This window comes from Edaphobacter lichenicola, from assembly GCF_014201315.1.
Classification (GTDB): domain Bacteria; phylum Acidobacteriota; class Terriglobia; order Terriglobales; family Acidobacteriaceae; genus Edaphobacter; species Edaphobacter lichenicola_B.
This window is the reverse complement of record NZ_JACHDY010000004.1, coordinates 343,055-400,725: the sequence shown is the minus strand read 5'-3', so window position 1 is coordinate 400,725 and position 57,671 is coordinate 343,055. Positions and strand designations below refer to the sequence as shown.

The window sequence follows — 57,671 nt, the reverse complement described above, 5'->3', positions numbered from 1 at the left end:
TAGAACGAACGGCGACATGGCTCGCTGAGTGTATTTCCCTGTTTTCGCCAACTGAAACTCTACTTCCGCATTGGCCTCGTTTGGGAGTGCAGCCGACTATTCATGCGGACGATATCAAATGATCAAACAGGGATTGAATCAGGCTGCGTGTGTTCTTCTGAGAGAGTTCTGTGCCGAGGATTCTCTGGGTGACTGCCAGACCATGAGCAAGATTGATGATGACCGTGATGAAATCCTCCGGCTTCAGGCTCGAAGTGACTTCCGGAGACCGCAGGAGATCCCTGATAAGCTCACTTCCGTCGCGAAGCTGCTGCCGATGCACTTCAACAAAGCTTTGCCGGATACGTTCGCTCCGAAGAGCTCCGGCCTCGAATTCAGCACGGAGCACAACCCAATCATGGTCCGTCATCAGGTCGGCGATGGCGTCCCGCATTTTTTTCAACCGCTTCTTGCCTGAAGGCTCGTCGTTGAGCAGAGAACGCAGGAAGTTCAGATGAAGCGCCTGCTCCTGTTGGATTACAGCGAGGAACAGCTCTTCCTTGCCATCGAAGTTGGAGTACAAAGCGCCCCGGGAATAACCGGCATCCTCGGCGATCTTCTCCGCCACCGCGCCGCCAAGCCCGTAACGCAGAAAGTGCTTGCGCCCTTCGGCGATCAACATGGCACGAGTCTGCGCTCTGCTCTGCTCGCGCGTAAGCCGTTTCCTGGGTTTTGTGTTGCCCACAGGCATCGGATCCCTACTCCTCTCGGGGCACATTGACGATTCATCGACTATTCCAAAGAGACGCATGCTACTACCGCGAACGTCTGAATCGAAGTTGCGCCACACGATCCTGAACGCAATGAACACTCTGCATCCAGATACCAAGATAGCTTATTTTTCTGGAGGTCTTCCCTGGACAGCCGATCCTGGAAGGATTCGCTTGAACCGCCTTACACTCCAAGGCCATTATGTAGGCTTTGGGCACCTAAACAATCGAACGACCAAAACCACAGCTGTGACCGCAATCGCCATGATTGCGAGAGCTGAGGTATGGCATATTGTCTGCGGCCTGCTGAAAACTGAAAAGCGGTCAGAGGTGCGCCCATCCCCGGCGTATGAGCGTTAAGCCGAATCCGACGCACGCCATTGCTGTTACACGCAACGTCGGCAGATATAGCGATCCCAGCCATGCCATGTAAGAAGAAAGCGCGGACTGTACCGCCTGTATACAAAGGCCCCAGATCCCGAAGGCCATGCAGAGGAAGCCCAAAACGAAGCAGATCCACTGCTCAACAACAATCCTGGCTGGTGGGACGCCTTGTCGTTCAGTCCCTTCCTTCTTCCACGTCCTCCGTCCGGCACTCGATGCGTGTCCGCGGTCGAGGTATCCAACATCTACGCGAAGACTGCCGGGGCCGCGATCGAAGATTTGAGGTGAATATCTGCCTTTGGGCGGCAATGTTCGGTCCGCGCCTGAATAAGCCATCGTGGCACCTCCTACGCAACAATTTCTGTTGAACATACAATATGCTTTCAAATACATATTGTATAATTAATCTTAGTAGCTTTGGAATACATCATGTATCCGTAGATCAGATATTTGCGACACAGAAAGGAACCGGATGGTGGCGAAGGTAAGCACCAGCGAGCAATGGAAGCCGAAGGTCAACCCGTGGCTGATCGCGGCGACGGTTGCCTTGGCTGCTTTCATGGAGGTTCTCGATACCTCCATTGCCAATGTCGCCCTTCCCCACATTGCCGGCGACCTCGGTGCCAGCACTGATCAAGGGACCTGGGTTCTCACCAGCTATCTGGTCTCCAACGCGATCATTCTGCCGGTTGGTGCCTGGGCGTCGAGCGTCATCGGCCGCAAGAACTTCTTTATGCTGTGCATCACCATCTTCACGGTCGCAAGCTTTCTTTGCGGTATCGCCCCGACGCTACCCATCTTGCTCCTTTCGCGTGTACTGCAGGGTGTCGGGGGTGGCGGTCTCCAGCCTATGGCGCAGGCCATCATGGCGGATTCCTTCGAAGAAAAGAAGCGTGGCCAGGCCTTCGCGCTCTACGGTCTTGTGGCAGTGCTTGCGCCATCGCTTGGGCCGACGATCGGAGGTTGGATCACCGACAACTACTCCTGGCGATGGATCTTCTATATCAATCTGCCAGTCGGCATCCTCGCGTTCTTTTTGGTCAGCCGCCTGGTCCAGGATCCGCCGTGGATCAAAGCCGATCGTGCCAATCTCAGGAAACTGGATTACATCGGCCTCGGATTGCTCACGATCGCCATGGGCGGGATGCAGATCATGCTGGATAAGGGCGAAGAGAACGACTGGTTTGCCTCCAACTTCATCCGCATCTTCTGCCTTCTATTCGTTGCAGGTATGACCGGCCTGATCTGGTGGCAGTGGCGGGCTAAGAATCCCATCATGAATTTGCGGCTATTCAAGTACAAGAATTTCGCTATCTGTTGTTTCCTCATGATTCTGGTCGGCGGCGTTCTGAATGCCGCAACCGTGCTTGAGCCCCAGTTCCTGCAGCAGCTTATGGGCTACACGGCAACCCGTGCCGGAGAGGCGCTCGCAGGCGGAGGAGCTGCCCTGCTCGTCGTTATGCCCCTGGCAGGAATAGCTACCGGCAAGTTTCCGGCGAGAAACATGGCTGCGTTCGGTTTCGTCTGCTTCGCCGGTGCGTTCTATTACACCTCCACGCATTTCACGCTCACTATGACCTTCGGCTTTGCCTCGTGGTTGCGAATTCTTCAGATGTTCGCGATTCCTTTTGCCTTCATCGCCATCACCACCGCGGCTTATGTCGGACTTCCAAAGGAGGCGAGCAATCAGGTCTCCGGAATTATCAATTTCGTTCGGAACGTTGGCGGCAGTATCTTCATTGCCATCACTGGAGCGATCGTCACCAACCGTTCTCTCTTCCACCAGGCGCGTCTGCAGGAGTCCATGCAGCCCGGCAATCCCGCCTTCGTCAACCAGGTCAACGCGCTTACCTCTTACTTTGGCGGTAGCGACAGAGGGCCCGGACCCGGCCACATGGCACAAGCTGCTATTTATCAGCAACTCAATCGGCAGGCTGCTGCGCAGGCTTATGAGGACATCTACCGTCTGCTCTGTTGGATGGCAATGGGCATGGTGGTGTGCGCCTTCATTCTGAGCAAGAACAGACCCGGACAGAGTGCGGCTCCGGGAGAAGCAATGCATTAGCAACCTCACCATCAGGCCAGTATCGCTGACCGAAATTGCACTTCTAAGGGCTGCGTATGGTGTGTGAGTCCATAAATCTGACGGACGTTATTTCAATCAGGAGATAGGGTTACATGTGCGATAAAAAAACCAGCTCGATTGGTCACGCTCAGCAGACGCCTGTCGAACGAGTTGCCGAGCTTATGACGACAGCGGAAACGGAATTAGCCGCCTTTTACGAGACAGTATTCAGACGATATGGCCTGAAGGAAGCGAAGAAGTCGGCGCAGGACTGGATCGAAGAATTGGAGACGATGGATTGGCCCGCTGACTGGGCCCTCCCGAACTGGCGTCATGTGACAATCGCCGCTGCCGATTGCCTTGCCCTCAGAATCCTCGACCATTCTCCGAGCCGGTGAGGGCCAACCGACCCCTATCTGCATTGGACCTGGATGATGGTCAATGCGGCCTCTTGCACCTATTTGCTTGGCTACGAGAACGATTCGGTGAGGGTGTTGGATGAACAGACAGGCACCCTGTCAAAGCTTCCCGCCGGAGCGACGCATCTGTGGGCAATCGCTCAAGTGGGGTCAGTCCTTTATGTCACGCATGTGCAGGACACATCCATGGAAGCTATTAATGTGGAGACGCACGCGACACAATCGATCGCAACTGGCGCGATGCCATGCGCGCTTGCAGGCGATGATCGTAATGAGCTGTTTGTCGCGAACTATGCGGGATCCTCGATATCCATCATCGACACTCGCGCCGGTACAACGGTCGCGACGCTGAACGTGGGCGGCCATCCACAAGCAATCGCAGTGGATACAGAGCAACGCCTGCTCTATGTTGCGGAGGCCCAGGAAAGCTCCGTGAGCATCATCGATATACAAGGCCGTCGTGTACTAGAGAAACTCAAGATGAATGGCCGGCCGTACGCTCTTTCAGTCGATAGCCGGACGCACCGGGTCATCGCCGCAACAGCGGGATCGATTCCGTACAAAGATCTGAAAGTTCAACGAGAAGCGAGTCCGAACCCACCTCGGTTGCGATCGCTTCGAGGTCGAGGTCGTTGCGACGCCTCGTCGAAACGTCTAGCTGAGACCATGTTCCACCATAATCACCAGCCGCTCGCCCAGCGCCAGCACCATTTCTTGTGGCATCTTATGCAGCGGTCCTTCGAGCGCCAGAAGTGCCAACCCGTGAACTGTCGACCACGCAAGATACTCCGCATCTTTGCGATCCTTCTTGCTGAGCAGGCCGCTCTCCTGCATTCGATCCAGAGCTAGCGAAAGCAGTTGAAACGGATTCAGCCCCATGGACCCCGTATTCGCTGGGTTAGGGGAATCAACCGCTGGTGGAACCGAGAAAGCCGTGCGAAACATGCCAGGCTCGCCGAGTGCAAATCCGAGATATCCCATGCCTATCGCGCGCAGGCTCTTTCGCGCAAAAGCCTGAGGATCACGTCCGGGGCGGGATTTTGCTAATTCTTCTTCAATTGCCGCAGCGAGCTGGGAAAGGCATGCCGACCGTACCGCATCCAGCAGCTCGGCCTGGCTAGCAAAGTGCCTGTATGCCGCATTTGGAGAAACACCCGCCTGTCGGGTCGCCTCTCGAAGAATGACTGCATTGGGCCCTCCAACACGTGCCATCTCAAGGCCGGACGCCATGAGTGCGTTGCGCAAATCGCCATGACGAAAGGTCTTGCGTTTCTCAATGGTGACGTTTTTTTTCATTGTCCATTCAAGAAGAGTGTACCGCGGAAAGGGATGCTTGTGGACAGCATCCACTTCTCAGTGATAGCGTATGTGAACAGTGTTTACTTCATAGGGAATACCGCTAAATGGAAGGTGCGAAATGGCAGACGGATTCATCTGGTACGAACTTGTCACCAATGACATGGATAAGACAGTCAACTTCTATAAGAAGGTAGTCGGGTGGGACGTCAGGGACGCCGGCATGCCTGGGTTCACCTACATGATCTTTGGCAAAGACGGCAAAGACGTCGGCGGCATGATGACCTGGGCTGGCGCCAGCGCACCGGAGCTAACTCCCGAGTGGTTGGGGCACATCCACACCGCAAAGCTCGATGAAGAGCTAAAGGCTGTAACAGTAGATGGCGGAACCATTGTGAAGCCCGCTCAGGACATCCCCGGCGTTGGCCGTTTCGCTGTGGTGCTCGATCCGCAAAAGGTGAAATACCTGCTCTTCGAACCCGGCAAGCAAGATGCTCGACCACGTCTGGATCAAATGGCAGTGGCCAATGTGGGCTGGCACGAACTGCTCACCGATGATCCAGCAAAAGCCTTCGATTATTACTCCCAGCATTACGGCTGGCAGAAAGACTACGCGCACGACATGGGAGCCATGGGCATCTACCAGACCTTCCGGACCGACAAGCCCCTCTACACCGGCGGAATGATGATTCGCAAAGGCCTCGGCATTCCCGAAGGTATCCCACCGCACTGGAAGTTTTACTTCACCGTCGATGATATTGAGGCCGCGCAGAAACGCGTGATCGACGCCGGCGGTAAAGTGCTTCTGCCTCCCATGGACGTACCTGGCGGCTCACGCATCCTGCAGGCCACAGACGACCAGAATGGCCACTTTGCTTTGATGCAGGGACCAAAATCGTAACAGCGATTTACTTACTTCATGCCTTCCCCGACAGCCACGTTGGCAAGGCCAGCCCATCGCCCACGGACACGCCATCCGGCCCGGAGGGCCAGGAACTGACCGTCGAGTTCACCGTCTGCGGTCGCGATTTCCTAGGCCTTAACGGCGGTCCGATGTTCATCCCCAACGCAGCACTATTCAATCTACCCAGTCGGAGCTTCGCTTCTCGCCGCATTCAAAGACGAGCCACTCACGGTAGCAGATTCGGTTTCGATTGCAGCAAGCGCTGAAGCTGTAGTTTGTTGAACAACCAAATCCTTGCCAGAGCCCATTCACGCTTCACTGATCGCGGAGCAATCTCCAGAACCGCAGCAATTTGCTCCACGGACAGGCCGCCGAAGTAACGTAGCTCACCACCCTTGCTTGTCGCGGATTCGCTTCCGTCAATCTGTTCAACGCCTCGTCGAGCGCTAGGATTTCCTCGGTGCGCTCCTCAGAGATTGCCAGCCCCTCTTCAAACTCGACACGCCTCAGCTCCCCTCCCCTCCTCCCTGCTTTATGCGCTCTTTCATGGTCGACTAACACCCGTCGCATCGTATTCGCGGCCACCCCGATGAAGTACTCTCGGTTTTGCCAATCTAAATGTCTTCTGGTCAAACGCAGGTAGCCGTGGCTCATGTGTCCAGGGAATGCCGTTTCCGCACCCAGTGCCCACACGAGGATGATTCCGCCACGGCGCCACTCGCCGAGTTTCTGACCGAAATGGTGGGTGATGTCCAGATGCGCGTTGGTTGGTGACCTTTTCGTAAAGAGTGGCGATCGCTTCCGGATCGGAAACGTCGCTTCGGAAGGTGCGAATTTTTGGAAAGGCCGCTTTCGCACGGTCCATCTTAGCTTGATCGCGGCCCGTGATAAGAATCGTGTTACCCAGTGCCGTGAGTTGTTTGGTGAGTTCGTACCCGATGCCGCTGGCACCGCCGGTGATCAAAATCGTATTGCTCCTGAGCTTCATAATTAAATACCCGGTAAGTTTTCTCATGGCATTGTTTTCCATGCCGTTCCTCGTCGTTCGTTATGCTCTGCCGAGGCCTCGGCGGTAAAATCCGATCCGCCCTTACATCGCGCGAATCCAGTCTTTGAGCCGCCCAGTCTCTAGCGCGACCAGAGCGGGCTCCTCGAAGCTGTTCGACAGCACAGCTATGCCTTGCAAGGCCGACAACAGATGAATCGCGAGACCCCGCACGTCGTCGTTACCGCCCATCGCGCGGAACTGTGCTTCGATCCACGCCAAGTGCTCCGTAAAGAGCACCGCGGCCAGCTTAGCCAGTGCTCCCCCCTCCTTGCGCAGTTCGGTACAGAGCGTTCCAACTGAACAACCACCTCGCGCGAGCGCCCGTGCGTTTTCAGCTGTCATCTGCACGCAAGCATATAGCCGTTCTTTGGGAGAGTCCATTTCCTCCCACGATTGTCGCGACGTTTCCAGTTGCTTCAGATGGTGCTCGACAATCGCTGCTGCGAGTTCGTCTTTCGTTTTGAAGTAGTAGTAAACGTTGCCCAGCGGCACTTGCGCTTCTTCGGCGATATCCGCAAGAGTGGTCTTCCGGAACCCCTGCCGGTAGGCAAGTTTGGCTGCGGTCTGAATCAGCCGCGATCGCTTGTCGGTCTTGTTCTTTTGCATAGAGGAATGTAAGTCAGCTAACTAACTATCAAATATAGCACGCTTGAGGAACCTTGTGAACTCCACGCCGATTTGCGGCACACCTGGGACAACCGCTTTACGCCCATCGAGGAGATGAGCGCCTCGGGCTCCGGCATGGAGGTTGCACCGGCGCAGACGATGGCTCACTTTCGCGGTTGGAATCCCCTGATTGCGCTACAGATTGAGTATTCGTTGACGCGATGGGGAGTTCTCGTCCGGGCTCTCCATCCCGCATTTCAGTACCGGAAACGCCGTAGTGGTCATCGTTCTCCAACATCGAGGTGTTCATTAGATTCCAGGAGACTGGCCGACTTATGGGTATCGTGATTATCAATCTTGTCACTTTGCTAGAAGGCCGTATGTAATGGGTGGTCTCCGCGGCGAATCCTCTCGATGTTGCCAGCTACAGCCTTCGCAATCATCTCGAACGAAGCTTCAGTGACGCCACCGACGTGTGGCATTGCGATGACGTTGGGTAGAGTCAGTATCGGATCATTCGTTGGCAGAGGTTCCTCCCAGAAGACATCAAGACCTGCGCCTGCGAGATGCCCGCAAGCAAGCTGTGAGTACAGCGCTTCAATCACACCCCCGCGTGCACATAGGACATGCTCGCTCGCGTTGCGGGCCGAACATCATGCTGTAGATAACGAGGGTGTCCTTGTCGCCGAAGAGCTGAGAGAGGCGGACCGCGCCGTCATGGCCTTCGAAGGTATAGTCTTCGGGGACGCCACCGCCCAGGGGAAGGGCGCGGCGGAGTGCGGCGACGCGCTCGATGTGGCGCCGGAGCTCGATTTCTTTGGCAAGGAGCACGTTGCGAGCCTGGCGGTATTCAGTGCTCTCGTTGGGGAAGCGCGCTTTGTTCTTTGCGGCGAGTTCTGCTGCGGGGATGAGGATGGTGTTGTCGGCCATTCGGTTCTCCTCCATGAGAAGTGCCATGCGCGCGATCATTCTAATGACGTAGGAACCTGGCCGTCACGGATCTCTGTGGCAAGATAGGTAGGCACCTAGGGATTTGGGACGGTAACCGCGCCTCGTTAGCTCTCGCAATGGGAGCGTATGGGTCGATCAAAAAGGTCCAAAAAAGGTCCAATAAGGGGCTTTTGCGTGTAGTCAGTGGCGTAGAGTGTGGTCTGTATCATCTGGTTTCAATGAGTTGCGGGACGTTGCCGAAATGGCATGGAAGAGGTCATCTCCAGTACCTGTTTGAAATTCAAAATGTTCAAAGCCTCGTTCTCTAACTGTTGCCGAATGGACGGTTATCGGCAAAAGGGGGCGAGTCGTTCCGGAGGACCACCGTACTGAGGTGCCTCTCATAATTATTGAGACCGACAACATTGGAGCTACGGAGATGCGGGTGCAGCAGGCCGGCGGCACAATCACTCTTGCCACTTTCGAATTTCCGGGCGGTCGGCGTTTGCACTTCATCAGGTCAAGAACATCAGTGCCGGAAAGTCGGCTTGTCGTCAACAATCCATCTTATTGAAAAGTCACTTGCCAAATCTTTCGGTATAGGAGTATTTTTCATTGGCGCAAGTTAATCTTCACTATTGAAAATTGAAAAGTGAGGACTGACACACGTAACTATTCGCAATGGGAGATCCGAATGCTGAGAAAACCGCTTTTCTGGATGCAAACTATCGTGAAATCTCGCCTCTTACTTGCCTCAGCGCTCATAGCCTGCGTAACCGGAACTCACGCGCAGGTGAATGGAGTGGGCCAACGACCGTATCTCGGTTGGAGCACCTATAGCCAACAGACAATCACTCCCACCCAGACCTTCCTCACCCAGGACAGCATCATCGCGCAGTCCGACGCTCTGCGGCAGTCCGGCCTGCAGCCGCACGGATACATCTATATCAACGTCGATGCCGGCTGGACCGGTACTTCAGACGCCTATGGCCGTACGCTGTTCGACACGACACGCTTCCCCGACGTCGTCGCGATGATCCAGCATATTCATGCCAACGGGCAGAAGTTCGGCATGTACCTGAACCCTGGCGTCGGCACCGATCAGGTAGCAGCCAATAAGCCAATCCTCGGTAGCCCTTACCACCTCCAGGACATCATCGTGAAGCCGGCGACCATCGCCAACGCCTTCGGCGGAGGCGACAAGATCGACTACGCCAAGCCCGGAGCGCAGGAGTACATCAACTCCATCGTCGACCTCTATGCCTCGTGGGGTGCGGACTTCATAAAACTCGACGCTGTTACGCCAGGCTCCTATAACGACAACACCAACATTGACAATCGCCCCGACGTGGCTGCATTTTCAAAGGCAATTGCGCAGAACAGACGGCCAATCTGGCTGACAATATCCTGGGCGCTCGATCAGGATTACATCGCAGACTGGCAGGCGACCAGTAACTCCAGGCGCATCGAAGGCGACGTGGAGTGCGAGGGAGATTGCCCCTTTCTGACAGAGTGGAATCGCATCCAAGTCCGCTTCCTCGACCTTCCCAGCTGGGAATCAGCCGCGGGACCTACCCTCGGATGGAACGACCTTGACTCCCTTGAGATCGGTAACGACGCGACCGATGGCATCACTCCCCAGGAGCAGCAGACGTCGATGAGCTTCTGGGCTATGGCCAACGCACCGCTCTACATCGGGGGCGACCTGACGAAGATGTCAGCGACAGGTAAGAAGATTCTGGGCAACGACGAGGTGATAGCTGTCGACCAGTCGGGCCATCCCGCGCAACAGATCCGCGCAGGCTTCACGCCAATCTGGGCTTCGAATCTGGGCAATGGCGAATATTACGTCGCTCTCTTCAACCTGAACGCCGCACCTACTCGCGTGACCCTGCCCTGGAGCAATCTTGGCTTCGCCGCCACGCTTACCACGCGAGACCTGTGGAGCCACACAGAGCTCGGACCCTCGCTGCTTGAATACTCGGCCATTCTCCCGGGCCATGGCGTTCGCCTGCTAAAGGTGCGTAGTGTCTTCAACGTCCCTCCATCTAAGTCAACCAGCTATGAGGCTTATCTGGCCACGCTCACCGGTTCGGCCCAGGTCGCCGATTGTCCCTTGTGCTCGGAGGGCAAGAAGGTTGGTTACATCGGTCTCGGCCCGAACAACAACGTTTTCTTCGACGACGTAAAGGTCGATCGCGACGGCGTCTACAACATGGAAGTCGATTCGGCTACGCTGGGCACCCGCTCTTACATCATCAACGTCAACGGAGACCCCGCAATCACGCTCAACTCCAGCGGTGGAAGCGGCAACATTCCTTCCAAGCTGACCATTCCCGTGAAGTTGAAAAAAGGCGACAACAGTATCGAGTTCGGAAACCCGATCAGTTATCCTCCCGATCTCGACCGTATCGTGATCAGTGGAAACGGAACCGCGCCGTATCCTGAGACGCAGACCTACGAAGCGGAACTGGCAACGCTCGGTGGCTCTGCAAGCGCAGGGTTCAACGGCAATGCCTCCGGGCTGGCCAAGGCCGGAAACATCGGCGGAGGGGTCGGAAACAGTGTGACCTTCTCTGATGTCGAGGTGCAATCCGCTGGCACCTACAATCTTGAAATCGACTATTTCACGCAAGGGCCACGATCGTTCTTCGTCACCATAAACGATCAGCCGGCCAAAGAGCTCGACCTCAATGGATACAGCTTTGGCACGCCGACGAGCACTGTTATCCAGGTACAGCTTACGGCTGGCAAGAATCAGATCGTGTTCGATAACCCGTCGAACTACGCACCCGATTTGGACTCAATCACCATTTCGCCGCTAACCTTCTAGTTGGTACTAAACGTTTCGGGCCTCTTCGTAAATAGAAGAGGCCTTTTTTTCGTTTAATGCTTCGTCGTTTTACGGAGTGGACGGCCTGTCGATTGACGAACGATAAGTTCAACAGGAATGTAGAGCTGTCTGCCGGAACCGCCTCGCCCGAGGCGCATCTCCTCTAAAGCTCCGTGACAGCTTTGGGCGATGAGCTTGCGAGAAACGCTCATTGTTGTCAGACTCGGCGATACCAGGTCATCCAGTTCGATGCCATCGAACCCGACTACGGAGACCTCACCTGGGACAGAGATGTTCAGTGTACGTGCTGCCCGAAGAGCTCCCAGCGCAGTCAAATCATTGACTCCAATGACTGCAGTTGGCCTTTCGGCCAGGAGCATAAGGTTGCGCAACTCACGATCTCCTCCGTCAGCACGATAGTTTCCATGGCGGACATACTCATGGCGGACTGTAATTCCGTGCATCTTTAGCGAGGCTTGAAAGGCATCCAATCTCAACTTCGAGATCATGAGCCCCGGCGAACCGCCGATGAAAGCGATCTTTTGGTGTCCAAGGTCCTTCAAATAGCCGACCGCTTGCCTCATTCCCTCCTCATGCATCAAACTCACGTCACTGAAGCTTGGGCCGGTTCGACGGCTATCAATGGCCACCGTAGGAACCTTGCGAAGCGTCAGCAATTGATAGGGCTCCAGTTCGTCGAGCGATGGTAGAACCACAACGCCGTCGACAAGTCTCATTAGTAATTGACGGACCGACGTAAGAGCCCCACCAACACTGGCCTCTGCGTTCGCCAGCAGAACAACCTGCCCGTTGGCTGAGGCTAGCGCCTCAAATTCCCGAAGAAATTCTGAAAAGAATGGGTTGGTCAGGTCCGGAACAATGACACCGATAGCATGACTCTGCCCATACTTTAATGTGCGCGCCGAAATGTTTGGGACAAAATTAAGTTTCGCTACGGCGCGTCGCACCACGAGCGCGGTCTCCTCTGTCACCAGCGAAGAGCCGTCCAAGGCGCGCGAGACCGTGGCTACTGAAACTCCTGCGTGGCTTGCCACATCACGCATTGTCGCAGGCTTTTTAGGACCTGATTTCTCGGCCTTCTGGCGCATGGATTCCGTCTCCGCGACTGCGAAATCTGTCCTGAAACTTCAAATTCGCCACGATCAATCTCCCGCTCAGTCTACGCGATTGTCGAGAGCACCCGACGGAAACATCTGTCGGGAACAGTTTGCGAGGTTGACACACTTCAAAGCGCCGCTATATTGTGAGTTTGCTTGTAACCGGATACATTTTAATTCTAAACAGTCGTCAAGGTGACTAACCCGATGCTTTGACTGCAATCCAGGCGGTCGCAGACCTTTTTTTGAGAGCCTTCATGATTCTGAAGCTGAATCGAACATCCGCGGCATCATTTGTCTTCTCTCTTGTTCTCGCGTTTGCGGTGACCAATTGCATTCGCGCGCAGAGTTCTAACGTGTCCTACGCGAAAACTGTCGTGGTGAACGTCGATTCTAAAACGGGCGAGATCACTCTGCGATGGAGGGATGGAAGCGAGTTAGATGGGCTCACGTCAAATGTAACTCTGACTGACGGACGTCTGCTTACCACTGACGCGTACACAAGGCACAAAGTCATTAACGGCACCCATGAGATCACGATCGAACATACTAAGCTCGGGCTGCCCACCCTGATTCAGCGTGTTTATATCTCAGCCGGAAGGCCGTGGGTAGAGATCCAAGCTGAACTCGATGCCTCGACCACCCCTGTTGCGACTAATCGCTTCGTCGCCGTGCGGGTACAGGGAGAAGGAGCATTTCAGATGGTGCACCAGGACGTACTGCGTGTACTCCACGTACCGTATGACAATGATATGTGGTTTCGCTTCAACGCTGCAGCTCTACAACAACCCGATCAAATTATCACAAGCAACGAGGTAACGACGATCTACGACAACGCAAGCCGTCGCGGCTTTGTTTTCGGATCGTTGACGCACGATGTCTGGAAGACCTCGTTGACTATGCACGCACAGAGCGGGTCGCTGAAAGACATCGAGGTCTTCGGCGGTTTGCAGGGGCAGCTCGGCGAACGGAGCGATACGCATGACTTTGTCGCTCATGGTGTCGTGAGCGGCAATAAGGTGCTGTCTCCCCGCGTGATGGTGGGAGAGTTCAGTGACTGGCGCAGTGGCATGGAAGCTTACGGCAAACGGAACGCCGAACTGCATCCACAGCTCGCCTGGGCCGGTCCGCGTCCATTGGGCTGGAATAGTTGGGCCGCATACGCCGACAAGATCAATCGCCAACGCTACATCGCTTCCGCACAGTTCGTACGCGACAAGCTAAGCCCTGAAGGATTTTCGCGGAAGGTGGTCTACATCAACTTCGATGCGTTTTGGTCTAGTCTCGACGGGGTTGCTCTCGAAGACGCGATGGCCACTGTGAAATCGATGAGATCGAACGACGGCACCGTCTTCGAACCCGGCATCTATTGGACTCCATTCGCTGCCTGGGGCGACGATCCCGACGCATTCGTAGAGGGCACGAATGGAAAGTACCGGTATCGCGACATTCTGCTTAAAGGGCCTGACGGCGCATTTTTGCCGACCGTTGACGGTGGCAAACCTATTGATCCGACCGCGCCGGGCACACGTCTGCGGACGCAATTCTATATCGACACGCTCGCGAAGATGGGCTTCAAGTATCTCAAGCTAGACTTTCTAAGCCACGGCGCACTGGAAGGCAAACACGCTGATCCCGCGATTCAGACCGGAACCGAGGCCTATAACCTGGGCATGCAGGACGTTTTGAAGGCGAACGCCGGGCGCATGTTCTTGAGCCTTTCCATCGCCCCGCTGTTCCCTTCCGGCTATGGCCACGCAAGGCGGCTCTCATGCGACACCAAAGGTCACATCAGCGGCAAAGATCAATCCACAGAATATATGTTGAATGCGTTGACATATGCCTGGTGGACGGACGAAAGTTTGTACATTATCGATCCCGACCACATCCCATTAGGGACCAAGGCCGATGAGGGCGCACGCAATCTCGTGGAAGCTCGAAGCCGCCTTCTATCGACGATCGTCAGCGGAGGCATGATTTTGGATAGCACGCGGCTGGCGGACGATCCTGAGGGGCAAGCAATGGCGTTGCAGGTATATAACAATCGCGCTCTCATGAAGGTAGGCGATGAAGGGAAGGTCTTTCGCCCCGTCGAAGGCGACACAGGGGATGCTGCCGCAAGAGTCTTCGCTCGATCATCCGCACACGGTTATTACATTGCCGTGTTCAATTACGACGACAAGGAGACGCACACCATCCAAGTGAATCTCAATCGCATCGATCCCGAATTCAAGGGCTCTGTTGCACGCGATGTCGCCTCCGGCGTCTCCGCTCCGGTGTCAGGAAGCGACATTCCAGTCGTTCTGACACCCTCCGAGTCGCGCCTGATTGAGGTATCCGGCCCGAGCGAGAGGATACGAGGTGAGAGCAGAGGCGCGAAGAACAAGGTGAGATGAGCATGGAACGCGAGTGGAGTAGAGAGATGTTCCGTATGTCGTGTGAGCGAGCGATCAGCCGTCGCGAGTTCTTGCGCTCAGCCGCGGGCACGGGCACTGCTGCAGCGATGTTCTTTGCATCGCCATTGCGAGCGGCAGCCCTTCCTCCTGCACCGAAGACAATCGTTGTGACCTTTGGTGGCGGAGCCCGAGATGAAGAGACGTTCGCTCTGAAGGTCAACGTTACATTCCCCGTTTGCTGGAAGAACGCTTTATGGCCGCGAGCTCGGCGCAACGGTTGTTCTGCCCAAGCAATTGCTCACCCTCGCCAACGACCACGCCGTCGCCGACTATGACCAGCTCCTTCGGGACAACTACGAGTCGCCTATCGCTTCACCTCTTACAGCCAAACGTCAGGATACGCTGCATGGTATGGCGGAGTTGATGAAGCTTTCGATGGATGATTTCCTGGCACATGCGCGCAAATCGCAAAGCCCGGATGAGTTGTCGCTGTATATCGCGCAGCACGTGATGCAAACGGTAGCGCCTAGCCTGCTTTGGATCACCCTGCATGACATAGACATTGCCCATTCCGGGGCCTTCTCGCTTTACACCGAAGCGATCACCCGCACCGATCGCATCTGCGCGGACCTGTGGAAGACTGTTCAGTGCAGCCCCGAGTACGCGCGCAAAACGAATCTGTTCATACTGCCGGACTTCGGTCGTGACTCGGACATGAGCCCCCGGCGGCAATGGGTTCCAGCACCACCGTACAGGCGACGCACTCTCTCGTACCACCTGGCTTATGGCAATGGGCCCGAACATTCGTCAGAACGTCACAGTCGACCGGCCCGTACAGTCCGTGGACCTGGTGCCTACGCTCGCACATCTGCTTGGCTGCAACGCGCGATTCAGCCGCGGGAACCTGCTGACAGAGGTTTTATTATCTCCTCGTCAGCTTCGCTCCAATCGTCCGACTTCGCGCAATACCCGCCGCAGGCGCGTGATCTTGCTCAACGATATCTGCCCACGTTGACTAGCTTGCCGGTTGCCTTCCTCGCCGTGTTCCTTCGAGAGCTGATGGGCTATGACTGGCAGTTCCCAGTCGAGCGCGCTGAGACAGAGGCGCAGCTGCATACGTTACGAAAGAGGAGCGAGCGTCCCGACCTTCAGCAGACTCTGGCTCGTTTCGAAGCTCTTCCGATCGCCCCATGTTTTCAACGCATTGGATGGGCCGCGCAGCCTTCGCGCGCGGTGGAAGAGATGACAGCATTTCTATGGAGCGCGGAGGCCATGGATGCCTTCATGTAGCCGCAGCAGCTTACGGCGATCAACTCGCGCAGATCCGTATGCAGCGGGAGAAGGTCCGGGATCGACTTTCTATCGTTATTGTCGGCCGGGATGCTCCCGTCGAACAAGATCTGTTTCGTCATCTGCGTCCGCATGGAACCTGCTTCGAAAATGTCCGTGCTACGGGCGGCCTGAAGGCAGTCATGTCGCTTCTGGAGAAGCGTGCACAGGCTGACCCTGTTCCTTATGCCCACTGGTACGTGGACGGTGGACAGACGGAAGATATGCGCGCTCTAACGGGTGTTATCTCCATCTCTTACGGAAGCCTCGCGCCAACGCGGCGCAACTTGCTTCAATATATGGTTACTGCACGCTCGTTAGGCTCGGTTGGTCCGGAAGAGCTGCGCAGCAGGATGATGCAGATGGTGCCGACACAACTCGGCAATTCGCAGGGCGGTTCAGACCAAGTCCTTCGTCACTTCGAACTAAGTATCTTGACGGAAGGGGCCGGCACACAGATCTTCAGCACGACGTTCGTCCAATGGACGGCCCGCGAGTTGCTGCGACGTGCACGTCCGGACACGCTGGTTCTGCGATATGCCCCGCGGCAGGCAGACCGGCCGATGAATGAGTTGATTTCGGTCGAAGATGGCGAACAGGAGCTGGACCCGCGCGGATCGCTGGTTGACGCTGAGATGGGCGCCTACTACACCTGGATCAACCTGAACCGGCTGCAGGGTGAGGAAAACTGCCGGTTCATTGCGTGGCACGAGTCAGGTACAACGGCAATCGTGGTATCTCCTACTCTTGCGAAAGGGACGGTTTCGACACAGTCCTGCGATGTCGAGCAACTTCTTCGTTGGTCGTTGGGGTAAACCACCGAACGATCTTTTCCGAAAGCCGCCTCACTTCCGCAGGGCCGCGCGAATCGTTTCGGCGGCCTGATCACCCATGAAGACCGCGCCTGCGGGTCCAAAATGTACTGTGTCCTCGTAGGTGTCCAGATGCCTCATCATGAGCGCGTGCTGGTCATCAATCGTGATCCCAGCCGAAGAGAACAACGCGAGGGCAATCCGGTTCCGCTCGTTGATTCGCTCATTCGTGGCGCCATTGAAAGCTTGGATCTGCACGGGCGTGATCGTCGCCCAGATCATTGCATGATGATTCGAAGCGATCTGCTCAACGCTGTGCAGCAGATCAGGCAACGCAGCCTTGTACTGCGCCTCTGTGTAGTCCCATCCATGCATACCGTTGTTGAAATGAACCACTTGGAAAACGACATGCTCCATGGCTGCGAACTCCTCAATTTGTCGCGGAAGTCGCGGATCCCCCACTGAGGTGGACACGGCCATGAGATAGACATTCGCGGCCCCTTTCAAGTCCTTCGTAACTTCAGGAAAATAGTTACGCGTGATGGAATCTCCGAGCAGCAGCACGTTTGGAAGAGCCGGATCTGCGCGCAGTGGCCGCACCTCCCACGTCCACTCAATCTCTTCCGGAATGGAAGTCTGTCTCTGAGCCTGGGCAAGCAGCGTCGCTCCGGTGAGCAACGCTGCTATCGCAATGGACCAGTAAATAGCTTTGCGGTTGCCATTATGAGTCAGGTTGCGCAGACGCGTGGATACGTGCAAATCATCCTCCTGATGATAACTGCTCTTAACTTAGCGCACGATCGCTCATGGTTACTTCGTGCGGGTCAAGGTGAATGCCAGCGCCTGAAAATCGCCGCGGAGTTTGAGATCAAGCCCATGATTCATCCAGTACGAGCCGGAAGCGGTGGTGGGCGTTCCGTCGCCAACGTCTCCGGCGATCATGGATAGGGTGTAGGTTGCGTTCTCTTCGAGTCCGCGGAGCTGAAGGAGCGGAAATGGATAAAGCTCGCGGCTGGAATGAAGGAAGGCAAACGTGACAGCTTGTTTGCCATCACGTGAAACAGTCTCCGTGACGGATTGCTCGCTGTTGTTCTCCGGAGTAATCAGCCGGTAGAGAGAACCGCGTTGAACCGTTTCACGAATGGACTTGTATACAGCGACCATCTTCCGGGCCTCGTCCAGGTCTTCGCGCGTCCATTTGTTCAGGTTGGCTCCGATGCCGAGCGACCCCTGCATGGACGACAGGAAACGATACTCGAGTGAGAGTGACCGACTGTTCACCCAGGTGGGTGAGTCCGTCACCCAGGCCATCATCACTCCGGGCGAGTATGCATAGGTGAAGCCGTTCTGGATGAGCAGCCGATCGTAAGCATCAGTGTTGTCCGAAGGCCAGACTTCATCGGTGTAGCGCATGATCCCGAGATCAACGCGGCTGCCGCCCCCGGAGCAAGACTCGATCTCCACCTTCGGATGCTTCTGCCGCAGCTCGGCGAGGATGGAGTAGTAGTTGTTGGTGAAGTCGACGTAGACGTTCTTCTCTGTGTCGGGGGTAACCGCCGGCCAGCCGGGTTCGGACCAGTTACGGTTGTAGTCCCACTTGAGAAAGGCAATGTCGTTCTGTGTGAGCAATTTGTCGAGAAAACTGTAGATATACGCCCGCACATCGGGCCTGGCCAGATTCAACACCAGCTGGTTGCGTCCCTCGGTCCGCGGACGATCTGGGAAGTTCAATACCCAGTCAGGATGATTGCGGTAAAGATCGCTGTTTGGGTTCACCATTTCAGGCTCAACCCAAAGACCGAAATCCATGCCTAACGAGTGCACCTTGTCGATGAGCGGGTTGAGGCCATGGGGAAATTTTTGCTGGTTCACGTACCAGTCGCCGAGGCCGGAATGATCGTTCTTGCGTTCGCCGAACCATCCGTCATCCATCACAAAGCGCTCGACGCCGATGCTTGCAGCTTTTTCGGCGAGCGCCATCTGGCCAGCCTCATTTACGTCAAAGCCAGTTGCTTCCCACGAGTTGTAGAGGACGGGTCGCAGCTTTAGCTTGGGATGGCGAGGCAAGATCGAGTCAATTTCGTAACGATGCATCAGCCGCGATGCACCACCGATGCCGTGGTCAGAGTAGCCTCCATAGAAGTCCGGCGTGGTGAGCTTTTCGCGAGGCTTGAGCAGATAACCGAAGTCGAAGGCATTCGGGCCGCCGGTTACGCGCACCTGTTGGAGTTGGTCCTGCTCCACTGATATCTGCCATGACCCGCTCCAGCCGAGAGCGCCGAACCATACCTCACCTTCATCCTGATCGCCTGCGCCTTTGCGGTCGATGGCGAACCACGGATTATTCTGTGCGCCGGTTGTACCGCGGCGGCTCTCGAGTACGGTTTTACCCGGCTCAATGTGCCGCTCCTGCACGTTCCATTCGCCCGCCCAGCGGCCGGTGAGATAGCGAAGCCGATAGTCGGTGCCACGCGGGAGACTCCATGTGCCTGCTGCAATCTGCTCCACCGTGAACGGAGCGCCGGTGCGATTCTCTACCGTTGCAGAGCGGCGAAGGATTCCCGTCTCCCCATCCGCCTGGTAGTTAAGCATGACGTATACATCGCGCGAGATGTCTTTCATCACGATGGAAAGGCTATCTCCATCGATGCGATGCGAGACGTACTTCAACACAAGGTCCCGGTTGCCGTCCGGGAAGGTGATCTTCAGGTCCGGGTCGACATAGAGTCCGCCTCCCCACCCTACATACTCCTGTGGAGTGACAGTAACTGACGGGTCGAACGATGAAGCCTCCGGCATACTGTGTGCAGCGGCGAAGCGATCGCTTGCAGCGAGATGCCTGCCCCAATAGAGGTTCTGGAGCCCTTGTACTTCATTAATACCGAACACATAGGTGCTGTCAGCGGCATCGATGCGAAACACACCGGAGGTGGAATCGAACTGGATGGTAGCCGGCGTGGTTTGGGCGCTCACGTAGAGGGCGACGCAAGGAGATAAGACCAGTACCAGAGTGGCAATACGTAGCCGTAGAGCCGAAATAGCTGTGCAACAATGCATGAATACAAACTCCTACGTTTGGGTGGGAGAGTCGGAGGCGCCGGGCGCTTGATCGAGGAAGTTCTCCGGCCGCAATCGGACCTGTTGACCGGCTTGCAAATGAATTTGAGTGATTCGGTCGCGATAGCGGACGGGGACTGACCCGCTTCGTCTCGCGCCGATCGTAGCTGAGCTAAGTTTGCCGTCGCGCCATTTCACAGCGACCACATAACCACCTCGTGCGCAGAGACCACGAAAGGCTCCATTTCTCCACGGTGTTGGCAGCGCAGGTAGTAACTCGATCTCGCCCTCTTGAGACTGCAGCAGCATCTCGGCAATCCCGGCGCTTCCAGCAGTGTTACCGTCAATAGCAAAGATGTTCGAATCGGCTCCGGCCACACCCGCGCTGGAGTAGGTCATTAAATTGTCGTCCGCTGCCTTCGCGATGAGGCTTACGAGATACCGGTGAGCCTCTTCGCCTTTTAACAATCGTGCGTAGTAGACCACCAAGTTCGCTCGGCCCCACTCGCTCTGCTCCCAGTGCGGAGCGCTCATCCGACGCTGGATCGTGACTTCGGTTGCACGGGCCAGCGCAGGAGTGTTGCGCGGCGAGATCTGATGCTCGGGATAGAGCGACGTGAGATGCGCGGTGTGCCGATGGTTCGGATCGGCATCCTCAAAGTCTTCCATCCACTCCTGCAATTGCCCATGCCGGCCTATCTGCAATGACGGCAGCTTCGCACGAGCTGCCTCCGCCCGCGAGCGCAGGTCGGCGTCGATCGATAACGTAGCGCAGGCCTCCACGACCATACTGAACAAGGCGTGGACGAATACGCGGTCCATCGTATTTCCCATCGATTCCGAGGCGTGTTGTCCGGACGGAGTGATGTACCAGTTTTCTGGTGAGTCGGACGGTCCAGTCACAAGCCAGCCATGTTTCGGCTCTTCCACCATGTAGGCAAGAAAAAACTCGGCGGCTTCACGGAGTACCGGATACGCCCGGGTGCGGAGAAATTCTGCGTCGCGCGTGAACTCATAGTGTTGCCACATCTGCGTGGCTATCCAAAGGCCGGCCGTCACCACGATGCCCCACCCTATGCCGCCCGGTGCGGTGTAGCCCCACGGGTTGGTGACCGTATGCGCGACCCAGCCGGGTGAGCCGTACATCTCCCTTGCAGTCGCCTTTCCCGCAGAGGCAAGACCTTCGATAAGCCCGAACAGCGGAGCATGACACTCCGAAAGGTTGCAGACCTCTGTGGGCCAGTAGTTCTGTTGGGTGTTGATGTCAAGATGGAAATCGTCGGTCCACCCCATGCCGCTGGCGAGCCCATCGTTCCAGATACCCTGCAATGCAAGTGGGAGAACAGAGTCCGCGCGAGAACCCGCAATCGTGAGATAGCGCCCGTACTGGAAGAAAAGAGCAACAAGCTCCGGGTCGTCGCCGCCGTTCTCAAGAGCCTTGCGGCGTGCGTCTGTTGGCTGCAGCCGCGTGCTCTCGGAGCTTGTACCAAGGTCCAACGACGTGCGGCGATACAGCGGGCGGTAGTCCTCAAGGTGCGCCTGGCGAAGTTGCGCGAACGACTTAGCTGTGGCTCTTCGTAGAACCTCTCGCGATGTCTTCTCTGGGTTGTCTCCGCGAAAGCTCGTGCCAGTGGCCAGCAGAATCGTCACAGCATCCGCGCCGGAAACAGTGATGCCCTGTCCCATCGCGGACGTCGTACCCCCCCGAGCAAGCACCTGGGCTCGAATCTGGATTGCCACCCCGTCATGGCCGCTGCTGTGCTTATGCTCGAAGCAGCTTCCCTTGAGTACTACTGTGTCCTGACCCTCTGTGCTTGTCGTATTTGGGATCTCGCCTTGACTGAAGGTCATGCGAAAGGAGATCGCCCCTCGTTGGCTGGCGGTCAGCTGTACTGCGATTACACCGTCAGCATGGGTTGCGAAGATTTCGCGCATGAATTGGACGCCGCCGCATTGAAACCGAACCGCTGCGATAGCGTCGTCCAGGTTGAGCGATCGTCTGTATTCCACCGGCTGGTCAACGTGCTCGAATGTAAGCTGCAGATCCGGCAGCGGCAGGTTCGTACCGAAGTTCTTCATGCGGCCGGGAAGGTACTTGCTACATAGCGCTTGCGCCTCATCGTACTTGCCTGCGAAGAAGAGCTCACGTATCTCGCGCAGGTGCGGGAGCGCTCCTGGATTGACCTCCCCTGTTGCGGGGGCGCCGGACCACGCTGTCGAATCTGACAACGCAATCCTCTCGTTCTGGATGCCGCCGAAGACCATACCTCCAAGGCGGCCGTTGCCAACAGGCAGCGCCTCGAGCCAGCGCTTTGCCGGCTGCTTGTACCAGAGTTCTTCGGCAATTGCCGTTGAAACCTTCTCCGAAAGGCCTGCGGACGTGTGCTGCAGGGCAACCAGCGCCAGACTACCTTGCATGAAGCTGCGTCTGTCGATACTCAACCGCCTCTCCTCATCTGTTTGACTCCACTCCATCCCAAAGAGGACGATGCCTCCGACCGTCCGAGGACCCCTCCCCGGTCAGAAAACACTCGACTCCGTAAGAACATAGGGACTTGGAGGGCCGTAAAGAGTACCGCCCTCCAAGCGAGCTAGAACGCGTACTTCAGCGAGAGCTGAAGGAACCGAGCATCAGGTGTGTTGTTCTGGAAAAACTTCGTTCCCGTGATCTGGCCAGCTTGCGGTCCGATACCGGTATTCGCAGGATTTCCATTCGTTGGGTGGTTGAGCAGATTGAAGGCGTCGGCGCGGAATTGCAGCGATTGTTCGCGGAAAGTGGGAAAAGTCTTGAACAATGACATGTCCACGCGCGAATAGCCGGGGCCGTAAATTTGGTTTGAGCGACCGCCAAGAAACGCGACAGCGGACGCGTAATCCGTGACGACGGTTGAACCCGTAATAAGGTTTCCGGGCAACGGATTTCTGAAGGCGCAGGGGTTATACCAGTTCGTCCGTGTTTTGACCTTTGTCGGACAAGAAGTCAAGCTGGGATTATTGGTCGTGTCTGGAGTTCCACCGGACTTGAACGGATCACCGACGAGGAGGGCACGCGCGGTTCCACCATTCGCAGTAGAGATGCTCGGCGACACTGTGAAAGGAGTGCCAGTTTGCACCGCAAAGACCACGCTTGTGGACCAGCCGCCAACGGTATATTCCGCGAGACGGGAGTTGTTCAGGAACGCGCGTCCCTTTCCGAAGGGCAGTAGATAATTTCCGTTCAGCGTAAAGCGGTGACGAATGTCGTAAGGCGAGTTCGTCCACTCCTGGCCATATGGAATTAGCGCCATGTTGCGGTCGCCGACTGCGGTCGAAAGTCCGCCCGCGTCGCTTGTGTCATCGAGCGAGTGCGCATAGGTGTACGTCGCAAGGAAGGTCAAGCCGTGCGACGTACGCTTTTCCAGCTTGGCTTGAAGTGAGTTGTAGTTGCTGTCGCCGCCGAAGTGGATTGTTCCAATGCCACTGAGGTCGGGAAATGGTTGGTACTGCTGCGTCGATACGCCGGGAGCAAAAAGACCGCGTATTGTGTTGGGATCGTAGTAGGTCGAGAGGTGTCTGGATGAGTTGGCGACGTAACTGACGGTCGCCGCAAGGTTCGGGGTGATGGACCGCTCCACCGTGAGGCTGTAGTTGATGGTGTAGGGTGTCTTGATGTTCGGATCAATACCGTGCAAGCCAGGAAAGGATACGAAGTTCTGCAGTCCAACCCCGGTGGCTGCAACCAGACCATTCTCCAGCGAGATGCCCTGCGACAACAGCGATGGACAGTTCCCTGAAGCGCAGTCCGGCGTTGGGAGATTGGCTCCGTTCGCCCAGGGGAAGTTCGTTCCCAGATTGGTGTTTCCCTGGCTCTGCAGGCCACCGTAGAAGAGTCCGAAGCCGGCGCGGACGACGGTCTTTTCATCAGTTCGGAACGAAGCACCCAGACGCGGCGCAAAGTTAAGGGTCTGTCCCGTCGCCAGCCGATCATTGTCGACGTACTGCAGCGAGACGTGGTCCTTGGCCAGCACGGCGAGGAACGGCGCGCCGAGGTCCTGATTGCGTGACCTGCTGGGAAGCTGATAGATGCCCGTTCCAGTACCGATGCCCAGATTGCCTGTCGAGATGAAGTTCGCCTGGTTGCCGGCGTTCTCCTTGTATGGCTCATAGTGGTCATAACGGACACCAACGTTGAGCGTCAGACGTGGCGTGACCTTCCAGTCATCCTGCAAATAGGCCGCGTTGTACCACTGCGAATCATTAATCGGAGGGCTATTCGCAATGGCGGCGGAGTTCATCTGCCCAAGTAGAAAGTCCGCCGGACCTGCGCCTGTTGTGATGGAACTTCCCACCTTGCCCGTGTACTGGCCGTTGAAATAATACTGGCCAATCGGGTTCGGGGCGTAGCGATCGAAGACGCGGATCGATTGAAACGACACGCCCGCCTTGAGGGAATGGTTGCCAATAGTGCGCGTGGCGTTGTCCAGAATTTGATAGACGTTCTGGGCCTCGTCCTGGGTGCCGACAGAGCCCCACTGGTTGATCTGGATCGGGCCGTATCCGAAGTAGCCCAGTGGAATGCCACCCAGTCCGGGACCGTTATTGGGAATGCCACCCAGTCCAAGCGATGCCGCCAGGGCGTAATCATTGGCGTTGGGTTGGTGATATTGCGAGACAATCCAGTTGTAGCCAAAGCGGAACTCATTGACGAGGTTCGAGGTGAAGGCATGGGATTCGCTGAGCATGAAGTTTTCAGCCAGATTCGTATCGTTCGCACCGCCAAAGCCGCCGCCATCCAGTATCGGCCCAAGCGGCAGGCCGTTCGTCTTGATCTCGTGCGCGTAGCTGAAACGCACGTAGGCCTGGTCCTTCGCGCTTATATTCCAGTCCAGTCGCTGATCCCACTGCACCGTGTTATCCGTCCGCGCGAGGTTCACGCGGTAGTTGTTGTAAGTCAGTCCCGATACGCCGAGGTTCGGCTGTGGGTACATGTTGATGATTTTCTGCGCAACGGGATCGATCTGGTTCTGGCAAATCACATTGTTAACACCGTTACAGGAAAGCGTGGTCGCGCCGCCCGAGTTCGGCGCATAGAGCTGAACCGGCACACCCTGGTTGTTGAGGTTGGTGTTCAGCAGTTCAGAGAAGTTACCGGTGCGCATCAACGCTGTTGGAACTGTGGTCGTGGTGGGCAAGGCGACCGAGATTCGATTGGCCTCGACGTCGCCGAAGTAGAACAGGTGGTTCCTCCAGAAGGGCAGGCCGATCGTACCGCCGAATTGGTTCTGGTGATAGGGCGAAATGGTGCTCGCGTCCCAGTCCTTCGAATCAAGGTTGGTATTGCGGAGATACTCCCAGAGATCGCCGTGAATGGCATTCGTTCCAGACTTTATGCTGGCGTTCATCACCGCGCCGGCGGAGTGACCAAACTCGGCGCTGAAGTTGCTTGTCTGGATGCTGAACTCGGCGAGCGCATCCGGGGGCGGACGCATTACGAAGCTCGAACCGTTGAGGAAGTCGATCAGATTGGTGTTATTGTCGACACCATCCAGGACAAAGTTGTTTTGCTCGGCGCGCTGACCATTCGCAACGAAGTCGCCCGTACCGCTGCCGCGGGTGCCTCCGAACGGAGGTGCGACGCCAGCCGTCAACTGCGCGATGTAGACCCAGTTGCGACCGTTCAGCGGCGTGTTGTTGATCGTCTCTGTGCTGATGACTTGTCCTACCGCAGCTTCCTGAGTCTCCAACAGAGGGGCACCAGTGGTCACCGTGACCGTCTCGCTTGTAGCGCCCGGCTGTAGCTTCAGGTCGATGTTAAGGCGCTGCTGAATATCGACGTGCAGGTTCGCCTGCTTCGTGGTCGAAAACCCGGGCGCGGAGGCACTCAGTGTGTAGTCGCCGATCTTGATTGGAGAAAAGACGTAGACACCGCTCTCATTGGCCTGGCGTTGCAGCACTAATCCTGTTTCCGGGCTCGTAAGCGTAACTTTCGCATTTGGGATCGCCGCACCCGAAGAGTCCTGCACGACACCTGTGATAGCTCCCTGATCCACCTGGGCATGTGCTGAACCGCATAGGGATAGAAGAAGGAGCAGCCAGACCATCGGCCACGACTTCCCTATCACCAGAAGACGCTTTTCAAATCTTAGAGCCACGTTTTCGCCTCGCATGTATATTTGCCTCCAACCTGCGCCGTAGATTTGGTACCTCGGCGCTTTTGCTTCTGACTTCCGCAATTCCTGAGGACCTCTGCCACTGAGGCGTTGAATAAAATCTCGAGTGATTCGAATTGCCTGAGTGGTACCGAGTTGATGTTTTCGCATTACAAAATGAATCCGGTTACATTTCGATGAGAAAAGTACAGAAGCCACATCTCGTTTGTCAATAAAAAATTAAAAGCACAGGTGAAAACGGACAGCTCCTCGCTGCAGCACATGCTCAACCCGCCTCTACAGGCTTCTGCTATCCTTCGCCGGAAGCAGGATTGACGCTTGAGGTTGGAAGCAATGCTGAGGTCAGCGTGCGGCCCATGGATCAATGCTGCGTCAATACTCCAGGTTATAGGTGCGGCCAATATACGGAAAGCTAGAATCATCCTCGAACTTCTATTGCCCGGATATCTCGCAGCATCGCTCCTGATCGGATGGGCAGCGAGGCGCAGATTTCGGGGAGCAAACTCATACCTCAACGCGACCCGATCCCTGCCTTCGGGTGTTGTCGTGCTCTCTTATGTCGCCGCTAACTGTGGAGCATTCGAGGTTATAGCGCTAAGCGCGGTAGCAGCCCAGTATGGGGTAGTGGCGTTTCACTTCTATCTGATTGGTGCTATCCCGGCACTCCTGTTTTCGGCACTTCGATTTCTGCCACTCTACCGTACCCTTTCGATCCGGAGCGTGCCGCAGTTCCTGGAAATTCGCTACGGACCCCAAATGCGTCTCCTGAATGCTTGCGTGGTCGCCTGTTCCCTCCTGCTGCTGGGCGGGGTGTCGCTTTTCGCTGTAGCCCAGTTTCTCGAGGTGGCAGTCGGATGGAGCTTCATCACTGGAGGCGTCGCCACTGCGATTGTCGTGCTGGTTTATATCCTTTTAGGCGGACTCCGCGCGACTATCTATAACGAAATACTACAGCTCACCGTCGTGCTTCTCGGACTCCTGCCTATCGGCTTTCTAAGTATTCGGTACCTGCTGGTTACAACCAGAACGGACCAAGTCTCGCTGGGCCACCTGTGGGTGGGTATGCCGACCGCGTCTGTGTCCAGTCCATTTGATGTTCTTGGGCTAACCGTGGGCTTAGGATTCGTACTCGGGTTCGGATACTGGTGTACCGATTTCGTGCTGATGCAACGCGCCTTCACTGCCCGCACGGAGTTAGCAGCGCAACAGGTGCCTCTGTGGAGCGGATTGGCGAAGCTCTTCTTTGCCCTGCTCGTCGTTTGCCCGGGATTGGTCGCAGCACGCCTCTTCACTCAATTGGGCACCACTGCACGATACGAGCAGGCTATCCCGTTGCTAATGCAAAGGGCATACGGCCCAGTCATGCTGAGCGTCGGATGTACCGCACTCGCCGCCAGCCTTCTGTCTGGGGTCGCTGCCAACGTCGCGGCATTCGCTTCAGTATGGACAGAGGACATCTATCGTACGCAGCTATGTCCCGGCCGTCGCGAAGAGCACTACCTGATCGTTGGCCGTTGTGCGGTTGTTTTTGCCGCCACTCTCGCAGTTCTCGATTCCTCCATCACGTTCTACTTCAGCAACATGATGGAGCATGTGCAGCTGATCTTTACTATCTTCGGCACACCGTTCTGGGCGATCTTTCTGGTCGGGATACTCTCTCCGCGCATCACAACGCGGGGTGCTTTTGCTGGCTTCCTTGCTGGAATGTGCGCCTCGATCTTGCACCTGACTGTCTCTATCTCAGGCTATCTGCGCTATGGATCGATGATGAGCGCCAGCTTTCATTCGGCCATATACGCCTTCTTTGTAACCTGCCTTGTGGCCGTGGGCGTCAGCATATTCGGACGGTCAGATTACGAATCCGGAACAGGGCCAACGCGGTGGTCACAGTTGAAATCAACTCACCGGGTGTATAGGTCGACGTGGGTACTCGCGATGATACTCATTGCTCTCTTGCTTAGCATTAACTGGCTGCTCCGGTAAGGACGTTGAGCATGCAATGTGGGATTTAAAGAGCGGTGCGGGTTGGTTTTGGACTTGTTCAAGCGATGACCTTCGTCGTCTCTTCGGAGTTTCAATTCACGGGCAGTCTCCCGCCGATAGCATGAGTAATCTCCAGGCAGGCCTGCTTCAGGATCTTACTTCCTTCGGCAAGACCTATCTTGGACTCGTTGTATTGAATGTAAGGAACCGTCAGAGCTCCGATGGCCGAGGCACGCTCATCAAAGATTGGACAGCTGATGTTGACAACACCACGGACCAAATAGCTCGGTTGTGTCTCATGCCCCTGCCGCCGAATGCGGGACAGGTGTTTCTTTAGATCTTCGGGAACCTTTTTACCCGTGGTGCTCTTCCATTCGGTCAGAGTGCGCTCAAGCTCTTCGTCTCCAAGGTGGGCAAGAATTACGTAACCAGACGCTGCTTCCATCAGGTCCACCGTCGAGCCGAGTTTGACGTAAAACCCCACCGGCGTCGGCGCATTCACCTGCGCAAGAATCGTAACCTGGGCACCTTCAATGATGCCTATGTGGCACGATTGATCCATTTGTTGCGTGACACGATGGATCACTGGCAGAGCTTCGGTGATTAGCCTCTCCGTCGGCGGATGCTCCTGTACCAGCGAGAAAAGCTTCAACGTCAGCGCGTAGCAATCGCCGTCGGTCTGTGCAATGTATCCTCGCTTTTCCAGACACACCAGCATGCGGAATATCTCAGACACTGTGCGATTAAGATGGCGTGAGATGGCGCTTTTGCTCAGGGCACCCGGATGGTGAGCGAGCAGTTCAATGACATCCAGCCCCTTTTCCAGAGCTGGCGTAGCATAAGTATTCTTGGCCGGTTTAGAAGCGGTCTTCACGGTTTTTCTGGATGCCATATTGAAGGGTCGAGAGGCGAACTCAGAATAGCAGATGCCTTTGCAGCCTACCGCCGAACAGCCTGACGTGCTGCCATCACTTTGCCGAGTGGCCAGCCTCCTCCGATGACCAATAGATTCCATGAGGAAACGCATACGTCTGGAGCGACTCCGGCTTGATCTCAATGCTGTAGCCTGGTACCTCCGGCAAATAGTATCGTCCACTCCTTACATCGACCGGGGTCACGAAGTGTTCGTGCAGATGGTCGACAAACTCAATGACCCGGTCCTCCATCGTTTCTGAAACGAACAGAAAATCAAACGCCGAGAGATGCTGCACATACTCGCAAAGCCCAACGCCTCCGGCATGTGGACAGACCGGAACGCCGAACTTCTTGGCCATCAGAATGATTGCCAGGTTTTCATTCACGCCCGCCACGCGACAGCTGTCGATCTGACATACGTCAATCGCTTCTGCCTGCATCAACTGTTTAAACATCACCTTGTTGTGGCAATGCTCGCCAGTCGCAATGCGTGTGGGCTTTGTCTCGCGGCGAATCCGTGCGTGCCCAAGAATGTCGTCAGGGCTAGTTGGTTCCTCCATCCACCACGGTTGGAGTTCCTGCAAAGCGCGAATGCGTGTGATGGACTCTTCTACTCCCCACTTCTGATTGGCATCGAGCATCAAGCGGTTTTGCCAACCGATCGCCTCTCGTACTATGCGGCCACGGCGAAGATCATCTTCGGGATCTCCTCCGACTTTCAGTTTGAAGTAGGTCCATCCGTCAGCCAGTGCTTCTTGCGCAAGTCGACAAATCTTCTCATCACTAAACCCGAACCAGCCCACAGAGGTCGTATAGGCCTGATAGCCTTGCGTGCGGAGCAGCTTCAAACGATCAGGCATCGTCTGCTTCGCCGTGCGAAGAATCTCGAGTGCCTCATCTGGCGAAAGAGCATCATCGATATAACGGAAGTCAATGGCAGATACGATCTGCTCTGGCGTCATATCTGCGAGCAATAACCAAAGCGGTTTCTCTTCCACCTTGGCGTAAAGATCCCACACCGCATTGATCACGGCAGCAGCAGCCAGATGAATAACACCCTTCTCTGGTCCAAGCCAACGGAACTGGCTATCTTCGAGCAGTTGACGGGAAAACGCCGCGAAGTTCTCCGTAATCTCGCTCAAACGACGTCCAACGACAAAGCGCGAAAGATATTCGATCGCTGTAACGCACAGTTCCGTTCCTCGGCCAAGCGTGAACGTGAGACCATGTCCACGAAGACCGCTGTCCGTCTCCAGAATGCAATAAGCAGAGGAGTAGTCTGGATCTTTATTGACCGCGTCAGAGCCGATGCTGTACTTCGAAGTAGGAAAGCGAAGATCAATTGTGTGGACCTGAGTAATACGAGGATCGCTGACGTTCATGCTGCTGTCCACCCTCCATCGATTGCAACGACGGCACCGTTGATAAACCCGGCTTCTTCCGAACAGAGATAGCGCACAAGGGACGCCACATCCTCAGGAGTGCCTAGGCGGCCGATCGGTTGACGAGACACGAGTTGCTCATGAACCTTCTCTTTTTCGTGTGCGTGAAACTTCTCCAGATAGCCTTCGACGAATGGTGTTTGCACAGTTCCCGGAGCAACAGCATTCACCCGCAACTCCTTCGGGTAATCCACTGCAAGCTGTCGCGTCATTGCCAGCACCGCTCCCTTGCTCGCGCAGTACGCAAAACGTTGCTTTACCCCAACCATTCCAGCGACCGAACCGATATTCACAATGCTTCCATGAGCTTGCAGAATTAGAGGCAACATCGCCTGCGTCACCAGAAAAATGGAGTAGACATTTACCTTCATCAATCGGTCAAAATCCTCGTAGCTCACCTCTGCGACAGTTCCTACATTCCCGATGCCTGCGTTGTTCACCAGAATGTCGAGCCTCGGCAAACTAGCAGCAGCGGCTTTCACGCTGGCCTCATCGGTGACATCGATGTGCAGTGCTGTTCCCTGCTTCAGCTGGTCAGCAAGCGACTTAGCCGCCTCGAAGTTGAGATCTGCAACCACCACTTCTGCGCCTGCACGGTCCAGTTCGCGGCAGGTCGCGGCTCCAATGCCGCTTGCTCCGCCAGTCACTAACGCTGATTTTTTATTCAGCCCAAATGCTTCTGCCACGTTGTCTCCTCCACGTGTGGTGATGGATTAAGCCTCGGCTCGCGTCCTGTTACGAAGCTCGCCCAGCCCTGCAATCGTAATTACGATCTCTTCGTTATCGCGCAGCCAGCGCTGCGGAGTGCGTCCGAGACCCACTCCCTGCGGAGTTCCTGTGCTGATAATGTCGCCAGCTTCGAGTGGAGTGAGCGAAGAGATGTGTTCAATGAGCTGAGGAATACGGAAGATCAGGTTCTTCGTATTGGAGTTCTGTAGCACCTCCCCGTCAATCGCAAGCTGTATATCGAGCGCATGAGGATCGGCAATCTCATCGCGTGTAACCACTGCAGGTCCTAACGGAGTGAAGGTAGGAAAGCTTTTCCCCAGCGTCCACTGCGAGGTCGCAAGCTGCACGTCGCGCGCGCTGACATCATTCACAATCGTGTAGCCGAAGACATGTTTTTCCCAGTCACGCGCAGCAATGCGATATCCGGGCTTGCCGATTACTACAGCAAGCTCTGCTTCATAATCAGGCTGCGCAGAGTTCTTCGGCAGGATCACCTCGGTATCCGGTCCTGTCACCGATGACGAGAGCTTCATAAAGACCGTCGGGACCACCTGTACCGTCATCTTCGATTCAGCGGCGTGCTCCTGATAGTTTAGGCCAACAGCAAAGATGCGGGGCGGCCGTTGGATAGGAGCTAACAGATGGATCTCGTCAAGTGCGTATGACGCGTTGCTACTCGTGGCGCCGCGGATAGCCTTGAGTGCATCTGCATCGCCCTCAATCAACTCCAGCGTGCTGCGAAAGCCATATTCCGTGATGTCGTACACTTTTTCTGACTCAAGCACGCCGGGCCGAGGCATTCTGTTTCCTTGCGCAAACGTTACTACTTTCATGAGCTCCTCTGATTCAATTCGACTCCTGACGTCAGATCATCATTACTGTTCGCAGGATAAGGGCTTTTCAAACTACAGCGTTCTCGTTATACAGCAGAGACCAGAATACGCAATATTATATGCGGAAAATTGTTTTTACTAGTAAATGATATCCTGGCCTGCGTCTGAGTTCGTCCAGAGATCGAGGCGCTGAAACTTGGCACCTTAACGGAGTGATCACTTTGCGTATCGATAGTCATCACCATCTCTGGAGATACGACCCGGCTGAGTACGACTGGATCTCTGATGAGATGTCAGACCTCCGCCGCGACTTTCTGAATTCGGAGCTTCGCTCGCAGCTTATCGAGGCAAAAGTGGATGGGAGCGTCGCGGTCCAGGCACGCCAAAGCCTCGACGAGACGCAATGGCTCCTCGAAATGGCGCAGGAGGCCCCTATCCTCGGTGTTATCGGATGGGCGCCGATCGCGGCAAAAGACTTCCCTTCGATTCTTGACGATCTGAGGCAGAATCCTCTACTGAAGGGCTTGCGCCACGTCGTTCAGGCCGAACCTTCTCAGTTTCTAACAAGCGTTGACTTCCAGAGAGGAATTCATCATCTCGCTGGGACCGACCTTGTCTACGATCTTCTGGTCTATGCTCATCAGCTTCCCGAGGGCATTGCGTTCGTCGATCAGTTTCCTGCTCATAGCTTCGTTCTCGACCACATGGGCAAACCTGCCATTGCGCGGCATGAAATAGATCTCTGGAGTCGCAATGTCCGCGAACTGGCCCAACGACCAAACGTCACCTGCAAGGTATCTGGACTCGTCACCGAGGCGAACCGAGCGACGTGGACACCGGAGTTGCTACGGCCTTATTTCGATGTGGTGCTTGAGAGCTTTGGCCCAGAGCGTCTGATGATTGGAACAGATTGGCCTGTCTGCACCGTCGGTAGCAGCTACTCGGAATGGTGGCATATTGTCGAAGGATGGACAGCATCGCTCTCCCCTTCCGAGCAGGCCTCCATTCTCGGTGAAACAGCAACTCGTGTCTATCGACTTTCCGGAGCAAGCGCCTGATGCATCCTTCTCTCCCTTTACGGACCGCAGAGACCAGCGAGATCTCGTCCTTTCTTCCAAAAGGCCTCATGCGCCCCTTTATTTTGGCTACCGGCCTGTTCTTTCTCTGGGGTGTCCCCAACAATCTGAATGACGTTCTGATTCGCCAGTTCATGAAGTCGTTCGCCATAAGCCGATTCCAAGCTGGGTTGGTGCAATCCGCTTTCTATCTTGGCTACTTTCTTCTTGCCCTGCCTGCTGGATTGCTCATCAAACGGTACGGTTACAAATCGGGTTTTATCACTGGCCTCCTATGTTTCGGTCTGGGTTGTATGCTCTTCTGGCCTGCGGCCATGACCAGCAGCTATGCCTTCTTTCTCAGCGCACTCTTCATCGTGGCAAGTGGCCTCGCCTTTCTGGAGACTGCAGCCAATCCCTTCATCGCGCAGCTAGGTCCAGCCACCAGCGCAGAGCGCCGACTGAATTTTTCACAGGCTTTCAATCCCATTGGTGCAATCAGCGGCGTCCTTATCGGGACAAGTTTCATCTTTTCCGGGATCGAGTTGACACCAGCGCAAAAAGCATCCATGCTCAGCAGCGGCACATACGTTGCCTATCTCCATCACGAAACCCAGCGAGTCGTCACTCCATACTTAGTGCTCGGTGTCATCGCTCTGGCCTGGGCAACTCTGATTGCTGTCACCCATTTTCCGCGCATCCCACGAGTAATTGAAGCCGCCGCTCCGTCATCCGGTTCGTGGAAACGACTGTTTCGTCATCGTCTGCTGATGTATGCCATCGTCGCGCAGTTTTTCTACGTGGGCGCGCAAGTTGGTACATGGAGCTACTTCATCCCATACGCCCAGGAGTACACCCACGTCTCAGAGCGCACCGCCGGACTTCTGTTGACTGGAACCCTTGTAGCCTTCGGCATCGGCAGGTTCGGCTCGGCGTATATCATGCAATGGCTAGCTCCCGCAAAGCTTATGACGGCCTATGCCATCCTGAACGTTTTGCTATTGGCTATTGGGATCTTGGCCTCCGGCTGGTATGGCCTGTTCGCGATTCTTATGACCAGCTTCTTTATGTCGATCATGTATCCCACCATCTTTGCCATTGGCATTCGCGGTATGGGAGAAGAGACAAATCTCGCCGGATCACTGATCGTCATGGCCATCCTCGGTGGCGCTATCTTGACCCCCGTTATGGGACTCATCTCCGAATATTCCCGCAGCATGGCTGCTGCATATCTCGTCCCCGCCGTCTGCTACCTCGTAGTTGCGGCGTTCTCATCACAGACCCCCGCCGTGGGGACTACAGCATGATCCAGGACTCAGTCCTTTCCGCGATTAAGGCGCACGCTTCGCCGCCAATGCCCAAACACAGCCGCCCTATCGTTATCATCGGGGCGGGAGGCATCGTTCGGTCCGCACATCTGCCTGCGTACCAAAAGGGCAAGTTCTCGGTCATAGGTTTGATGGATCAGAGTCTTGAACGAGCAGAGTTACTGGCTAAGAGTCACGCCATCGCTCGCACCTTTGACAATATCGACAGTGTCGTGCAGTTCGCGCCCGATGATGTCGTCTACGACATCGCCGTACCTGCTTCGCAACTATCGCATATCCTTCCTCACATTCCTGATGGGTCCGCTGTCCTGATGCAGAAGCCTATGGGAGAGACACTCAAAGAGGCGCGCCTCATTCGCGATCTCTGCCGGACCAAGGGACTCACGGCCTCAGTCAACTTCTCCCTGCGTTATTCCCCTAACAATCTGGCTATCTCAGCCCTGGCAAGGGCAGGTTTGCTAGGAGATCTCCATGATCTTCAGGTTCAAACCACTACCTATACCCCCTGGGATCTCTGGACCTTCCTCGCCACCGCCCCAAGAGTTGAGATTATGTATCACAGCATCCACTACTTCGACCTGATTCGTTCCTGGCTCGGAAACCCAAATAGCGTCTACGCTAAAACCGTAAACGACCCTCACACGGCTAACTTGGCCGCAACCAAGACCATCGCAATCCTGGACTACGGCGGCAACATGCGGGTTTTCGTTGCAAGTAGTCATCACCACAACTTTGGCCAGAAGCATCAGCACAGCTTCGTCCAGTGGGAAGGTACTCGTGGTGCGGCTCGCATCAGCATGGGCTTGAATCTGGACTACCCCATGGGGGTTCCCGACACAGCCGAGTTTGCCGAGCGGGGATGCACTGAGGACTGCTGGCAGGCACTTCCAGTTGCCGGAGCTAACATTCCCGACGGCTTTATCGGAACGATGGGTGCCCTTCAGGCCTTCGTCGAAGGCTCAACAGCCAGCCTCCCGACCCACTACGAAGACGCCTTTCAAACCATGGCGCTGGTGGAAGCGCTTTACCGCTCCAGCGAGCAAAGCGGAGAGGTTCTGCAGCTTGGTGACTGACACTGTCTCCAAGTGCAGCCAATGAAAAGAGCTCAAATAGAGGAACGAGTCGCTTTTATGGCCTGCGAACCCCAAAGACTCATGCCACCCTGGACTTACTCAGTAAACATCTGATTATTAGAACATCTTGCTCTTGGGCTTTTTTTGATGGTCCTGTGAGTTCACAACTTTTTGCAATTTGTTGCGCCCTTGTGACATATCGCCGAGTTTTTTTGCTTATTCTTCAATCCGATGGAGATGGGGCGTTTCTCAGAGCGCACGGGCGCCTCTCCGAAAGAGTAGATATGCGGAAGTTCCAAGTTCGCCGATGGTCCGATCGCCCCCGCATGTTGGTGTTCATGCTGGGAGTTATGTTGCCCGCGGCCGCGCTCATCGCGGTCGGTGTGTGGCACCTGAGGACCATACAACGTGAAAAATCGATCGAGGCTGTCTTTCAACGGGAGTATCAACAGGTCTTAGCTATCGCTGAAAAGCGGATTGACGCGCGCGCTTACGAGATCTCCGAGGAAGCCCGTGCGAAATTTCCCGATGCGACCGCGGGCGACCAACTCAAGGCTTTCCTAGCGTCACACCGTGACATTGCCCATGCGTTTCTGTGGACCGGGAAGGGCCAACTTGTGATTCAATCTCAGCCTGATCGGATGGGCGATCCTCAATTTGAGGAAGAACGCAGGAATCTCTCATCCATGGTCGGACATTGGTTTGATCTGGATTCCAATGACTGGATCACCAAGATACAGAAGATCGAGGCGATGGACGGGCGGCGCGTCTACCTAACCTCCACTATGGGACCCAGGAGTGACAAATGGCAGTATCAGTCTTTAGTGCTATTCATGCCGCGCGGTTCGACTGCGGAGCATCCCGCTCTGGCAGGGTTTGTCTACGATACCGACTATCTAAGTAACAAGTTTTTTCCGCAGGCGCTGAACGATGTGCTGCCAAATCAGAACAATAACGATACATCGCATCCTCAACCGGTGATGATGGTGCGGACCGCGAAGGACCGCGAACCTTTGGCTTCGTCGCTCTGTTGGGATGGAGGTTCGCCTGAAGTTGAGCGCGGTTTTGACGGTGTGTTCCCCGGACTGATTTTGGGAATTAAGCTGCGCGGAACCACGATTGCGAACATCAGCAACCACTTTATTCGGACGGCCTTCCTTATTCTCGGAGCGCTTTCGCTGCTGATGGGCGGAGGAATGCTTCTCGCCTATCGAAACGTCTCGCGCGAGCTTGCACTGGCGAAGTTGAAATCCGATTTTGTCTCGAATGTCTCGCACGAGCTGCGAACTCCTCTGGCCCTCATCCGCCTTTACGCAGAGACGCTCGAACTGGGACGCATCTCCAACCCGGGAAAGCGTCAGGAATATTACGAGATCATTCGCAAAGAAAGTGAGCGGTTAAGTTCGCTGATCAACAATATTCTGGACTTCTCGCGTATCGAGTCTGGCAAGAAAGAGTACGACTTCCGCGAAACGGATGTGGCCGATCTGGTGCGGGGCACGCTGGAGTCATATCGTTTCGAAATCGAACAAAACGGTTTCCAGTTCGAACAGAAGATCGATAACGATCTGCCACAAGTGAGTGTAGATCGCGAAGCAATTGCGCGTTCGCTGCTGAATCTGGTGAACAACGCGGTGAAGTACTCGGCGACGGAGAAATACCTTGAGGTAAACCTCTACCGAAACACTGGCGGCGTCAACCTTGAGGTTGTCGATCATGGAATCGGCATTCCCGCGAAGGAGCAGCCGAAGATCTTTGAGAAGTTCTATCGAGTGGGTGATCCAATGATGCACAACACCAAGGGAAGCGGACTGGGGCTGTCTCTGGTACGCCATATCGTGCAGGCACATGGCGGTGAAGTTGCAGTTGAGAGCGAGCCCGGCCGAGGCAGCAAGTTCACTATTACGCTGCCGGTGCAGACTTCTGAGGTCCAGTAGGCGAAAGGGATGCCGGCATGAGACAGAAAGAGAAGACGAAGGTAACAGAAGCACCGAGGCCAGCGAGAATTCTTGTCGTGGAGGACGAGCCCAATATGGTGGCCGGACTTCGAGACAACTTCGAGTTTGAAGGCTATGAAGTACTTACAGCGGGCGATGGGATCGAAGGCCTTCAGAGAGCGCTGGAAGAGTCTCCCGATCTTGTGGTCCTGGATGTCATGATGCCCCGCATGAGCGGACTAGAAGTATGCAAACAGCTACGCGCTCAACGTGGTTCGATCCCGATCATCATGCTGACTGCCCGCGGCCAGGAGTTAGACAAAGTGGTGGGCCTCGAACTGGGCGCGGACGACTATGTGACCAAGCCGTTCTCAATCCGCGAGTTGTTGGCGCGAGTGAAGGCCGTGCTGCGACGCACGGCAGTGGTTCCAAAAAATCAGGATCAACACTCGTTCGGTAACGTGGACGTCGATCTGCGGCGTCAACGAGTGCTCAGGTCAGGCAAGGCTCTCGAGGTTTCCTCCAAAGAGTTCGAGCTGTTGAAGTACTTCATCTGTCATTCGGGCGAAACGCTCAGTCGCGATCGTCTTCTGGAAGAGGTTTGGGGGTATGAGAATTTCCCAACTACCCGGACGGTGGATACGCACCTGGTACGTCTGCGCCAAAAACTTGAACCCGATCCCGAGCAGCCACAGTACTTTCTCACAGTGCATGGAACAGGGTACCGGTTCGTCGGCTAAAGCAACGATCAGAATCTAAGAGGCATAGATTATGAACGAAGGCAGAGTACTACCAAAAAGTGAAGGCAAGTTGCGGACTAACGGCGGGCACCAAAGTTACAGCATGCCCCAATCCTCGATGGTGGCGTCGATGCCGCCACTACCATCGAGTGTGCCACTAGCGGACGAGAGGGACTCGCTTCTGCAAGAGAAACTTGATCTCCATTTACAACTGTTCGAGGCCGCACAGATCCAGCGCAAACTAAGCGGCCCGCGCGAGTTGCGCCGCGGCTGTTTACAGTTCGCAAGCGAGGTCTTCGCGGCGCGCTTTCTCGCCGGGGATTTCACGTCGTTCTTGCAAAGCGGGTCCAAGGTTCTTGTAGCGCACGGAGACATCGCCGGTAAAGGCGTTGCGGCTGGAATGTGGTTCACCAATCTGGCGGGGCTTTTGCAAAGTTACGACCGTCCACATTCTGACCCCGCAAGGATCGCCTCGGAGATAAATCGCCACCTCTGCTATCTGCGGCCGGTTGCACCGTTCGCCACGGCATTTCTCGCGCGGGTTGACTGCAATCTTGGAGAACTGACCTACTGCAATGCCGGCCATTTTCCGCCGATATTGCTTCGCGCGGATGGACGGACTGAGCTGCTCGAGAGAGGTGGTCCGCTGTTAGGTGCTATCGAAGGTGCGAAGTTCGAGTTGGGCAAACTGATTCTCGAACCCGGAGACACGCTTGTCGCATACTCCGATGGTGTACTTGAATGCCGTAACACTGCAGACGAAGAATTCGGACTGGATCGGATCGTAGCGGCATTACGAGGCGCCAAATCGCCGTTCGCTCAAGCCACGCTCATGATGCTCCTTGCCACCTTACAAGACTTCGCGAACGGTGGTCCGCTTTGCGACGATGTCAGTTTGACAGTGATTCAACGCGACGCGACACGCCGACACCCGACAGCACTTGCCGGATGATTCGTATTTCTTAACCCACGCCTTATGATATTTATGGCCACCTTTTGCCAGGTTCGGTGCTTGAGCCGGAATGGGGTGTCAATTGGCGACAACACGACGAGTGCACTCAGTGAGAAGTTCTGTCATCCCTTTTACCCTGAGTTCCGGGCGGTTGGTCGGGAAACAGGAAGTAAGGCGGTAACTTCCGAATTGCCCGTCATCCGAAGGAATCCGGTGATTGGTTCTGAACCTTTCTACCCAGACCTTCCGTGGCACCGGCTGCTCCGCTGCGAATTCTCTACTTCGATAGCTCAAGGGTAAAAAATAGGGAAAGGCTGAAGGCTATCTTCAAAGGAGCTAAACTCAACGAGACTCACTTTTCTCCAGACGAAACCTCTGAAGCGTACATGGTCTGTCCACTTTTCCACTCTACAACTTCCGGCTAGCCCATTGAGAGTGACCGTTAGCCACTTAGGAGTAACGGTTGGGGCAGGAGAGTGCCAACCCCACATAGCCCCATAATAAGACTTCCCTACCCTTCCCCATCGTTCCATCAACAGACTTGTGCTTACCAGCCATGGAGCATAAGTCTTTGTTATTACAACCTTTAGCGTTATCAATTTCGACCCGAACTTTTGATCGCGGCTGCTCTGATCGGCCAGCCCGATCACTTTTCTTCTAGCCAGTCCGAAGAATATCGTTCAATCGCGATCCGTATGGCACTCGTCATAGCAGATTCGCTCGAGAACGCGACGTTTGCAGCTTCCCTATTTGACCTGGATTACGAGATACTCCCGCCGCTGTTGCATATTGAAGCCGTTCTTGCCTCTGAGGTCGCACCCGATGAAAAAGGTGGACAGATACGGCATGGGAGTTATCTTCCCGATCACTTCGTGAAACTCGAAGAAGAGAAGCTTCAGGACTTCCGTGGAACTCACGACGAACCCATTGGCGTGCGTGTTTCGGTGCGCTACAGCACACCGATCAATGCCCATTATCCGATTGAGCTCTCGTCGACCATCGCCTCCTGGGAAGGCTACACCCTGACGATCTATGACAGCACACGATGGATCACCGGGGAGCGTAAGGCTCTCGCCGGATACCTCGGCATTGCCGAAGAGAAGATACATATCTTGTCGCCGTTGGTAGGCGGTGCATTTGGGTCCAAAAGCTTCTTGTGGATGCATGTCGTATTGGCCGCCGTCGCATCGCGTGAGATCGGCAGACCCGTCAAGCTGGTCCTGACGCGCGACCAGATGTTCTCTTCCACGGGCCACCGACCTCGCACACAGCAGGACATCTCGCTCGTCGCGAATGCGGACGGCGTGATTGAGAGCAGTGAACACCACACTCTCACCGAAACATCAACCGTTGGACGTTTCTGCGAGCCTACAGGCCTTTCTACGCGTTTTCTCTATCGTTCGCCGCGCATGGTCGTCTCCCATCGCGTTGCTCGTGTCAATCTTCCCACACCCTGTTTCATGCGCGGACCAGGTGAAGCACCAGGACTCTTCGCTCTTGAAGCTGCGATGGATGAGCTCGCCGACGAGTCCGGATTAGATCCCGTCGATCTTCGCCGGCGTAATCATGTGGACTTTGATCAGGCCAGCGGAAAGCCATGGTCAAGCAAACATCTGCTGGAGTGCTACGATCAGGCGGCTTTACGATTTGGCTGGAACCACCGAATTCCAGCACCGCGATCGATGCGCAGAAACGGCGTGCAGGTAGGTTGGGGAATGGCCACCGCTACGTATCCGGGCCGCCGCATGGCCGCGGGGTGCAGCGTTGTCACCGATGCGGACGGGAAGGTCCGCTTTTCGTCTGCCACACATGAAGTTGGCAACAGCGTTCGCACCGTAATGACGCAGGTCGCTGCTCAGGCTGCGGGCTTGGCAATCGGAGACGCCATCTTCCACTCGGGAGACTCGCACTATCCGGATGCACCGTACAGCGGAGCTTCGCAGACAACGGCAACGGTTGGCTCCGCAGTGTATGGGGCCGCTCTTGAGTGGGAAACGCCGCGTATTGGAGTTGGCCGTTCAGAATCCGGTTTCCCAATTTTACAGTTTCAACACGAAAGATCTGGCGATGGAGGCAGGCATCATCCATTCCAAACTCCGTCCAGATGCAGGCGAACCGTATCGCACAACTCTTCAGTAGCACAACCATCACTGAAAGTGGCGCTCGCCTTCGCCGTCCAAAGCGATGCATGCGACCAGGAGAAGTACGCCTTCAGTCCTTCGGTGCTCATTTCTGCGAGGTCGAAGTCGATGAAGAGATTGGCCGTGCCACAGTGACGCGTTGGGTGGCAACCTTTGACTGCGGCAGAGTATTGAATCCAAAGCTAGCCAGAAACCAGATCATGGGTGGCGTCACCTTCGGTCTTGGAATGGCTCTGCTCGAGCAATTGCTATACGACACCAAGACTGCACAACTCATTGGGGAATACTATCTGCCGACGCACGCCGATAGGCCAGCTTTCGACATCTCGTTCGTGGAGTTCCCCGATAACCTACTTAACCCAATGGGAGCTCGGGGAATCGGTGAGATCGGCATATGTGGCGTGCCTGCGGCAATCACGAATGCGATCTTCCATGCAACTGGAAAGCGCCTGCGACAACTTCCCATCACGATCGAACAGCTAATGCAGCCGTTTGCGCCCAGTTCGTACCAGGCCGGAGGACACCAATGAGCGGGATTTCGCACACAGACAGTCCACCTAGGGTGAGCTCGGCGTCAAACTCAGTAAAGATCACTTTAACGATCAACGGACCGAGATACGCTCTTATCATCGATACGCGGACTACGTTGCTGGATCTTTTACGTGAACGGCTCGATCTTTCAGGGACCCAAAAGGGTTGCGATCACGGACTATGCGGTGCATGCACTGTTTCAGTCGATGAGGAGCGCGTCGTCAGTTGTCACACCCTGGCAGCCTCAGTAAGCGAGTCAAAGGTGTTGACCGTGGAGGGCCTGTCCGAGGGCGATGATCTGAGCGACTTGCAACAAGCATTCCTTGAGCACGACGCATTCCAATGCGGCTATTGCACCCCCGGTCAGATCTCTTCCGCCCACGCCATGTTGCGAGAGCACGCACGAGGCGATCTCAGCATGGTCTCGTACGAAGGAACCCGTGGGGAGGTAGTCAACGGGAGGATGGAACTCAGCGAACATGAGATTCGTGAGCGTATGGCCGGCAATATCTGCCGGTGTGGGGCCTACGCAAACATCGTTGCTGCTGTTCGAGCGGTGTCGCAACGAGGCCAATTATGAACAGCTTTTTGTTTCAGCGAGCTTCGAGCGTCGAAGACGCCATCTCGAGCGCGATTTCGACGGGTGGCAAATATCTTGCCGGCGGGACCAACCTTGTCGACCTGATGAAGGACAACGTAGAGAAGCCGTCTGCACTAATCGACATCCGCAGACTTGATCTGAAGAATATCTATGCGACGTCGGGCGGCGGAGTAATGATTCATGCAGGTGCCAGCAACAGTGCTATTGCAAATCACAATTTGATTCGGACGCAGTACCCTGTTTTGTCTCAGGCCATATTAAGTGGCGCGACGACGCAATTGCGTAATATGGCCACAGCCGGAGGTAATCTCCTGCAACGCACTCGCTGCCCATATTTTATGGAGGCAGACTTCAAAGAGTGCAATAAACGCACTCCTGGAAGCGGGTGCCTTATTCGAATTCATGAATTTCGATCGCCTCCGCAATTTATGGCATCTACACGTTGAAACAATCAAAAAGCAATCGAAGTTTAACAACCTAGGAAGCCTCAAACCTAACAAAGGCCCCTTTAATTGAGGGGCCTTTGTGTTGCGTCGCGCACAACTCCCGAAAAACTGGTTTCTATCAACAAATCACCGCCCCTCAGGTCCGGTAATTGGCGGGCCTGGAGGGCGGACGTTCAGTTTCACGTTATGGTGTGTCTGGTTTCACGTTATGGTGTACCAGTTTCACGTTATGCGTAGACCCACAGCTCCAGTAAAAGTATGAAATAGTTGCTAACTACAACCGCTGGTGCTGCCGCAGGACATGCAGCGGTAGCAGGATCCGCTGCGGGTCATGATGGCTCCGCAGGTGGCGCAGGAGGGGGAGTCGCCCATCTCGTACATGGACTTCATGGCGTTGGAGGGGTGGTAGATGCCGCGGTCTTCGAGGGACATGGGGTTGGGGGATTCGAGCCCGCTGCGGGCGCTGAGGTCGGGCGCGATTCCCTGCTGGGGTGGGGTGGTGGGGTGGGTGTGCTCGTGGCTGTCGTAGTGGGAGGTCGAGGCAGAAAGGTCCAGGCTGTTGGTGGCTGGGCCGGCTGCTTCGGGATCCTTCGCTCCGCTCAGGATGACAGCAGAGGCATGAAGGTTGGGGAGGACCGATGACTCGATGCGGTTGACTGGTACCGAGGTGCTGGAGGGTCCCCTCAAGTTGGATGACTCGATGCGGTTGCCGGGGGCGTTGACGGTGCCTTCGACGGGGATGCTGGTTGGGATGCTGGACTGGCCCTGATTTTGCGGGGTCAGGCCGACGAAGAGGTCGAACTGGTGTCCGGAGAGGAAGCGGATCTGGATCCAGCGGAAGATGTAATCCATGATCGACTTGGCGTAGCCGATCTGCTCGTTGCCGGTCCAGCCGGAGGGCTCGAAGCGGGTGTGGGCGAACTTCTCGCAGAGGACGCGCAGGGGGACGCCGTGCTGGAGGGCGAGGGAGACGGCGGTGGCGAAGGAGTCCATGAGTCCGGAGACGGTGGAGCCTTCTTTTGCCATGCGGATGAAGATCTCGCCGGGTTGCCCGTTGGGGTAGAGGCCGACGGTGATGTAGCCCTCGTGTCCGGCGAGGCCGAACTTGTGGGTGACCGAGGCGCGCTCGGCGGGGAGACGGTGACGGACGGCGCGGGGCGGGGCCTGCGAGTCGGCGGCGTCGGAGTTCTGGAGGGCGGCATCGGCGATCTGCTTGAGCTGGGTTTCGAGGCTGTGGATGCGGACGTGGGCGGCGGTGGCGTTCTCCATGGCCTCGGTGAGCTGCTGGCGAGTGGCGGCCTTGGCGACTTCGACGGCTTCGTCGATTTCGGCTTGGGCTGCTACTGCGGTGAGTACCCCTGCTGCGGTGGCTACGGCGTTGGTGCCGCGAGTGCCCTTTTTGTCGGCATCGGTTTGGGCGGTGACGTTGAGGGGCTGGGTTCCCTTGGAGTTGTCGCGGTAGATGGCTACGGCCTTGAGGCCCTGGCGCCAGCTCTCCATGTAGGCTTCGGCGATGTCGTCGACGGAGCAGTCCTGGGGGAGGTTGACGGTCTTAGAGATCGCCCCCGAAAGAAACGGCTGTGTCGCCCCCATCATCTTGATGTGACCGATGTACGAGATGCTGCGGGTTCCCTTGGAAGGCTTGAAGGAGCAATCGAAGACGGCGAGGTGCTCGGGCTTGATGGCGGGCGCGCCTTCGATGGTGCCGGTGGCGTCGATGTAGCTGACGATGGCGTTGACCTCGGACTCGGAGTAGCCGAGCTTGATGAGGGCCGAGGGGACGGTGTTGTTGACGATCTTGATCATGCCGCCGCCGACGAGCTTCTTGTATTTGACGAGGGCGAGGTCAGGCTCGATGCCGGTGGTGTCGCAGTCCATCATGAAGCCGATGGTGCCGGTGGGGGCGAGAACGGTGACCTGGGAGTTGCGGTAGCCGTGCTTTTCGCCGTGGGCGAGTGCGCCGTCCCAGGCGTGGCGGCTGGCTTCGATGAGCGAGTCGAGCTGGGGGACGGAGAAGGGCTCCTGGTTTTCAGGGCCGCGGGCGCTTGAAGTTTTGGACTTGCCGATGTTGTTGACTTCGGCGCGGTGCATGCGGACTACGTCGAGGAAGGGCTCGCGGTTGACGTAGAAGCCGGGGCAGGCTCCGCCTTCGATGGAGGCTTGCTGGGTGAGCGGGGTGGCTGCGCCGAGGGGTGGGCAGGTTTCGGCGATGCGGGAGGACTGCCAGTAGGCGTCGCCGCAGAGGATGGAGGTGAGGGTGGCGGCGAAGTCGCGGCCGGCGTCGGAGTCGTAGGGGAGACCGAAGGCCATGAGGAGCGCGCCGAGGTTCGCATAACCGAGACCGAGCGGGCGGTAGTCGTGCGAGTTCTTCGAGATCATCTCGGTGGGGTAGCCGGCGGAGTCGACGATGATCTCCATGGCGGTGGTGACGATCTCGATGGCGTGGCGGTAGCTGGGGATGTCGAACTGGCCGCCGGGGGTGAGGAACTTCAGGAGATTGAAGGAGGCAAGGTTGCAGGCGGAGTCATCGAGGAACATGTACTCCGAGCAGGGATTGGAGGCGTTGATGCGGCCAGTGTTCTTGCTGGTGTGCCACTTGTTGATGGTGGTGTCGAACTGCATGCCGGGGTCGCCGCACTGCCAGGTGGCTTCGGCGAGGGTGTGCATGAGGTCGCGGGCCTTGTACTCCTTGACGGTGGTGCGCTCCTTGACGGTGCGGGTGACGAACGTGCCGTCTGACTCGACGGCGCGCATGAACTCGTCGTTGACGCGGACGGAGTTGTTGGCGTTCTGGAAGAAGATGGAGCTGTAGGCTTCGGAGTCGGGACCGCTGCCATCGTAGCCGGCCTGCATGAGGTGCCAGGCCTTCTGCTCTTCTTTTACTTTGCACTGGATGAAGTCTTCGACGTCGGGGTGGTCGACGTTGAGGATGACCATCTTGGCGGCGCGGCGGGTTTTGCCGCCGGACTTGATGACGCCGGCGAAGGCGTCGAAGCCGCGCATGAAGGAGAGGGGGCCGGAGGCGGTGCCGCCGCCGCTGAGGGTCTCCATGGAGCCGCGGATGTTGGAGAGGTTCGAGCCTGCGCCTGAGCCCCACTTGAAGAGCATGCCCTCGGTCTTGGCGAGGGTGAGGATGGAGTCGAGCGAGTCCTGCACGGAGTTGATGAAGCAGGCGGAGCACTGGGGCTTGGTGTAGCCGGTGACGGAGAACTCGACCTTGCCGGTGGTGGCGTTCCAGTGCCAGTTCTGGGCGTCGGAGTTGGGCTCGAGGCGGTCGCAGCCTACGTTGAACCAGACGGGCGAGTTGAAGGCCACCTTCTGGTTGAGAAGGAGGTGGGCGAGCTCGGCGTAGAAGGTGTCGGCGTCGGCCTGGGAGGCGAAGTAGCCGCCTGCGATGCCCCAGTCGCGGATGGACTCGGCGACGCGGGTGATGAGGGCGCGGACGCCGGATTCGCGCTCGTCGCTGCCGTTGAGGCCGTGGAGATATTTGGAGGCGACGATGTTGGTCGCGGTCATGGACCAGTCGGCGGGAACCTCGACGTTCTTCTGCTCGAAGATGATCTTGCCCTTGAAGTCCTGGATGATGGCGTCGCGAAGCTCCCAGACGAGCTCGTCGTAGGGGGAGATTCCCGGTTTGGTGAAGTGGCGATCAAACTTCAGACCGGGGGTACGCTGATTCTCGAAGCCGGCTGCTCCGGGTGCGGTCTGGGTGCCGTTCTGACCTTGAGTGTGGGTCTGGTTTGGGATGGTCGCCATGGGGAAGTACTCCTTCTAATTTGATGAAAAATCTTAGCTGCCGATGCCTCCCGGAGGCGTTCGGCCGGAAGGTAAAACTTACGAGTAGAGCGCTGGATATGTATCCGGCGGATAGAGCCGGCGGCGTTCTGAGTCGTGAAATGTAAGGAACTTTGGCCGTGTTTTGCGTGGCTGCAGTCGTGAAAGTAACGCCCCTTATGGGGTGTGTCAAGTATAAAGCACAACATGTTGTGTTAGCTGTACGAATACCCCTATTTACGCGGGGTTAATGTGTCAAAACGGAGAAAACCACGGTTTTTGCTGTGGATTTTGCAGAATGAGCCCGTCCCTCCCGGCTTTACTGTTCCATAAAAAGGACAGGTTTGAGGGTAGGCGCAAAGCGGCTCCAGGGGCAAGGTGCAACTGGTTGTGGAGGGAGGTGGAAATGTGGGAAAGAGGGCAATTGGCTTGAAGGAGTTTGGGTGTATTCCGGACAAAACTCGCGAGCATGAGGGAACTCCCGTGTAATGTGTTGCGTAGCGCTGCACAGACGACAAAACATCCCAGACGGAGGATTCTTGATGCGGACCTCGAATGGCTCACGCACGGCAGCGCAGTGGGACAATCTGGCACTGTTGGGGATAGCGCTGGTGGTTGCACTGGTTCATCTGCTGACGAATGGGCGGTACGGGTTTCATCGGGATGAGTTTCAGTTTCTGAGCGATGCGCGGCATCTGGATTGGGGGTTTGTCGCCTATCCTCCGTTTACGCCGTTTGTGGAGCGGGTGGGATTGCAGTTATTTGGGGTGTCGATGGTGGGGTTGCGGCTGTTCTCTGTCGTCGCGCAGGCTCTGGCCATTGTGGTGACGGGGCTGATGGCACGAGAGCTGAGCGGCGGTCGGCTGGCGCAGGTGACGGCGGCACTGGCGGTGGCGACCTCCGGGCTTCCGGTGTTCGAGGGGACGGAGTTTCAGTACTCCTCGTTCGACTATCTATGGTGGGTTCTGATCGCTTACTTCGTGATTCGGCTATTGAAGACGGAGAACCCGCGATGGTGGCTGGCGATCGGAGTCTTTGTCGGCCTGGGGTTGATGACCAAGTACTCGATCCTGTTTTTTATCGCGGGGATCGTGAGCGGAATGCTGCTCAGTTCGGCTCGGCGTTACTTTGCGAGTGGGTGGTTCTGGGGTGGAGTGGCGGTTGCGCTGCTGATCTTCGCGCCTAACTTTATCTGGCAGGTGCGGCATGGATTTATCTCGCTGCATTTTTTGCAGCATATCCATGTGCGGGATGTGCGGCAGGGGCGGGCGAACGGCTTTGTGAGAGACCAGTTCAAGATCTGCGCGAATCTGGCGGCGGCGCCGTTGTGGATCGCCGGGGCGATCTGTTTTTTGCGGGACAAGCGATATCGGATGCTGGGGTGGATGTACGTGGTTCCGTTCGCGCTGTTCCTGTTTGGTAAAGGACGTGGGTACTATTTGGCTGCGGCTTATCCGATGCTGCTGGCGATGGGTGCGGTGGCTGGGGAGAGATGGGTCGCGAGTCTTGGCCTGGCATGGCGGCGGGTTGTGCTGGGTATGGTCTTTGCGGGGATGGCGGCGTACGGGATCTTTGTGTACGCGATTATTGTGCCGCTGGCTTCGGATGGGCTGCTGAAGCAGTTCGCGCTGAAGAACAATGGCGATCTGCGAGAGGAGACGGGGTGGAAGGAGATGGTGGCCCTGGTTGCGGGGATTCGCGACTCCCTTCCCGCTGAGCAACGGTCGAGTGTCGGCGTGTTTACGGCGAACTACGGAGAGCAGGGGGCTGTCGAGATTCTGGGGCCGGCGTATGGTTTGCCGATGCCGATCAGCAGGACGAACTCGGCTTGGCTGCGTGGGTATCCTGCGGTGCCGCCTACGACGTTGATCGTGCTGGGGCTTTCGAAGTCTACGGCTGACAAAGCATTTACGGACTGCCGACTGGTGGGGCGCGTCGATAATCCCGAGGGTGTCGACAATGAAGAGCGGGGTGGGAGTGTGTTCGTGTGTGGGCCGCCGCGACTGCCGTGGGCGAAGTTCTGGAAGGAGTACCAGGCTTATGGATGAGTTGGGCTAAGAGGTTCGGGTGAGGCGGAGGCGCTGGCGAAGCTGGGCGGTAGCTTCACGGTGGCAGAGGAGGCAGAGGGTACGGAGGTTGTCGAGGTCGCACTGGCCGCCGCCTTCGGCTACGGGACGGATGTGATCGGCGTCCCATAGGCTGCGGCGAGAGGTGATGGACTTCATGCCGTAGAGGCGTAGGCCGGCGGCGCGGGCGGAGCCTCGAGAGCGCTTGAGGGCGTTGTAGGCGGCGATGGTGTCGATGGCGCAGACGCTGCAGATACCGCGGTCTCGGGCGAGGACCTGGTGGCGGAGGTAGCCGGGGTCGGTGCGGAGACGCCACTGGTGGACGCAGTAGTCGCTGCAGAACGTGCGGCGGCGTTTCGCGAGGATTTCAAGTTCGCACCAGCGGCAGAGAGGCAGTTTGTTCGGGCCGACCGGAAGAGCATGTCGAGTGGTGCGGCCGCCGGCGAGGGTGCGTGGGACGATCATGCTGGTTTGAGGATAGGGGACGTGGGGTGGGTTTGGGGATGGTGAGGCGGGTGCCCTTCTGGAGAACGGAGAGAGTGCGGCTCGTGAGTTTATCTTTTATCTAAGATCTAAAGTGGCTGAAGATCAAAACAACGCACAAAACTCTGTCAAAGAGAGAGAGAGAGAGAGAGACATCGCAGAAAACATAATTTTCGCGGAGGAAGACGAAAAGAAACGGCTTCAGCGGTAGTGGTGTTAGTTCAGAGTTGGCTATGATCGTGAAGGAGCGGAGGGCAAGATGTCCAGGACACAGTCGACGATGGTCGCGTTGGGAGCTACGGCTCCGGCGTTTGAACTAGTAGATGTTGTGAGCGGAAGAGCTGTGGGGCGGGATGATGTCTTCGCTGCAAGCTGGGACGATGGGCGGTCTGATACGGAGAATCGGATGACCGGAGGTGGAACGTCGCCGTCGGGCCGGCACGGGCTTCTGGTGATGTTTCTTTGCGTGCACTGCCCGTTTGTGAAGCATGTGGAGGAGGAGCTTGCGCGGATTGGGAAGGACTACGAGGGAAAGATCGCGATTGCGGCGATCTCGTCGAATGACGTGGAGGCTTATCCGCAGGACGCACCGGCGGAGATGAAGAAGCAGGCAGAGCGGCTTGGGTTCCGCTTTCCGTATTTGTACGACGAGACGCAAGAGGTCGCGCGGGCGTATGACGCGGCTTGTACCCCGGATTTCTTTTTGTTCGACGCGGAGATGGCGTTGGTATATCGCGGGCAGATCGATGATAGCCGACCTCGACGCGGGGATTCAGGCAACGACATTCCAGTGACGGGGAAGGATCTGCGGGCTGCGATGGATGCGGTGATCGCGGGAAAACGACCGGATACGAATCAACGATTCTCGATTGGGTGCAATATCAAGTGGAAGGAATAACCAGCCGCTTGCGCGGCAGTGCGCGATGAGATTGATTGACGACATGAGAAAGGGAGAGCTATGGATGCTGTACTGGAAGAGCTAAAAACTGGGATACGGAAGTTTCGAATGGGTGTCTATCCTGAGAACAAGGATACTTACGTCAAGGCAGCGAGCGAGCCTCAGACGCCGCATGCTTTGATCGTGACTTGTGCGGACTCTCGAATTGATCCTGAGTTGATTACACAATCGCAGCCCGGAGATGTATTTGTAACTCGAAATGTCGGAAACCTGGTGCCGGCGTACGGCGAGATGCTTGGCGGCGTGAGTGCGGTGATCGAATATGCCGTTACGGCACTGAAGGTGCGGCATGTCGTGGTGTGCGGACACAGTGATTGCGGAGCGATGAAGGGACTGCTGCACCCTGAAGCGCTGGAGAAGATGCCGACCGTGAAGAGCTGGTTGAAGAACGCGCATGCGGCGTTGAGTGTGGCGAGTTCGCTCGCCAAGCCTGACGAGGAACCAGGTGTGCTGATGCGCCGGCTGACCGAGGAGAATGTTTTGTTGCAAATTCAGCATCTGCGGACGCATCCGTCGGTTGCGGGGGCGGCGGCGCGTGGGGAGTTAACGATCTCCGGATGGATCTACGACATTGGGAAGGGCGAGGTGAGGATCTCGGAGGACGGGAGTCGGACGTTTGTGCCGGTGACGATTCAGGGCGAAAGCGAATGATCGTTCCGCGTGGGCGACAGCTGATGCCGATGCTGCAGTACGTTGGCTTACCGCTGCTACTGCTGGTGCTGTATGACCTGGCGGTGGTGGCGGCGTACAAGCTGCTGCACTGGGAGTGGGTGGCGATGCCGCATATTCCGCTGGCGCTCTTTGGATCGGCGATCGGAATTATCGTCGCGTTCCGGAACCAGTCCGCGTATGGCCGGTGGTGGGAAGCGCGGATTCTGTGGGGTTCGGTGGTAAACAACTCGCGGAGCTGGGCTCGACAGGTGACCACTGGGATGTTGTCGCTGAAGGGTAGCGATACTGCGGAGCTCAAGGAGATGCAGCGGCGGATGGTCTATCTGCAGATCGCGTTTGTGCATGCACTGCGACAACACCTGAGGAAGCTGGAGCCGTGGGCGGTGATCGCGCCGTTCATGGAGCACGGCGAGCTTGAGAGTCTGCGGGCCGAGAAGAATGTTCCGTTGGCTCTACAGCAGCTGATGGGTAAGCTGCTGCTGGAGTGCCAGACGAGGGAGTGGATTGACGCGCTGCAGTGGCGCGCGATGGACGAGAGTCTGAACGATCTGGCGGATGCGCAGGGCGGTGCGGAACGGATCAAGAACACTCCGATGCCGAAGCAGTATGACTACTTTCCGCAGTTGTTCGTGCATATCTACTGCGTCCTGCTGCCCTTGGCGCTGGTGACGAATATGGGATGGCTGACGCCGCTTGGCTCGACGCTGGTGGGGTTTATCTTTCTTGCGTTGGATAAGATCGGACGAGACCTGGAAGATCCTTTTGAGAACACGATCTATGACGTTCCGTTGACTTCGATCACTAGAACAATCGAAGTCAACCTGCGGCAGCTGCTTGGCGAGACGCAGCTTCCGCCGGCCACGACTCCGATCGACGGTGTGCTTTGGTAATCGCCGAATGCTGTAGAAGAAAGAGCCCCGGTCTTGTGCCGGGGCTTCTCTCTTAACGGTCAGGCGTGAGAAGCACCGTCTGAGCCATGAAGCTTCACGAGCTTGTTATAGATTCCCAAGATGAGGAAAGGCGCTGCCCACTGGCCCACGAATAAAGCGTCATGGTGTTTTTTAGCAGCCTGGAAGCCGACCGAGATGGCCATTGAGCCAAGCGCCAAGGCCAGATAAACGCTGGATGGCACCTGCGCCGTTACCCTTTCGATGGCTGCAGTTACTTGATCTTCCTGAACGTCCCCTTGACTTACACGATAGTCGGTCATTAACGAATCTCCTTGGCGGCTTTGCCGTCGTACTTCAGAAGATGCAGGATAGCGGTCGACCGCGGGAATCTCTTTTCGTGCTAATTTTGCGTCGTCAACAGGCGTTTAGATTGCTTTGATGAGGTGGAGTCGATCGGCTAAAGCCAGTTCAGCTTGCGGAGGATGAACAGCAAGACAGCCGTGGCGACGACGGTGATGCCGCCGACCCACTCTGCACCGTGGGGAGAGTCTTCAAAAGGTAGGCCTTTGAGATTCATCCCGTAGATGCCGGAGATGGCGAGAACTGGAAGGACGATGGTACCCAAAACTGTTAAGACCTTCATGACCTCGTTGGTGCGATTTGAGACGGACGAGAGGTAGATGTCGAGGGTGTTGTTGAGCAGGTCGCGCTGGGTTTCGACTGAGTCGAGCAGGCGTGCGATGTGATCATAGGTGTCGCGGACGTAGGGCTGGTTGTCGGCGTCGATGATGGTGTTGGGATCACGCTGGAGATGGAGCGCCGCGTCGCGGGTGTTGACGAGGACGCGGCGGAGGTCGATGAGTTCGCGCTTGATGGCGAAGACGGCCTGGAGAATCTCGGGGGACGGATCGTCGAAGACCTTGTCTTCGAGCTGGTCGATGCGATCGTCGAAGTGATCGATTGCCGGGAAGTAGAGATCGACGATGGTGTCGAGGATGAGGGAGACGAGTTTTCCTGGGTGTTCGTCATCGCCGTCGCGGCGGGCGCGGGCGAGGGCCTGCTCGGTGGTGGGGCAGGTGGGGTCGGAGACGGTGATGAGGAAGTCTTTGCCGGCGAAGATGTCGATGGGTGAGAAGGAGGGCATCTCTTCGCCAGGGTTGTCGGGGTCGGGGACGAGACGGACCGGCTTGAAGACGGCGAAGGTGTAGGCTGCGCCAGAGTCAACTTTGACTCCTTCGTCTTCGTTGCGGGTGTCTTCGAGATGAAGAGGGTGGAGGTTGTACTGTTTGGCGAGCGCGTCGAGCTTGGGGTCGTTGGCGTCGTTAAGTTGATACCAGGGCATGGAGTTCCTTTTTTATGCGCGATTTGATGCCGGGAGGCCGGTAGCTCGAGTCCATCCTACTGTGGCTTACGTCTATGATCTAGAAAACACCCTCAGATTTTAGAAAGTGAGACCCACCCCTGATGCAGATCCGGTGCGATGTTCGTCTATTCGTGTTGCTGTTGACTGCTTTTTGGCTTGGTTGGAATGCGGAGCCGGCACTGGCGCAGGCTGGTGCTGGAGCTGGTGTGGCGTCAGGATATGACCCGCGACTGACGTTTGCGCCGCTTACTCTGCCACAGCCGGTCAATGGATATCGGTCGAGCAACGGTTCTCCGGGGCCTAACTATTGGCAGAATGAGGCGGACTACGAGTTGCATGCTTCGCTCGATACCGAGGCGAAGCAGCTGAGCACAACGGAGATTATCACCTACACCAATAACAGTCCTGATGTGCTGCCAAGTCTGTGGGTGCAGGTAGAGCAGAACATCTATCGGAAGGATTCGCGGTCGCGAGTTGCTAATGGAGGGGCGAGGCGCAGGCGTGGAGGGGATGAGGCTGGGCCGACTCCTTCTACTGAAGGGTATGTCTTCGATTCTGTAGAGATCGAGCAGGGGAAGCAGACGGTGAAGGCGGAGTATCTGGTCGACGATACGCGGATGCAGATTCGTCTGGCGACGCCGCTGAGTGGACATGGTGGCCAGTTGAAGATCCATATCAAATATCACTATGCGATTCCTGGTGTGTGGGGCGGCCGGACTTCTTGGGGCGCGACCAAGAGCGGGGAGATCTACGACATGGCGCAGTGGTATCCCCGGATGTGCGTCTATGACGACCTGCGTGGGTGGGATACGCTGCCTTACATCGGCGCAGAGTTTTATCTGGAGTATGGGCACTTCGACTATTTCGTGACGGCGCCTACGGCCATGATTGTGGCGGGGTCGGGAGAGCTGGTGAATCCGAAGGAGGTGCTGACGAAGACCGAGATGGAGCGGTTGGAGCAGGCGAGGAATAGCGATAAGACGGTCTTCATTCGCACGCCCGCGGAGGTGAGTGACCCCACGAGCCGGCCGAAGCAGGGTGGAACTTTGACGTGGCACTTCCACATGGACCACACGCGGGATGTGGTGTGGAGCGCGTCGCCAGTGTTTGTGTGGGATGCGGCAAAGATCAATTTGCCGGATGGGAAGAAGAGTCTGGCGATGAGTGTGTATCCGCCGGAGAGCGTGGGGCCGGATGCGTGGGACAAGTCGACCGAGTATACGAAGGATACGATTGAGCGATTTTCGAAGCACTGGTATCCGTACCCGTGGCCTACCGCGGTGAGCATCGCGGGGTTCTCCAGCGGGATGGAGTATCCCGGTGTGGTCTTCGATGGAGTCGAGGATAAAGGACCGTTCTTCTTCTGGCTGACGGCGCACGAGTTTGGACATACGTGGTTCCCGATGATCGTCGGTTCGAATGAGCGGCGGCATGCGTTTATGGATGAAGGGTTCAACACGTTCATCGATATTGAGGAGTCGGCGGAGTACGCGGGCGGGAAGTATGGGCCAAAGCGTGACTTGGAGTATTCGGCTGGTGGAGAGCCGCCGGACATGATCCTGAAGGTGTTGGACAATGCGGAGGCTGGGACGTTGATGATGCCGGCGGACAGCTATCCGGAGCAACTTGGGCATCCGGTGAGCTACTTCAAGGGAGCGTATGGGATGGTGCTGCTGCGGGAACAGATCCTCGGGCCGGAGCGGTTTGACTGGGCGTTCCGAAAGTACATCAAGGACTGGGCGTTCAAGCATCCTTCGCCTTCGGACTTCTTTCGTGCGATGGAGAGCGAAGGCGGCGAAGACCTGAGCTGGTTCTGGCGGGGATGGTATCTCAACAACTGGAAGTATGATGTTGCCGTCGACAAGGTGGAGGGATCGGTGGTGACGATCAGCAACCGCGGACAGCTGGTGCTGCCGACGCCCGTTGAGGTGCGGTTCAAAAGCGGCGAGAAGTTACGCGTGACACTGCCCGTAGAGACTTGGCTACAAAAGGGAACGTATACCTGGACGCTGGAGGATAAAGCGCCAATCGGCGAGGTCGTCGTCGATCCCGACCATGTGCTGCCGGATGACGACCGCAGCAATAATGATAAGAAGTTGGAGTAGAAATTTTCCGTTCGTAGAGACAACTAGTCGTCATCTTGCCAGCGCAGGTCGCAACTGTTGCAGTGCCATGACTCCGAACCGCGGGGCAGTGGCAGCGAAAAAAGATAAAGCGAGGCGAGAGCTGCCTTACGGCCCTGACGCTCCCAGGTGATGTCGGTGGAGGTGCAGCGTGGACAGCGTGGTTGCGAGAAGCCTGGCTGGTCTGGAATAGGGAACTCGGTGGGGATAGGCTGTGCCAGGATCTCTTCGGCAGCTTCGACATCGGAGGAAGCGACTTGGAGGCGGATGCCGCCGATGAAGTTTGAAACCTGCCAGTCGAGCCGGACGAGATTCTCATCTTTCAGAAAGCAGAAGATGCCGGCCGACTCGATGACGGCGCGGGCAACGATCGCCTCGGAAAGGTCGCGATAGCGGCGAACGGTGATGAGCTCGCGAAACTCCGCGGGAGCATCTTCCGGAGTCGCTGATGGTTCCATGAATTCCATGTGGCGGGAGGCAAACTCGGCGGCGAGGGCCGTGCGGGCCTCTGGTAGCAATGATTGCCAGTCCGCGAGAAGGCTTTGCAACTCCAGCTCCGACATCGGGCGGTACAGGTCGGCAAATGTAGGTTCGGGTTCGGGACGGAAGGGGTTGAACACGCCTTGGATGTTAGCAGACCACAAGACTTAAAATTATTTGTGCTGCAGGCCCTTGAGCGTCTTGGTGATGGTCTTGGCTCCAGTGACGACGGCCATTTTGGTGTTGTCGATGACCTTGCTCTTGCCCGGAGGTGTGGGGTTGAGACCTAGTTTGCGCAGCTGGTGGTTGACGCGGAAGAGGTCGCGATCGAAGGCTATTGATTCGTAGCCGATGCTGAGCGACATCGAAGATGTGGGACCGCTTTCGACCATGTGGGGGAAGTGCATGGGGATGTGGACGCCGATTCCTGGCTCCATCTCGAAGCGCATGGCGCGCGACCTGATCTCTTCACGGAATGCGATCTCGTTCTTCGCCCAGTACTTTTCTATATCGAGGTCTTTGAGAATTTCTTTGTCGCTTCCATCGAAGATGTAGATGGTCTTTGTGCCCTGAATCTGCAGCAGGAAGCTGTCTTCGCTGTCGATGTGATACGGAGTAAACTCGTTTGGCGAGGTCAGGAAGAGCGTCTCCATGGGCGCGCGATACTCTTTGCCGAGGTCAACATGAGTAAGCTCCGAGAGCTCTTGCGTCATGGTTTCGAGGACCTTGTCGTACTTTGGCTGCGTATGGATGAAGCTGAGTTTCATCCTCATGCGGCTGAGGTCAGAGTGGCGAAAGGCCTCTACAAGGCTGGCCTTGTGATCTTCACTGCCCCACTCTCTGAATTTTCTGTCGAGGTAGAAGAAGCCGGATTTGGTGTTGTCGCGGCTCCAGATTTCAGCTAGCTTCTCCACGGATGCCGTCGAGAAGAGATCGTTTGAGGCCAAGTTGTGAGAGAAGAGAAAGGGCTTGCGCTTGAAGCAGTCAGAGAACTGTTGCTCTGGTTGAAAGTATGTGTAAGTCACAGAATCCCCCGGCAGATCGCTACCCCAAAAATCTAGTGGCGACAAGCGCATGGTACAGGGGGAGGAGTCTCTACTTCAATTCTAAAGTGGTCTACCTGGGCTCTTAGTGCACTACTTTAGCGGTATTTTGCGTAAAGTAACCGGATTTTTAGTTACTATTCTCGCTTATCGTCGCTAAGCTCTCGCAATTCAAGCCCAGCAGTTACGCTAACGCGTAACGGTTTCAATATGAGTAATTTCGCCGTCACGCATATGGAGGATCCGATCGGCGATCTGGGCGGCCTCGGGGTTGTGGGTAATCATGAGGACCGTCTGGTTGAGTTCCCGGCTGGACTGGCGAAGCATCTTTAGAACGGCATCTGAGTTTTTCGTATCGAGGTTGCCGGTGGGCTCGTCGGCCAAGACGATAGCGGGGCGGTTGATGAGGGCTCGGGCGATGGCTACGCGCTGCTGCTCTCCGCCGGATAACTCGTTTGGCCGGTGGTCGAGACGGCCCTGGATGCCGAGCATCTCGGTGAGGTGGGTGAGAAGAGGGTGGTCGAGTTCTCGCTTGATCGAGGCGCCGAGATTGGCGATGTCGTGGGCGATCTCAATGTTGCCTATGGCCGAGAGAGTGGGCAGGAGATTGAAACGCTGGAAGATGAACCCAATCTTGGCGCGGCGGGTGCGAGTTCGCTCTGCATCGGTGAGGGTGGCGAAGTCTACGCCGTCGATGAGGACGGAGCCGGTGGTAGCTCCGGTGAGGCCGCCGAGAATGTAAAAGAGAGTGGACTTCCCGGAGCCGGAGGGGCCAACGATGGCGACAAACTCGCCGGGTGTAATGGCGAAGTTGACCTTGCGAAGTGCAGGAACCTCGAGTTTGCCGGAACGGTACGTCTTGCCGAGATCGCGAGCGAGGATAACAGGCGTTGCAGCGCTGCCACCGGGCGTCGAGTGAACAGGCGTTGTGGAAGGGAAGTTGGGCTGGGGGGATAACGTGGAAGAATGAGGAGGCATGTACGTATAGAAAGTCTATCGCGAATGGGGTGGGGAGTGA

47 protein-coding genes and 1 pseudogene (1 of these 48 cut by a window edge) are annotated in these 57,671 nt (G+C 56.5%); 25 read left to right on the top strand and 23 right to left on the bottom strand.

Annotated elements, in window-relative coordinates:
* Positions 1-100 precede the first annotated feature (100 nt).
* Positions 101-661, bottom strand: a complete 561-nt coding sequence (locus tag HDF09_RS15235) for a TetR/AcrR family transcriptional regulator (RefSeq protein ID WP_183767801.1) — start codon at positions 659-661, stop codon at positions 101-103.
* Between the two features lie 944 nt (positions 662-1,605).
* Between HDF09_RS15235 and HDF09_RS15230 the strand changes: the two genes are divergently transcribed.
* Both HDF09_RS15230 and HDF09_RS15225 read left to right on the top strand, forming a co-directional pair.
* Complete coding sequence (locus HDF09_RS15230) at positions 1,606-3,198, top strand: DHA2 family efflux MFS transporter permease subunit (protein ID WP_183767799.1); 1,593 nt, start codon at positions 1,606-1,608, stop codon at positions 3,196-3,198.
* A 113-nt stretch (positions 3,199-3,311) separates the two neighbouring features.
* Positions 3,312-3,596 (top strand): hypothetical protein, encoded by a 285-nt coding sequence (locus HDF09_RS15225; protein ID WP_183767797.1) that lies wholly within the window; start codon positions 3,312-3,314, stop codon positions 3,594-3,596.
* 675 nt (positions 3,597-4,271) lie between these two features.
* On the opposite strand, the gene HDF09_RS15220 is transcribed toward HDF09_RS15225, so the two are convergent.
* Positions 4,272-4,913 (bottom strand): TetR/AcrR family transcriptional regulator, encoded by a 642-nt coding sequence (locus tag HDF09_RS15220; protein WP_183767795.1) that lies wholly within the window; start codon positions 4,911-4,913, stop codon positions 4,272-4,274.
* A gap of 121 nt (positions 4,914-5,034) precedes the next feature.
* On the opposite strand from HDF09_RS15220, the gene HDF09_RS15215 reads away from it, so the two are divergent.
* Both HDF09_RS15215 and HDF09_RS15210 read left to right on the top strand, forming a co-directional pair.
* Positions 5,035-5,814, top strand: coding sequence for a VOC family protein (locus HDF09_RS15215; RefSeq protein WP_183767793.1), 780 nt, complete (start codon positions 5,035-5,037; stop codon positions 5,812-5,814).
* Positions 5,808-6,083 carry a VOC family protein gene (locus tag HDF09_RS15210; protein ID WP_183767929.1) on the top strand — a complete coding sequence of 92 codons (276 nt, stop codon included), beginning with the start codon at positions 5,808-5,810 and terminating at the stop codon, positions 6,081-6,083. Before HDF09_RS15215 ends, HDF09_RS15210 begins: the two co-directional genes overlap by 7 nt.
* Here HDF09_RS15210 and HDF09_RS21375 read toward each other — a convergent pair.
* The 5 genes and pseudogenes from HDF09_RS21375 to HDF09_RS15185 form a co-directional block, all read right to left on the bottom strand.
* A pseudogene (locus HDF09_RS21375) lies at positions 6,044-6,471 on the bottom strand (ECF-type sigma factor). The gene HDF09_RS15210 and the pseudogene HDF09_RS21375 overlap by 40 nt on opposite strands.
* On the bottom strand, positions 6,362-6,847 hold the full coding sequence (locus tag HDF09_RS15200) for an SDR family NAD(P)-dependent oxidoreductase (protein WP_221270158.1): 486 nt from the start codon (positions 6,845-6,847) through the stop codon (positions 6,362-6,364). Before HDF09_RS15200 ends, HDF09_RS21375 begins: the two are co-directional and overlap by 110 nt.
* A gap of 60 nt (positions 6,848-6,907) precedes the next feature.
* On the bottom strand, positions 6,908-7,471 hold the full coding sequence (locus HDF09_RS15195; protein WP_183767791.1) for a TetR/AcrR family transcriptional regulator: 564 nt from the start codon (positions 7,469-7,471) through the stop codon (positions 6,908-6,910).
* A gap of 368 nt (positions 7,472-7,839) precedes the next feature.
* Positions 7,840-8,076 carry an NAD(P)-dependent oxidoreductase gene (locus HDF09_RS15190; protein WP_311719648.1) on the bottom strand — a complete coding sequence of 79 codons (237 nt, stop codon included), beginning with the start codon at positions 8,074-8,076 and terminating at the stop codon, positions 7,840-7,842.
* Complete coding sequence (locus tag HDF09_RS15185) at positions 8,069-8,428, bottom strand: DUF899 family protein (protein ID WP_260181334.1); 360 nt, start codon at positions 8,426-8,428, stop codon at positions 8,069-8,071. Before HDF09_RS15185 ends, HDF09_RS15190 begins: the two co-directional genes overlap by 8 nt.
* A gap of 703 nt (positions 8,429-9,131) precedes the next feature.
* Here HDF09_RS15185 and HDF09_RS15180 point away from each other — a divergent pair.
* The gene (locus tag HDF09_RS15180) at positions 9,132-11,234 is read left to right on the top strand and encodes an alpha-galactosidase D (RefSeq protein ID WP_311719645.1); all 2,103 of its coding nucleotides are present in this window, start codon (positions 9,132-9,134) and stop codon (positions 11,232-11,234) included.
* A 53-nt stretch (positions 11,235-11,287) separates the two neighbouring features.
* Here HDF09_RS15180 and HDF09_RS15175 read toward each other — a convergent pair whose 3' ends face one another.
* Positions 11,288-12,343, bottom strand: coding sequence for a LacI family DNA-binding transcriptional regulator (locus HDF09_RS15175; RefSeq protein WP_183767787.1), 1,056 nt, complete (start codon positions 12,341-12,343; stop codon positions 11,288-11,290).
* 266 nt (positions 12,344-12,609) lie between these two features.
* Here HDF09_RS15175 and HDF09_RS15170 point away from each other — a divergent pair, with 266 nt between their 5' ends.
* From HDF09_RS15170 to HDF09_RS15160, 3 genes are all read left to right on the top strand, one after another.
* The gene (locus HDF09_RS15170) at positions 12,610-14,748 is read left to right on the top strand and encodes an alpha-galactosidase (RefSeq protein ID WP_183767785.1); all 2,139 of its coding nucleotides are present in this window, start codon (positions 12,610-12,612) and stop codon (positions 14,746-14,748) included.
* Between the two features lie 411 nt (positions 14,749-15,159).
* The gene (locus HDF09_RS15165; RefSeq protein WP_183767783.1) at positions 15,160-16,038 is read left to right on the top strand and encodes a hypothetical protein; all 879 of its coding nucleotides are present in this window, start codon (positions 15,160-15,162) and stop codon (positions 16,036-16,038) included.
* Positions 16,005-16,892, top strand: a complete 888-nt coding sequence (locus HDF09_RS15160; protein ID WP_183767781.1) for a hypothetical protein — start codon at positions 16,005-16,007, stop codon at positions 16,890-16,892. Before HDF09_RS15165 ends, HDF09_RS15160 begins: the two co-directional genes overlap by 34 nt.
* Before the next feature lie 30 nt (positions 16,893-16,922).
* Here the strand turns inward: HDF09_RS15160 and HDF09_RS15155 are convergent, their stop codons facing one another.
* From HDF09_RS15155 to HDF09_RS15140, 4 genes are all read right to left on the bottom strand, one after another.
* The gene (locus tag HDF09_RS15155; protein WP_260181333.1) at positions 16,923-17,648 is read right to left on the bottom strand and encodes an SGNH/GDSL hydrolase family protein; all 726 of its coding nucleotides are present in this window, start codon (positions 17,646-17,648) and stop codon (positions 16,923-16,925) included.
* A 51-nt stretch (positions 17,649-17,699) separates the two neighbouring features.
* Entirely contained in the window at positions 17,700-19,946 is a 2,247-nt protein-coding gene (locus HDF09_RS15150; protein ID WP_183767779.1) for an alpha-galactosidase, read from the bottom strand.
* Between the two features lie 12 nt (positions 19,947-19,958).
* Positions 19,959-22,388, bottom strand: coding sequence for a glycoside hydrolase family 95 protein (locus tag HDF09_RS15145; RefSeq protein WP_260181332.1), 2,430 nt, complete (start codon positions 22,386-22,388; stop codon positions 19,959-19,961).
* A gap of 149 nt (positions 22,389-22,537) precedes the next feature.
* A complete protein-coding gene (locus HDF09_RS15140) occupies positions 22,538-26,077 on the bottom strand; it encodes a TonB-dependent receptor (protein WP_311719640.1) in 3,540 nt (1,179 codons plus the stop codon).
* 351 nt (positions 26,078-26,428) lie between these two features.
* Between HDF09_RS15140 and HDF09_RS15135 the strand changes: the two genes are divergently transcribed.
* Positions 26,429-28,078: a sodium:solute symporter family transporter gene (locus tag HDF09_RS15135; protein WP_260181358.1), complete on the top strand. Its 1,650-nt coding sequence runs from the start codon at positions 26,429-26,431 to the stop codon at positions 28,076-28,078.
* Positions 28,079-28,169: 91 nt separating this feature from the next.
* On the opposite strand, the gene HDF09_RS15130 is transcribed toward HDF09_RS15135, so the two are convergent.
* The 4 genes from HDF09_RS15130 to HDF09_RS15115 form a co-directional block, all read right to left on the bottom strand.
* Entirely contained in the window at positions 28,170-28,952 is a 783-nt protein-coding gene (locus HDF09_RS15130; RefSeq protein WP_311719638.1) for an IclR family transcriptional regulator, read from the bottom strand.
* Between the two features lie 94 nt (positions 28,953-29,046).
* The gene (locus HDF09_RS15125; RefSeq protein WP_183767771.1) at positions 29,047-30,375 is read right to left on the bottom strand and encodes an enolase C-terminal domain-like protein; all 1,329 of its coding nucleotides are present in this window, start codon (positions 30,373-30,375) and stop codon (positions 29,047-29,049) included.
* Complete coding sequence (locus HDF09_RS15120; RefSeq protein WP_183767769.1) at positions 30,372-31,121, bottom strand: SDR family NAD(P)-dependent oxidoreductase; 750 nt, start codon at positions 31,119-31,121, stop codon at positions 30,372-30,374. The genes HDF09_RS15125 and HDF09_RS15120 overlap by 4 nt, the downstream gene beginning before the upstream one ends.
* Before the next feature lie 27 nt (positions 31,122-31,148).
* Entirely contained in the window at positions 31,149-31,964 is an 816-nt protein-coding gene (locus tag HDF09_RS15115) for a fumarylacetoacetate hydrolase family protein (protein ID WP_183767767.1), read from the bottom strand.
* A gap of 254 nt (positions 31,965-32,218) precedes the next feature.
* Between HDF09_RS15115 and HDF09_RS15110 the strand changes: the two genes are divergently transcribed.
* The 10 genes from HDF09_RS15110 (at position 32,219) to HDF09_RS15065 (ending at position 42,801) form a co-directional block, all read left to right on the top strand.
* Positions 32,219-33,055, top strand: a complete 837-nt coding sequence (locus tag HDF09_RS15110) for an amidohydrolase family protein (protein ID WP_183767765.1) — start codon at positions 32,219-32,221, stop codon at positions 33,053-33,055.
* Complete coding sequence (gene fucP / locus HDF09_RS15105; protein WP_260181331.1) at positions 33,055-34,359, top strand: L-fucose:H+ symporter permease; 1,305 nt, start codon at positions 33,055-33,057, stop codon at positions 34,357-34,359. Before HDF09_RS15110 ends, fucP begins: the two co-directional genes overlap by 1 nt.
* Positions 34,356-35,453, top strand: coding sequence for a Gfo/Idh/MocA family protein (locus HDF09_RS15100; RefSeq protein ID WP_183767763.1), 1,098 nt, complete (start codon positions 34,356-34,358; stop codon positions 35,451-35,453). The genes fucP and HDF09_RS15100 overlap by 4 nt, the downstream gene beginning before the upstream one ends.
* A gap of 326 nt (positions 35,454-35,779) precedes the next feature.
* Positions 35,780-37,390: a sensor histidine kinase gene (locus HDF09_RS15095; RefSeq protein ID WP_183767761.1), complete on the top strand. Its 1,611-nt coding sequence runs from the start codon at positions 35,780-35,782 to the stop codon at positions 37,388-37,390.
* A 17-nt stretch (positions 37,391-37,407) separates the two neighbouring features.
* Positions 37,408-38,130, top strand: coding sequence for a response regulator transcription factor (locus HDF09_RS15090; protein WP_183767759.1), 723 nt, complete (start codon positions 37,408-37,410; stop codon positions 38,128-38,130).
* A gap of 31 nt (positions 38,131-38,161) precedes the next feature.
* On the top strand, positions 38,162-39,082 hold the full coding sequence (locus tag HDF09_RS15085; RefSeq protein WP_260181330.1) for a PP2C family protein-serine/threonine phosphatase: 921 nt from the start codon (positions 38,162-38,164) through the stop codon (positions 39,080-39,082).
* A gap of 695 nt (positions 39,083-39,777) precedes the next feature.
* On the top strand, positions 39,778-41,358 hold the full coding sequence (locus tag HDF09_RS15080) for a xanthine dehydrogenase family protein molybdopterin-binding subunit (RefSeq protein ID WP_183767757.1): 1,581 nt from the start codon (positions 39,778-39,780) through the stop codon (positions 41,356-41,358).
* A complete protein-coding gene (locus tag HDF09_RS15075) occupies positions 41,271-41,753 on the top strand; it encodes a xanthine dehydrogenase family protein molybdopterin-binding subunit (protein WP_221270157.1) in 483 nt (160 codons plus the stop codon). The genes HDF09_RS15080 and HDF09_RS15075 overlap by 88 nt, the downstream gene beginning before the upstream one ends.
* A complete protein-coding gene (locus tag HDF09_RS15070; RefSeq protein ID WP_183767755.1) occupies positions 41,750-42,334 on the top strand; it encodes a (2Fe-2S)-binding protein in 585 nt (194 codons plus the stop codon). The genes HDF09_RS15075 and HDF09_RS15070 overlap by 4 nt, the downstream gene beginning before the upstream one ends.
* Positions 42,331-42,801: an FAD binding domain-containing protein gene (locus HDF09_RS15065; RefSeq protein WP_183767753.1), complete on the top strand. Its 471-nt coding sequence runs from the start codon at positions 42,331-42,333 to the stop codon at positions 42,799-42,801. Before HDF09_RS15070 ends, HDF09_RS15065 begins: the two co-directional genes overlap by 4 nt.
* 270 nt (positions 42,802-43,071) lie before the next feature.
* On the opposite strand, the gene HDF09_RS15060 is transcribed toward HDF09_RS15065, so the two are convergent.
* Positions 43,072-46,557, bottom strand: coding sequence for a vitamin B12-dependent ribonucleotide reductase (locus HDF09_RS15060; RefSeq protein WP_183767751.1), 3,486 nt, complete (start codon positions 46,555-46,557; stop codon positions 43,072-43,074).
* Positions 46,558-47,117: 560 nt separating this feature from the next.
* On the opposite strand from HDF09_RS15060, the gene HDF09_RS15055 reads away from it, so the two are divergent.
* Positions 47,118-48,623 carry a glycosyltransferase family 39 protein gene (locus HDF09_RS15055; RefSeq protein WP_183767749.1) on the top strand — a complete coding sequence of 502 codons (1,506 nt, stop codon included), beginning with the start codon at positions 47,118-47,120 and terminating at the stop codon, positions 48,621-48,623.
* Positions 48,624-48,629: 6 nt separating this feature from the next.
* Here HDF09_RS15055 and HDF09_RS15050 read toward each other — a convergent pair whose 3' ends face one another.
* Positions 48,630-49,106, bottom strand: coding sequence for an HNH endonuclease signature motif containing protein (locus HDF09_RS15050; RefSeq protein ID WP_183767747.1), 477 nt, complete (start codon positions 49,104-49,106; stop codon positions 48,630-48,632).
* 277 nt (positions 49,107-49,383) lie between these two features.
* On the opposite strand from HDF09_RS15050, the gene HDF09_RS15045 reads away from it, so the two are divergent.
* The 3 genes from HDF09_RS15045 to HDF09_RS15035 are packed head-to-tail and all read left to right on the top strand — an operon-like array spanning position 49,384 to position 51,644.
* Positions 49,384-50,022: a thioredoxin family protein gene (locus HDF09_RS15045; protein ID WP_183767745.1), complete on the top strand. Its 639-nt coding sequence runs from the start codon at positions 49,384-49,386 to the stop codon at positions 50,020-50,022.
* 60 nt (positions 50,023-50,082) lie between these two features.
* Complete coding sequence (locus HDF09_RS15040) at positions 50,083-50,733, top strand: carbonic anhydrase (RefSeq protein ID WP_183767743.1); 651 nt, start codon at positions 50,083-50,085, stop codon at positions 50,731-50,733.
* Positions 50,730-51,644 (top strand): bestrophin family protein, encoded by a 915-nt coding sequence (locus tag HDF09_RS15035; RefSeq protein ID WP_183767741.1) that lies wholly within the window; start codon positions 50,730-50,732, stop codon positions 51,642-51,644. The genes HDF09_RS15040 and HDF09_RS15035 overlap by 4 nt, the downstream gene beginning before the upstream one ends.
* 59 nt (positions 51,645-51,703) lie before the next feature.
* On the opposite strand, the gene HDF09_RS15030 is transcribed toward HDF09_RS15035, so the two are convergent.
* Positions 51,704-51,964 (bottom strand): hypothetical protein, encoded by a 261-nt coding sequence (locus HDF09_RS15030; RefSeq protein ID WP_183767740.1) that lies wholly within the window; start codon positions 51,962-51,964, stop codon positions 51,704-51,706.
* A 137-nt stretch (positions 51,965-52,101) separates the two neighbouring features.
* Positions 52,102-52,986, bottom strand: a complete 885-nt coding sequence (locus tag HDF09_RS15025; protein ID WP_183767738.1) for a magnesium transporter CorA family protein — start codon at positions 52,984-52,986, stop codon at positions 52,102-52,104.
* A gap of 122 nt (positions 52,987-53,108) precedes the next feature.
* Between HDF09_RS15025 and HDF09_RS15020 the strand changes: the two genes are divergently transcribed.
* Positions 53,109-55,112: a M1 family metallopeptidase gene (locus HDF09_RS15020; protein WP_183767736.1), complete on the top strand. Its 2,004-nt coding sequence runs from the start codon at positions 53,109-53,111 to the stop codon at positions 55,110-55,112.
* Positions 55,113-55,135: 23 nt separating this feature from the next.
* Here HDF09_RS15020 and HDF09_RS15015 read toward each other — a convergent pair whose 3' ends face one another.
* The 3 genes from HDF09_RS15015 to HDF09_RS15005 form a co-directional block, all read right to left on the bottom strand.
* Positions 55,136-55,678 (bottom strand): putative signal transducing protein, encoded by a 543-nt coding sequence (locus tag HDF09_RS15015; RefSeq protein ID WP_183767734.1) that lies wholly within the window; start codon positions 55,676-55,678, stop codon positions 55,136-55,138.
* A 105-nt stretch (positions 55,679-55,783) separates the two neighbouring features.
* Entirely contained in the window at positions 55,784-56,635 is an 852-nt protein-coding gene (locus HDF09_RS15010) for a JmjC domain-containing protein (RefSeq protein ID WP_183767732.1), read from the bottom strand.
* A 207-nt stretch (positions 56,636-56,842) separates the two neighbouring features.
* Positions 56,843-57,631, bottom strand: a complete 789-nt coding sequence (locus HDF09_RS15005) for an ABC transporter ATP-binding protein (protein ID WP_221270156.1) — start codon at positions 57,629-57,631, stop codon at positions 56,843-56,845.
* Positions 57,632-57,667: 36 nt separating this feature from the next.
* Between HDF09_RS15005 and HDF09_RS15000 the strand changes: the two genes are divergently transcribed.
* Positions 57,668-57,671, top strand: the start of a protein-coding gene (locus HDF09_RS15000; protein WP_183767730.1) for a hypothetical protein. The gene runs 590 nt beyond the window's last position; only the first 4 of its 594 coding nucleotides appear in the window; the start codon lies at positions 57,668-57,670; the stop codon falls past the right edge of the window.

Coding starts and splice junctions, on each gene's coding strand:
- HDF09_RS15230 (WP_183767799.1), top strand. CDS start 1,606: ATGGTGGCGAAGGTAAGCACCAGCGAGCAATGGAAGCCGAAGGTCAAC.
- HDF09_RS15115 (WP_183767767.1), bottom strand. CDS start 31,964: ATGCCTCGGCCCGGCGTGCTTGAGTCAGAAAAAGTGTACGACATCACG.
- HDF09_RS15075 (WP_221270157.1), top strand. CDS start 41,271: ATGCGACCAGGAGAAGTACGCCTTCAGTCCTTCGGTGCTCATTTCTGC.
- HDF09_RS15065 (WP_183767753.1), top strand. CDS start 42,331: ATGAACAGCTTTTTGTTTCAGCGAGCTTCGAGCGTCGAAGACGCCATC.
- fucP (WP_260181331.1), top strand. CDS start 33,055: ATGCATCCTTCTCTCCCTTTACGGACCGCAGAGACCAGCGAGATCTCG.
- HDF09_RS15170 (WP_183767785.1), top strand. CDS start 12,610: ATGATTCTGAAGCTGAATCGAACATCCGCGGCATCATTTGTCTTCTCT.
- HDF09_RS15165 (WP_183767783.1), top strand. CDS start 15,160: ATGGCGGAGTTGATGAAGCTTTCGATGGATGATTTCCTGGCACATGCG.
- HDF09_RS15220 (WP_183767795.1), bottom strand. CDS start 4,913: ATGAAAAAAAACGTCACCATTGAGAAACGCAAGACCTTTCGTCATGGC.
- HDF09_RS15030 (WP_183767740.1), bottom strand. CDS start 51,964: ATGACCGACTATCGTGTAAGTCAAGGGGACGTTCAGGAAGATCAAGTA.
- HDF09_RS15025 (WP_183767738.1), bottom strand. CDS start 52,986: ATGCCCTGGTATCAACTTAACGACGCCAACGACCCCAAGCTCGACGCG.
- HDF09_RS15045 (WP_183767745.1), top strand. CDS start 49,384: ATGTCCAGGACACAGTCGACGATGGTCGCGTTGGGAGCTACGGCTCCG.
- HDF09_RS15085 (WP_260181330.1), top strand. CDS start 38,162: ATGAACGAAGGCAGAGTACTACCAAAAAGTGAAGGCAAGTTGCGGACT.
- HDF09_RS15200 (WP_221270158.1), bottom strand. CDS start 6,847: ATGGAAAACAATGCCATGAGAAAACTTACCGGGTATTTAATTATGAAG.
- HDF09_RS15095 (WP_183767761.1), top strand. CDS start 35,780: ATGTTGGTGTTCATGCTGGGAGTTATGTTGCCCGCGGCCGCGCTCATC.
- HDF09_RS15125 (WP_183767771.1), bottom strand. CDS start 30,375: ATGAACGTCAGCGATCCTCGTATTACTCAGGTCCACACAATTGATCTT.
- HDF09_RS15160 (WP_183767781.1), top strand. CDS start 16,005: ATGGAGCGCGGAGGCCATGGATGCCTTCATGTAGCCGCAGCAGCTTAC.
- HDF09_RS15055 (WP_183767749.1), top strand. CDS start 47,118: ATGCGGACCTCGAATGGCTCACGCACGGCAGCGCAGTGGGACAATCTG.
- HDF09_RS15100 (WP_183767763.1), top strand. CDS start 34,356: ATGATCCAGGACTCAGTCCTTTCCGCGATTAAGGCGCACGCTTCGCCG.
- HDF09_RS15185 (WP_260181334.1), bottom strand. CDS start 8,428: ATGGCACTTCTCATGGAGGAGAACCGAATGGCCGACAACACCATCCTC.
- HDF09_RS15035 (WP_183767741.1), top strand. CDS start 50,730: ATGATCGTTCCGCGTGGGCGACAGCTGATGCCGATGCTGCAGTACGTT.
- HDF09_RS15175 (WP_183767787.1), bottom strand. CDS start 12,343: ATGCGCCAGAAGGCCGAGAAATCAGGTCCTAAAAAGCCTGCGACAATG.
- HDF09_RS15050 (WP_183767747.1), bottom strand. CDS start 49,106: ATGATCGTCCCACGCACCCTCGCCGGCGGCCGCACCACTCGACATGCT.
- HDF09_RS15195 (WP_183767791.1), bottom strand. CDS start 7,471: ATGCAAAAGAACAAGACCGACAAGCGATCGCGGCTGATTCAGACCGCA.
- HDF09_RS15235 (WP_183767801.1), bottom strand. CDS start 661: ATGTTGATCGCCGAAGGGCGCAAGCACTTTCTGCGTTACGGGCTTGGC.
- HDF09_RS15215 (WP_183767793.1), top strand. CDS start 5,035: ATGGCAGACGGATTCATCTGGTACGAACTTGTCACCAATGACATGGAT.
- HDF09_RS15060 (WP_183767751.1), bottom strand. CDS start 46,557: ATGGCGACCATCCCAAACCAGACCCACACTCAAGGTCAGAACGGCACC.
- HDF09_RS15150 (WP_183767779.1), bottom strand. CDS start 19,946: ATGCATTGTTGCACAGCTATTTCGGCTCTACGGCTACGTATTGCCACT.
- HDF09_RS15070 (WP_183767755.1), top strand. CDS start 41,750: ATGAGCGGGATTTCGCACACAGACAGTCCACCTAGGGTGAGCTCGGCG.
- HDF09_RS15225 (WP_183767797.1), top strand. CDS start 3,312: ATGTGCGATAAAAAAACCAGCTCGATTGGTCACGCTCAGCAGACGCCT.
- HDF09_RS15040 (WP_183767743.1), top strand. CDS start 50,083: ATGGATGCTGTACTGGAAGAGCTAAAAACTGGGATACGGAAGTTTCGA.
- HDF09_RS15005 (WP_221270156.1), bottom strand. CDS start 57,631: ATGCCTCCTCATTCTTCCACGTTATCCCCCCAGCCCAACTTCCCTTCC.
- HDF09_RS15080 (WP_183767757.1), top strand. CDS start 39,778: ATGGCACTCGTCATAGCAGATTCGCTCGAGAACGCGACGTTTGCAGCT.
- HDF09_RS15090 (WP_183767759.1), top strand. CDS start 37,408: ATGAGACAGAAAGAGAAGACGAAGGTAACAGAAGCACCGAGGCCAGCG.
- HDF09_RS15135 (WP_260181358.1), top strand. CDS start 26,429: ATGCTGAGGTCAGCGTGCGGCCCATGGATCAATGCTGCGTCAATACTC.
- HDF09_RS15020 (WP_183767736.1), top strand. CDS start 53,109: ATGCAGATCCGGTGCGATGTTCGTCTATTCGTGTTGCTGTTGACTGCT.